The sequence below is a fragment of the Parasutterella muris genome (assembly GCF_009767915.1).
Classification (GTDB): domain Bacteria; phylum Pseudomonadota; class Gammaproteobacteria; order Burkholderiales; family Burkholderiaceae_F; genus Parasutterella; species Parasutterella muris.
Window position 1 is genome coordinate 1 of sequence record NZ_WSRP01000010.1, and the last position, 57,671, is coordinate 57,671.

45 protein-coding genes and 3 pseudogenes (1 of these 48 running past the window's edge) are annotated in these 57,671 nt (G+C 46.8%); 13 read left to right on the forward strand and 35 right to left on the reverse strand.

Going from position 1 to position 57,671, the window contains the following annotated elements:
* Positions 1 to 210 precede the first annotated feature (210 nt).
* On the forward strand, positions 211 to 1,878 hold the full coding sequence (locus E5987_RS04255) for a vWA domain-containing protein (protein WP_160334853.1): 1,668 nt from the start codon (positions 211 to 213) through the stop codon (positions 1,876 to 1,878).
* A gap of 287 nt (positions 1,879 to 2,165) precedes the next feature.
* Here E5987_RS04255 and E5987_RS04260 read toward each other — a convergent pair whose 3' ends face one another.
* Positions 2,166 to 3,173, reverse strand: coding sequence for a RelA/SpoT domain-containing protein (locus tag E5987_RS04260; protein WP_160334854.1), 1,008 nt, complete (start codon positions 3,171 to 3,173; stop codon positions 2,166 to 2,168).
* A 379-nt stretch (positions 3,174 to 3,552) separates the two neighbouring features.
* Positions 3,553 to 3,921: a hypothetical protein gene (locus E5987_RS04265; RefSeq protein WP_160334855.1), complete on the reverse strand. Its 369-nt coding sequence runs from the start codon at positions 3,919 to 3,921 to the stop codon at positions 3,553 to 3,555.
* A gap of 412 nt (positions 3,922 to 4,333) precedes the next feature.
* Here E5987_RS04265 and E5987_RS04270 point away from each other — a divergent pair.
* Positions 4,334 to 5,671 (forward strand): annotated as a pseudogene (locus tag E5987_RS04270) (FAD-dependent oxidoreductase).
* A 3-nt stretch (positions 5,672 to 5,674) separates the two neighbouring features.
* Here E5987_RS04270 and E5987_RS04280 read toward each other — a convergent pair.
* A complete protein-coding gene (locus E5987_RS04280; protein ID WP_160334858.1) occupies positions 5,675 to 6,706 on the reverse strand; it encodes a LysR family transcriptional regulator in 1,032 nt (343 codons plus the stop codon).
* Between the two features lie 62 nt (positions 6,707 to 6,768).
* Positions 6,769 to 8,241: an FAD-dependent oxidoreductase gene (locus E5987_RS04285; RefSeq protein WP_160334859.1), complete on the reverse strand. Its 1,473-nt coding sequence runs from the start codon at positions 8,239 to 8,241 to the stop codon at positions 6,769 to 6,771.
* A 334-nt stretch (positions 8,242 to 8,575) separates the two neighbouring features.
* Here E5987_RS04285 and E5987_RS04290 point away from each other — a divergent pair, with 334 nt between their 5' ends.
* Together E5987_RS04290 and E5987_RS04295 are read left to right on the forward strand one after the other, a co-directional pair.
* On the forward strand, positions 8,576 to 10,207 hold the full coding sequence (locus E5987_RS04290; protein ID WP_237178726.1) for an AAA family ATPase: 1,632 nt from the start codon (positions 8,576 to 8,578) through the stop codon (positions 10,205 to 10,207).
* Between the two features lie 471 nt (positions 10,208 to 10,678).
* A complete protein-coding gene (locus E5987_RS04295; RefSeq protein ID WP_160334860.1) occupies positions 10,679 to 10,984 on the forward strand; it encodes a type II toxin-antitoxin system RelB/DinJ family antitoxin in 306 nt (101 codons plus the stop codon).
* Positions 10,985 to 11,218: 234 nt separating this feature from the next.
* Here the strand turns inward: E5987_RS04295 and E5987_RS04300 are convergent, their stop codons facing one another.
* The 28 genes from E5987_RS04300 to E5987_RS04435 form a co-directional block, all read right to left on the reverse strand.
* Positions 11,219 to 12,607: a hypothetical protein gene (locus E5987_RS04300; RefSeq protein WP_160334861.1), complete on the reverse strand. Its 1,389-nt coding sequence runs from the start codon at positions 12,605 to 12,607 to the stop codon at positions 11,219 to 11,221.
* Between the two features lie 247 nt (positions 12,608 to 12,854).
* The gene (locus E5987_RS04305) at positions 12,855 to 14,591 is read right to left on the reverse strand and encodes a DUF262 domain-containing protein (protein WP_160334862.1); all 1,737 of its coding nucleotides are present in this window, start codon (positions 14,589 to 14,591) and stop codon (positions 12,855 to 12,857) included.
* A 261-nt stretch (positions 14,592 to 14,852) separates the two neighbouring features.
* Entirely contained in the window at positions 14,853 to 16,448 is a 1,596-nt protein-coding gene (locus E5987_RS04310; RefSeq protein WP_160334863.1) for an FAD-dependent oxidoreductase, read from the reverse strand.
* A gap of 331 nt (positions 16,449 to 16,779) precedes the next feature.
* Entirely contained in the window at positions 16,780 to 17,814 is a 1,035-nt protein-coding gene (locus E5987_RS04315; protein WP_160334864.1) for a DUF3644 domain-containing protein, read from the reverse strand.
* A 380-nt stretch (positions 17,815 to 18,194) separates the two neighbouring features.
* The gene (locus E5987_RS04320) at positions 18,195 to 21,161 is read right to left on the reverse strand and encodes a conjugal transfer protein TraG N-terminal domain-containing protein (RefSeq protein WP_160334865.1); all 2,967 of its coding nucleotides are present in this window, start codon (positions 21,159 to 21,161) and stop codon (positions 18,195 to 18,197) included.
* A complete protein-coding gene (locus E5987_RS04325) occupies positions 21,162 to 22,601 on the reverse strand; it encodes a conjugal transfer protein TraH (RefSeq protein WP_160334866.1) in 1,440 nt (479 codons plus the stop codon).
* Positions 22,598 to 23,422 (reverse strand): conjugal transfer protein TraF, encoded by an 825-nt coding sequence (locus E5987_RS04330; RefSeq protein WP_160334867.1) that lies wholly within the window; start codon positions 23,420 to 23,422, stop codon positions 22,598 to 22,600. Before E5987_RS04330 ends, E5987_RS04325 begins: the two co-directional genes overlap by 4 nt.
* A gap of 17 nt (positions 23,423 to 23,439) precedes the next feature.
* A complete protein-coding gene (gene traN / locus E5987_RS04335; protein WP_160334868.1) occupies positions 23,440 to 25,746 on the reverse strand; it encodes a conjugal transfer protein TraN in 2,307 nt (768 codons plus the stop codon).
* Positions 25,743 to 26,936, reverse strand: coding sequence for a hypothetical protein (locus tag E5987_RS04340; RefSeq protein ID WP_160334869.1), 1,194 nt, complete (start codon positions 26,934 to 26,936; stop codon positions 25,743 to 25,745). The genes traN and E5987_RS04340 overlap by 4 nt, the downstream gene beginning before the upstream one ends.
* The gene (locus tag E5987_RS04345; protein WP_160334870.1) at positions 26,937 to 27,482 is read right to left on the reverse strand and encodes a TrbC family F-type conjugative pilus assembly protein; all 546 of its coding nucleotides are present in this window, start codon (positions 27,480 to 27,482) and stop codon (positions 26,937 to 26,939) included. It lies immediately after the preceding gene.
* Between the two features lie 13 nt (positions 27,483 to 27,495).
* Entirely contained in the window at positions 27,496 to 28,512 is a 1,017-nt protein-coding gene (locus E5987_RS04350; RefSeq protein WP_160334871.1) for a TraU family protein, read from the reverse strand.
* Positions 28,509 to 29,228, reverse strand: coding sequence for a conjugal transfer protein TraW (locus E5987_RS04355; RefSeq protein ID WP_237178727.1), 720 nt, complete (start codon positions 29,226 to 29,228; stop codon positions 28,509 to 28,511). Before E5987_RS04355 ends, E5987_RS04350 begins: the two co-directional genes overlap by 4 nt.
* Before the next feature lie 11 nt (positions 29,229 to 29,239).
* Positions 29,240 to 29,749 carry a S26 family signal peptidase gene (locus tag E5987_RS04360; protein ID WP_202074546.1) on the reverse strand — a complete coding sequence of 170 codons (510 nt, stop codon included), beginning with the start codon at positions 29,747 to 29,749 and terminating at the stop codon, positions 29,240 to 29,242.
* Entirely contained in the window at positions 29,746 to 30,159 is a 414-nt protein-coding gene (locus E5987_RS04365) for a TrbI F-type domain-containing protein (RefSeq protein WP_160334872.1), read from the reverse strand. The genes E5987_RS04360 and E5987_RS04365 overlap by 4 nt, the downstream gene beginning before the upstream one ends.
* Before the next feature lie 11 nt (positions 30,160 to 30,170).
* Positions 30,171 to 32,897: a type IV secretion system protein TraC gene (traC, locus tag E5987_RS04370; protein WP_160334873.1), complete on the reverse strand. Its 2,727-nt coding sequence runs from the start codon at positions 32,895 to 32,897 to the stop codon at positions 30,171 to 30,173.
* Positions 32,898 to 32,924: 27 nt separating this feature from the next.
* Entirely contained in the window at positions 32,925 to 33,449 is a 525-nt protein-coding gene (locus E5987_RS04375; RefSeq protein ID WP_160334874.1) for a TraV family lipoprotein, read from the reverse strand.
* Between the two features lie 5 nt (positions 33,450 to 33,454).
* A complete protein-coding gene (locus tag E5987_RS04380; protein ID WP_160334875.1) occupies positions 33,455 to 34,282 on the reverse strand; it encodes a DsbC family protein in 828 nt (275 codons plus the stop codon).
* 16 nt (positions 34,283 to 34,298) lie between these two features.
* Positions 34,299 to 35,519, reverse strand: coding sequence for a TraB/TrbI/VirB10 family type IV secretion system protein (locus tag E5987_RS04385; protein ID WP_160334876.1), 1,221 nt, complete (start codon positions 35,517 to 35,519; stop codon positions 34,299 to 34,301).
* Entirely contained in the window at positions 35,516 to 36,217 is a 702-nt protein-coding gene (locus E5987_RS04390; protein ID WP_160334877.1) for a TraK domain-containing protein, read from the reverse strand. The genes E5987_RS04385 and E5987_RS04390 overlap by 4 nt, the downstream gene beginning before the upstream one ends.
* Positions 36,214 to 36,819, reverse strand: a complete 606-nt coding sequence (traE, locus tag E5987_RS04395) for a type IV conjugative transfer system protein TraE (protein WP_160334878.1) — start codon at positions 36,817 to 36,819, stop codon at positions 36,214 to 36,216. The genes E5987_RS04390 and traE overlap by 4 nt, the downstream gene beginning before the upstream one ends.
* A 7-nt stretch (positions 36,820 to 36,826) precedes the next feature.
* On the reverse strand, positions 36,827 to 37,114 hold the full coding sequence (traL, locus tag E5987_RS04400) for a type IV conjugative transfer system protein TraL (protein ID WP_160334879.1): 288 nt from the start codon (positions 37,112 to 37,114) through the stop codon (positions 36,827 to 36,829).
* 54 nt (positions 37,115 to 37,168) lie between these two features.
* Positions 37,169 to 37,492 (reverse strand): TraA family conjugative transfer protein, encoded by a 324-nt coding sequence (traA, locus tag E5987_RS04405; protein ID WP_160334880.1) that lies wholly within the window; start codon positions 37,490 to 37,492, stop codon positions 37,169 to 37,171.
* Between the two features lie 111 nt (positions 37,493 to 37,603).
* A complete protein-coding gene (locus E5987_RS04410; RefSeq protein ID WP_160334881.1) occupies positions 37,604 to 38,080 on the reverse strand; it encodes a lytic transglycosylase domain-containing protein in 477 nt (158 codons plus the stop codon).
* On the reverse strand, positions 38,080 to 38,703 hold the full coding sequence (locus tag E5987_RS04415) for an IncC plasmid conjugative DNA transfer DtrJ family protein (RefSeq protein WP_160334882.1): 624 nt from the start codon (positions 38,701 to 38,703) through the stop codon (positions 38,080 to 38,082). The genes E5987_RS04410 and E5987_RS04415 overlap by 1 nt, the downstream gene beginning before the upstream one ends.
* 12 nt (positions 38,704 to 38,715) lie before the next feature.
* Positions 38,716 to 40,587, reverse strand: a complete 1,872-nt coding sequence (gene traD / locus E5987_RS04420) for a conjugative transfer system coupling protein TraD (protein WP_160334883.1) — start codon at positions 40,585 to 40,587, stop codon at positions 38,716 to 38,718.
* Positions 40,584 to 41,435 carry a hypothetical protein gene (locus E5987_RS04425; protein ID WP_160334884.1) on the reverse strand — a complete coding sequence of 284 codons (852 nt, stop codon included), beginning with the start codon at positions 41,433 to 41,435 and terminating at the stop codon, positions 40,584 to 40,586. The genes traD and E5987_RS04425 overlap by 4 nt, the downstream gene beginning before the upstream one ends.
* A gap of 170 nt (positions 41,436 to 41,605) precedes the next feature.
* On the reverse strand, positions 41,606 to 44,911 hold the full coding sequence (locus E5987_RS04430) for a hypothetical protein (RefSeq protein WP_160334885.1): 3,306 nt from the start codon (positions 44,909 to 44,911) through the stop codon (positions 41,606 to 41,608).
* Between the two features lie 9 nt (positions 44,912 to 44,920).
* On the reverse strand, positions 44,921 to 46,249 hold the full coding sequence (locus E5987_RS04435; protein ID WP_160334886.1) for a hypothetical protein: 1,329 nt from the start codon (positions 46,247 to 46,249) through the stop codon (positions 44,921 to 44,923).
* Between the two features lie 1,596 nt (positions 46,250 to 47,845).
* Between E5987_RS04435 and E5987_RS13445 the strand changes: the two are divergent.
* Positions 47,846 to 48,816 (forward strand): annotated as a pseudogene (locus tag E5987_RS13445) (IS5 family transposase).
* A gap of 107 nt (positions 48,817 to 48,923) precedes the next feature.
* On the opposite strand, the pseudogene E5987_RS04450 reads toward E5987_RS13445, so the two are convergent.
* Positions 48,924 to 50,022: pseudogene (locus E5987_RS04450) on the reverse strand (IS4 family transposase).
* Positions 50,023 to 50,126: 104 nt separating this feature from the next.
* On the opposite strand from E5987_RS04450, the gene E5987_RS04455 reads away from it, so the two are divergent.
* From E5987_RS04455 to E5987_RS04490, 8 genes are all read left to right on the forward strand, one after another.
* Positions 50,127 to 50,540: a GtrA family protein gene (locus E5987_RS04455; RefSeq protein WP_160334888.1), complete on the forward strand. Its 414-nt coding sequence runs from the start codon at positions 50,127 to 50,129 to the stop codon at positions 50,538 to 50,540.
* Between the two features lie 5 nt (positions 50,541 to 50,545).
* Complete coding sequence (locus E5987_RS04460) at positions 50,546 to 50,782, forward strand: hypothetical protein (protein WP_160334889.1); 237 nt, start codon at positions 50,546 to 50,548, stop codon at positions 50,780 to 50,782.
* A complete protein-coding gene (locus tag E5987_RS04465) occupies positions 50,746 to 51,657 on the forward strand; it encodes a glycosyltransferase family 2 protein (RefSeq protein ID WP_338143618.1) in 912 nt (303 codons plus the stop codon). Before E5987_RS04460 ends, E5987_RS04465 begins: the two co-directional genes overlap by 37 nt.
* Positions 51,647 to 53,284 carry a YfhO family protein gene (locus tag E5987_RS04470; protein WP_160334890.1) on the forward strand — a complete coding sequence of 546 codons (1,638 nt, stop codon included), beginning with the start codon at positions 51,647 to 51,649 and terminating at the stop codon, positions 53,282 to 53,284. Before E5987_RS04465 ends, E5987_RS04470 begins: the two co-directional genes overlap by 11 nt.
* Before the next feature lie 245 nt (positions 53,285 to 53,529).
* The gene (locus tag E5987_RS04475; RefSeq protein ID WP_160334891.1) at positions 53,530 to 53,775 is read left to right on the forward strand and encodes a hypothetical protein; all 246 of its coding nucleotides are present in this window, start codon (positions 53,530 to 53,532) and stop codon (positions 53,773 to 53,775) included.
* 41 nt (positions 53,776 to 53,816) lie between these two features.
* Positions 53,817 to 53,966, forward strand: a complete 150-nt coding sequence (locus E5987_RS04480; protein ID WP_160334892.1) for a transposase — start codon at positions 53,817 to 53,819, stop codon at positions 53,964 to 53,966.
* A gap of 224 nt (positions 53,967 to 54,190) precedes the next feature.
* The gene (gene istA, locus E5987_RS04485; RefSeq protein ID WP_160334893.1) at positions 54,191 to 55,780 is read left to right on the forward strand and encodes an IS21 family transposase; all 1,590 of its coding nucleotides are present in this window, start codon (positions 54,191 to 54,193) and stop codon (positions 55,778 to 55,780) included.
* Entirely contained in the window at positions 55,773 to 56,525 is a 753-nt protein-coding gene (locus E5987_RS04490; RefSeq protein WP_160334894.1) for an ATP-binding protein, read from the forward strand. Before istA ends, E5987_RS04490 begins: the two co-directional genes overlap by 8 nt.
* Positions 56,526 to 56,639: 114 nt before the next feature.
* Here the strand turns inward: E5987_RS04490 and E5987_RS13450 are convergent, their stop codons facing one another.
* A complete protein-coding gene (locus E5987_RS13450; protein WP_420901717.1) occupies positions 56,640 to 56,786 on the reverse strand; it encodes an integrase core domain-containing protein in 147 nt (48 codons plus the stop codon).
* A 654-nt stretch (positions 56,787 to 57,440) separates the two neighbouring features.
* On the reverse strand, positions 57,441 to 57,671 hold the 3' end of the coding sequence (locus E5987_RS04500) for a glycosyltransferase family 2 protein (RefSeq protein ID WP_160334896.1). It continues 846 nt past the right edge of the window; the window shows 231 of its 1,077 coding nt (coding positions 847-1,077); the start codon falls outside the window, past its right edge; its stop codon occupies positions 57,441 to 57,443.

The following is a 57,671-nucleotide window of genomic DNA, read 5'->3' on the forward strand; positions in this document are numbered from 1 at the left end:
TTTTGTCTGCTCAAAAAATGATATAACCCTCTGAATTAAGAGGGTTTTGTTTCATTTTTACAAACTAAAGACGAGAATGAGCATGAAATCACAACGAATATTTTTGCCGATTACGGCTGTAAGGGCTTTATTCGAGTTAACGGTGAGTATGCTGACGCGGCAATTTCGTCTCCCACACATCAATTAACGACAAAGAGAATTCGGGACGGATTGGAAGTTCAAATAACTTCAAGCCTTGACCGCGATATTGTTCTTGATATTAAAGCTTCAGCTGCAAGCAAAGTCTATCTGGCAAAAGATGAAAGCGGTTATGCAGCTCTGGCGAATTTTAAGATGGCCGACTTGCAGCAAAGTTCGGATCTGGATTTGACGGTTCTCGCAGATTGTTCCGGTTCTATGTACGGCGACAGAATGGAGTCGCTGAAAGCCTGTCTGAAGGAATTTAGCCGTACGTTGACAAAAAAAGATCAAGTGGCCTTGATCGCGTTTGGAAGTGAACCGGAGCTGCTGTGTCTGCCAACGATCATACATTTTGATAACGTTGATTCAGATTTTGAATCCGCTGTTGATGAGCTTGACGCCGAACTTGGCGGAACAGAGATATACGACGCAATGAAGTCTGCGGTAACCCTTCTGCCGGGACGAAATTCAAAAAGCTCGATTCTGCTTCTGACGGATGGAGAATTTTGGGATGATCCCGAAAAGATTGCCCAACTTGCCAAGGAAGGCGATCGACGCGTTTTTATTCTGGGCATCGGTATGGCACCGTACCATAACGCTCTTCAAAAGATTGCTGAAGAAACCGGCGGCGCGTATGAGTCTGTATATAACAAGTACGATATTGAGTCCGCGGTTAAACGGATGTGCGCTCGCATGCGTTCGGCGGTCATTTCCGACGCTAAAGTTCGCTGGAATGCGCCCGTTCAGTGGCAGTCCGAAACACCTAAGACATTGTTTGCAGCCGATCTTGTTTCTGCTTTTGCATTTTTGAGTGATAAACCGGAAACAGCGGAGCTCTGCTTTACAAAGTATGGGGATTCGCATGTCGAAACGGCAAGCGTTTTAGAAGTCGATGTCGGCTATAAGCTCTGCCAGCTTGCAGCCTGCCAAAGAATGATTGCGTCCAAGAACAGGGCTGAAGTAATGAGAATCGGTCTGAAGTACAGCATTGCAGGGCCAGAGACAAATTTCTTCCTTCTTGTGGAAAGAGACGAAGCGGAAAAAACAGACGTTGCGCCGACCCTGGCAATCGTTCCGCAGATGCCGGCTGCAGACGGAATATGCTATTCAATGGCGGCACCTCAGCTCTCAAAGTCAGCTTCGAGAAACCCGGTACGAAAACCTTCACGAAAAGCTTCAAAAGCAGCACGAAGCCTAGATGATCTAGATTCTTTCTGCCCAGATGATCTGGATTCTTTCTGTATAGACGGAAAACTGCCAACAGAAAGTGAACTGGATGAAGAAATCAAGAGCACCATACAACAACTTCAGTGGATAGATACTGATATGCGCATTGAAATGACTCAGATGATTGCCGATTTTGTCAATACTCATGCGGATGTGCGTAAGTTATTTGATTTAGTGGGTGATATCTATACCCTGGATTTTGATGAGATGATCGATCAATTGGAGAAATTAAGGGATGATGAGCCGGAATTATGGCAGTCAGCGACCAGCAGAAGCAGCAGCTTCGTTTCGAGTGTTGAAGAGCGGCCGGAAGATGTTTTCGCTTCAGAGATTATGTTCATATTGTGCTTAATTTCAGCTCTAAACGAGATTCACAGTCATGAGACTTCATGGACAGTGACATTTGATCAGCTTATGAGGATGTTAGAAGTTAAAGATGCACAGGATTTAAAAGAAAAGCTTGGTGTGTAAGATGCGCAATTTGCCGGTTAACTAAGTTCGGCCAATGATGTTAACGCCGCAGATGATTGTTTTTATGATCATTTGCGGCGATTTAAAACTGAAAGCGGGTAAGGAAAGAAGAAACTTTTTCAAGATAACGAAAACTATTAATCGACTATCATTCTCACCTAAAACGATTAACAGAAATCTAGACGACACGATAAAAGTCAAACTCTTCGTAAAGGGAATTTAAGTCGATACGGATGGAAATAAACGATGAGCTGGCTGAGCCTAAGAGGTGATGTTCTTAATGTTCCTTAAAAAACCTTCGTGTCTAAGAAATAATTTGGATATGCTCTTTTTATGTCTCTCAAGTTTCCAGCTGACATCAAGACTACAGCCGTATTCATATCGTTTTTTGTTTCCTGCTCTTTGGTATAGTAAAAACTCTCTGCATCAGACGGATCATCGAAAGCGGTCAATCGAACTTTTCCACGATCTGCAAATAGTTGAATAACTTGATAACCCAAAAAGTTCTTATTGGTAGTCTGGATATGTTTCGTTGAAACTGCGATACCCTCCAGTTTCCTAAGAACGGATAGTTCATTTTCCAAGTCTTTAAATTTAGCAATCAACTCAGACTCAGAATTATCTTTAAATTCTTCAATCACTGGGCTGTCTTCATGAATAGAGAATAAGGTGCTGGCGATTTTGAAGAATTTCTTTATTTTTTCATCCCCTTCGCCGCTTTTTAAGGAACATTTTTCTAACATCCCGAGTGTTTCGACAGCAGTTGCCCAAGAGTGTTGTAATTTTGTCCTTATTTGTAATTCAATGCGCAGGTCATTAAATTGTGGGTGTTTTACGTTCCGGTACTTTACTACCTGATGAAGGCTTCTGTATCCGTCCGCTTTAGGTGTTTCGATGTAATTATTCGGAGGCAAAACAAGTTGATGCCTAAATTTACTACTATTCAGTTCACTGTAAAGCCTCGAGACATCGTGTATCGAATTCAATACAACTCTAATTCCTCCGATGTCCTGCATTCTATCCAGGTCCATTGAAGGGAATCGTTCGAGTTTGCTAATAATCGAAGGTGTGCGCTTTAATCTCTGAGCAACAATAGGAGAGGAAAATTTTAAGTCCTTAACCTTCTTGCGGAGGAATGTTTGTAGTGTATTGATAGGTACTACGTGAACTGCTCTCCAGTTGCTTAATGTCAAGAGCGCATCAGATTTGTCTTCGTTGCCCGCAGTGCTAACTAGAACTTTTCCCGCTTTCCTGACGGAGGAGCGAGACGGAACCACGTAGCTATCTATCTCCATTGCATTTCTCCTTTACTTCTTTCGAATTTTAATAAACGCATGATCTTCTCAGCGATTATCTAACAGAGTTACATTCAATAAGAAAGCCCCTCGGAAGCGGCATCTGATTAGTGTTGAGAACGGGATGTCGTCATCGTCAATCTTGTCAAGCGGCTGTTTGACTGCTTTTTTTACTGGCGGGTTTTCAAATTCATTGTCGGAAACTGAATTTTTTTAAGAGGTTTGTCGCTGACGTGTTCTTTCCTGATTTCAAGCAGCTCGACCCTTAGTGACACGTTCTAAGATTTCTTTTGCCACAAGGGATGTGCTAGGTTCGAACGACGTAACCAGATTGACACGATCAGCGACTCGGATTGTTCTATCGTTGGCTTGATACTCCTCAGAAGAAGGAAACCGATTTCACGCCCCGCAAGATCGGGGAACAAATAGGCCTCTTGATCGTTTCCACTACGGTCTTTGACCGTGCTCTTGACGGCGTTAACATTTTTGAGGCGATGGCATGTCGGCATGGACATGAACATGTCACGCCCGAAATTTTCCGATCCGTCCTTTTTGAAAAGACAAAGATTAATATTCGCTTGCCTTCGTGGGCAACGAAAATGACCTCAAGCATCTGAGCGCCGCTGCGGGTGAGGTAAGTGCGGGCTGCCGTGATCTGTCCAGCGAAGGCGCCGGATTTACGGATGTTGGGTGTCTGGCTGTCTGCACGGGCAGCCGCTTTTGTGTCGAGTTGAAAATTAGCAATCATTGATTAACTCCGTTTTGATTGATAACAGTTTGAACTGACAATTGATTTTCTGTTACGTAATAAGGGAGTAAAGAGTGCTTTTTCAATAGGCCAACCAGCTTTTAATCTTTTATTGACAGTTCCCGAGCCTGATGAATATTCCCTGATAAAGTCTGCTTCATTCTTGCACGCTCATGCGATAGTTAAAGTCAGCTATAACCTGAAAATTCTAGAAGCTGGTCTTACTGCACTGGAATTTAATTCTTTTATATACCCGTCTGTTTCCAAAATGGAAAGTTATATTTCCGTCGGAAGCTAGCGGACATAACTATTTATTGCGACACTGAGGATGTTTTTTACCAAGGAGTTAAAAGTGTCAAATTTAACAACTAAAATCGCCGCAGTATCCTGCACTTTAGTTATCGGCCCGTCTATGGCTTTTGCAGCTCCGGCTCAAGAGTGCGATGTTGTCATCATCGGCGCCGGCGGTGCCGGTATCAGTTCCGCTATCGCTCTGAAAGAGGCTGGAAAACAGAAGGTTTGTCTAATCGAAAAAATGCCGTTTGTCGGCGGTGCGACGAACCTTGCCGCTACCTACTTTACCGTCATTAATACAAAGGAGCAGCAGGCGGCTGGTAAAGGTCAGTCGATCGAAAAGTATTTGGAAAGTAAAAAGAAACAGAACTATCCGTACGACATGGACCGACTCAAAGAGTTCTCCGAATCCTCTCAGGAAGCGCTCGACTGGGTGAACAAAATTGGCGCGAACATTACCCGTCCGATGAGCTCCTATCAAATGGGTACGGCAGACGGAAGAAGTCTTGGCAATGCACTGATCCTCGCGATGAAGAAGAAACTCGACGAAAGCGGTGTCGTGCCGATGCTTTCCACTAAGGCTACCAAATTAGTCACCAAGGACGGCAAAATTACCGGCGTGATGACTGAAGGTAAAGACGGAGAAAAGCTTCTTAAAACAAACTACGTAATCGTTGCTACCGGCGGATACTCATCCGGTCAGGAAGTTCTTAAGAAATTCGCACCGGAATGGGCGGGGCTGCCCTCTACGTCAGCGGTAGGTTCTACCGGAGACGCTGTTGGTTTGCTAGAGCCGCTCAATGCTAAATTTACACACATGGATGTGCTTCGTTTAAATCCGTCAGTGCATTCCTCCAACGGTCAGCATTACAGCTTATCCGCAGCGCGGGCCGAAGGCGGCATCATGGTTAATGCCGAAGGCAAACGCTTCTGCAATGACTACTTCCCGGATTACACACAGCTGTCAAAATGGATGCTGGCTCAGCCAGGCGGTTACGCATATATCGTGATTGACGATAAGGCGATGCAGAAATCAAAACGTCTTCAGGGCTTTAAAGCAAAGGGCTTTTTCCTCGAGGCGCCTACAATCCCAGAATTGGCGAAGAAAATGGGCGTGCCGGAAAAGAATTTGGTCGCGACCGTTGAACGCTACGCGGGTTTCGTGAAAAACGGCAAAGACGAAGATTTCGGACGTAAGCACAATCTGTCTTTAGACTTTTCCATGGGTCCCTTCTATGCGGTAAAAACGACTCCGTGAGTTCAGGTTACATTGGGCGGCGTTCAGGTCGACAAAAATCTCCGCGTAGTCGGCACCAATGGCAAACCGATTCCCGGCTTATATGCGGTCGGTGAAGTTGCCGATGACGGATTGTTCGGTACAGGCCCGACACACATCAATGTGTATTACGGGAAAAAAGCTGCGGAGAACGTGTTGGCTGAAGAAAAACTTCGTTAAAACCTAGTCGGTAATGGGGATTCCGAACTTACGGAACACAGTTTTCCACCTTTTTTCGGAATCCTCAAGCTCCCGTTTCTGATACCAATGAGCAAAAATCGAGACGGCGGAATCCTCCGGCGTTTTTGCGGGAAAAATAATGAATTTTCTCCAGGGCTCTCGATGCCAGCCGGGCAGGACAGGCACGAGAGTACCTTCAGACAATTTGTCCTGAATAAAACTTGCAGGCAAATCAACTGAAATACCTTCTGCCGTCATGACAGAGGCAAAAGAAGAATAATCACTGCTGTAGATTTTTTTAAATCCGGAAGACTCGTCGACAGAAAATTTTCTTTCAATATGCTTTTTGCCGTTAGCGTCAACGGTAAACAATTCCATTCTGTCAAGATCAAATACTTTGTCCCTGTTGATCAGGGCATGACATTCCGGGTAGAAGTCCTTTCTTCTAAATATTAATTTGTGGCGAACGAGTTCATCGATCGTTTTTGGCACACCGTACTTCTCTAGGTAGACAGGGGATGCGACCATAAAATTAAAGCAGCGTCCGCAGGGCAGTTTTGTTAGTTCGGTATAATCAGGTTTATAGGACATCTGCACGACATCTGCTTTTCCGTCTTTTATGTCCAGATGCGACAGCCCGGTGCGGAGCTCAACTTCAATACCGGGATATTCGGCCTTGAATTCGTTGATAAATCTCAAAACATGAGGTGCTATAGAAGTGGTGGATAAACTGAAGACAATTGTCTGAGTTGATCTTCCCACCTTTAATTGCTTTGCGACGGATTCAAGGCGGTCAGCGACCAATATCATGTCCCTAATAAGAGGGGTCAGTTTAATCGCATATTCCGTCAGTTCAATCGGGCGGGATTTACGTTTAAGAAGCTGAGTACCCAAGCTCTTTTCTAATTTTCCGATCAATTTGGAAGCGTTTGATAAAGAAATGTCCAGCTCAACACTCGCCAGAGTTATGGATTTTCGTCGGTATATCGCTTCCAAAATCCGCCAAGGTTTCAAATTATCAAAAGTTTCATTCATATGCGTTTGACCGCATGGCAGGTGCCACGCGGTCACGTCCGATTAAGTTTATAAAACAGCAGCTATCTCACTGCGGCTTCTTTACCTGTAATTCTGCCGTAAACGGCCGCACAAGATAAGCTGCTGATGCCTCCGCCTCCTAAGTTTGCCTGATAACCGAGATGTCCGCACACATCTCCGGCGGCATAGAGCCCAGGAATCGGTTTTGATCGTGTATCCAGAACTTGACCTTTGGTATTGATCTCCAAACCGGAGTAGGAGGTATAAATCCTCGGTTCGGCTTCAAACGCGCAGAACGGACCTTTATCAAGAGTCTGAAGCAGTTTGGTACGGCCAAAGTGTCTGTCTTTGCCTTTCGCAACGTCTTCGTTGTAATCCTTAACCGTTTGAAGAAGTCCGTCGACATTAATTTTCTCGCCTTTAGCAAGCGTTTCGAGTGTCGGATATTCGTGAACGACTTCAGTTTCAAATAACGGTTTTAAGCAGCCGTTGCGATATTTTTCAAAGGTTTTCGCGTCAAAAATCCAATAGCCGACCTTGTAGCCTTTTTCCACCATCTTGTGGGTGCATGCAAGATAACCTCTGCTTTCGTCCTGAAAACGCTGTCCTTCTTTATTGACAACAATAATCGGCGCTTCTGTCAGAGGCAGTCCCATTGACTGTCCCTTGTGCGTACCGACGAAGAGCATATTCATTCCGAATCCGTTGGTTTCAACAATCATCTGAGCACCGATGTCGGTAGCCGCTCGGATACCGTCTCCTACATTCATCTTTGATCCTAGAGAGGGGACACCTTCCAGGTAGGGATGGTATCTTTTCACCATTTCCGGTCCGTTGGCAAAGCCGCCTGTCGCAAGGATGACACCGCCTGTCGCACGGATATTGAATGTCTTGCCTTTTTCCTCAACGACAGCACCGATAACGGGAGCGCCGAGCTCTTTGCTTTCAGTAATTAAAGAGACGAGTTTGCTGTTTGTTTGAATGACTACTCCGGCTTTAAGCGCTGCCTGGTTCAGAGCTTTGATCAGCTCAGGAGATCCGCGTTTATATCCGGGCGCTACGTAATGTACGCGTTTTCGGTTTCCGATCCCCTGTACCGGCTGGTCTGTGAATTTGACACCGAGGCTTTCCAGCCAGCCCATTGTTTCTACGCCGTTTTCATAGACGGTGCGGGCGACGGCGGTATCCCGCTTGATGAATCGATTAGCAGCAACCCCGCGGTCAACAGCGTCTTTCCAGTTAATTTCCAAAGAATCATCAATGCCGGCATTTTTTTGTTTGTCAGTGCCCCCGATGTAGTAACCGGCACCCGACATGACCGAGTGGCCGCCCAGATATGCTGCTTTCTCGAGCAGGAGTACGTTTTTAGCACCGTTTTGTTTTGCAGAGATGGCGGCAGTGAGGCCTGCCATTCCGCCTCCGAAAACCAGTACATCTACGGTTTTGTTCCACTGCGTATCCGCATTTTTGGCAAAAGCGGCCGGCATTAGGCCCGTCATGGAAGCGACGGTCAAAAAGGTTCTTCTCTTTAGCATGTGATTCTCCAAAGTGATTGAGAATCACAGGATATTAGTAAGGGTTAATTTGAGCTATATCTACTTGGAAATACATCTTTCCAAAATGGAAAGTTGAAGATTTTTAAAGTTGAGAATGCATCACAAGATTTAATACTCCGTCTTCATTTCGAATAAATCTGCTTTCGAAAATAGGTTATTCGGCGCTTTTTTTCGTAAAAACTCACGAAACGCTTCTGCCGTCTACAAAAAAGAACCTCGGGTAGTTAGGGACAGGGGCTTGTTTTCAGCGACGGAAACAGACTCTTTTTTATGGTGGATAAGAAAGCAGGCATAATAAAGACATCCAATTAAAATGGAAAAAGCATCAGTGAACGGGTTAGAGCAAATGATGATTGAAAAGTCGAAGAAGCTGCCTCTGGGGACATCAGACTTTACAGCGTTAAGGCTGTCTGATGAAATATACGTGGACAAAACCGCAATGGTTTACGACCTTGCTTCTGTTCGGGGGAAGTACTTCTTAGCTCGTCCCAGAAGGTTTGGTAAGTCTCTGCTTATATCAACATTTGAATCTCTCTTTAAATATGGTCTGAGAGATTTTCAAGGTCTCGCGATTGAAAGGCTGTGGAAAGAGGAGAAGACCTACAATGTGGTGAGGTTGGATTTCTCAGAAATAAAGCCTTTGGATGGAATTGAGCAATTCAAGAGAGACTTGAAAGAGCTTCTGATTAGTGCCTTCTCGCCATTGGGTTTTGAATACATTCCATTAGGCGCTGCGATATTTAGACAGTTATCGACATGGATGAAAAGCCAGTTTCCCAATTCGTTAGTGCTCCTGATAGATGAGTATGATGCGCCGTTGACTTCGTGCTTGGATGAAATGGATTTATTTAATGCGGTGAGAGAAACGCTTTCGAAGTTTTATGCAATCCTAAAATCTAATGACGCTGCGCTACGCTTCGTTTTTATTACCGGTATTACTAAGTTTAATAAGACAAGTATTTTTTCTGAACTTAACAACTTAAGTGATCTGTCTTTGGACCCGGAATTTGGAACCTTGTTAGGTTATACGCATCAGGAGGTTGAGGAGTATTTTGATTCTTATCTCATCAGAGCCTGTGAGTCGCTTCGGATGGAGAAGAAGGAACTTTTGCAAAAACTTGTGGCGCGCTACGATGGTTTCTGCTTTGAGGAAACTGCACAACAAAAAGTTTTTGCGCCATGGTCATTACTGAATTTCTTAGCACGTCCTTCCAGAGGATTTAAAGATTATTGGTTTGAAAGCGGGGGTAAGCCTTCTGTTCTGGTTGAGTATTTGAAGTCACATGCGCTCAGACATCCTGAAGAGTATGGACGCGAGAAAACAATCTCTTTATCTTCGTTGTCCGGATCTTCCGATGTTGAAACTCTGTCGGATATAGGGCTTTTAACGCAAGCGGGATATTTAACAATAAAATCAATTAAGTACGGAGACACAGTTTTTCTGGACTATCCGAATCTCGAAGTTCGTCGGGCGATGGCGCAGCTTTATGTAGAGCGCTTGCTGCAAGGCAGAGTTGCCGGTCAGGTTGGAGCCGGTCCGATAGTCAAGGTTTTGAGTGAAGAGTCGGCGGAGTCGTTGTTTCATATCCTTAACCGCCTTTTCTTGGCAATTGACTATAGGAATTATCCGGTTCGTGACGAATCCTCTGTGAGGGCTTATGTGCAGGTATATTTTGCCGGAGCAGGGCTGGATCCGAGGGTTGAACATCATAACGCACATGGCAGAAGCGACCTTGAAGTCAAGGCTGGAGATCGGCATTGGGTGTTTGAGTTTAAGGTTGTTCGCGAGGGTGAAAGCGAAGAGCAGAAGTTGCAGGAGGGCTCTGAGCAGATTGTGTCAAAGCGCTATGGTCAGCAAGAGTGCAGTCCGGAATTGAAGCGGGTTGTGCTTGTTTATTCGATCAAGTCAAGACAATTTGTTAAGTGGCGTGAGATAGAGGATTAGGACTTCCATTATTTGCAACGTCCTTAACAGGGTGTTGAGAGAACGGTGAGTGAGGTTTATTGATGTGCTTATCACATCTTTCTGACATGATAGCTTCGGAAAAGGGAATCCCGCGGAGTGAACGCCATCTTCAGAAAAACTGGAGAGCTAAGCTTGCGGGATGTTGTTGTCAACATAATAACCTGGAAAAAGAACAAGGTAAATAAAACCGAACTAGTTGTAAGTAAAATTCCCAAGAAATGAAAGTTACCCACCGTTTAACAAATTTCTCAGAATTTATTTAACTGCCGGAAAGATTACTACTTATACAACGCTGCAAAGATACGCAGAATCTTTCGATACGAAACTGGAAATTTGGCGAGTGTTCGAGATACGGTGACAAATTGATATTTCTTGCAGATCGTATTCATATTTGTATCCTTTTAAAATTGTAGTTACAAAGTGATTACACTATTCGTATGAGTCATTAGCATGAAGACTCTTGCTAATGAAATTGTCCGAGTTCGTATCAATGATCAGCTCAAAAACGATGCAAAAGCAGTTCTCAAATCATTGGGATTAACCATGTCGGAAGCCATCCGTATTTTTCTTAAACGGGTTGTTGATGAAAAAGCTCTGCCGTTCGTATTAAGGATGCCAGCGCACTTGGACATTTCCCAAATGAGTAAAGATGAGATTGACCAAGTTTTTGAAGCCAGTTTCAAAGATTTTGAAGCAGGACGCTTTCGTTCAGCAGAAGAGGTTTTTTCCCATATTAAACGCATAACGGCAAAATGAATTGCAGAAAGCCGTGGAAGAATTGCGGGTGCTGACAGCAGAAGGTCTCAGCCTGCTGAAAACGTACTTGTAGAGCTTTAGGTTGAGTTACATGGCGATTTTTCGTCTTTAAGACGTACACTAATGTCACGATTTCAACCCCTACAATTAAGACCTTCGATGGCGCAGTCGTGCTCAAATATCTTCGGCTCTTTTGTGTATGTCGTTACGTCGTAGACGGATTTTCTCAGCTTCCTAATTATCCATGCTTTTGAGCTTGTACTGCATTTCCTTGGTGAAATTCAGCCAAAAATCATTAAGAACATTGAGAATTCTTTCTTCGTCGTTCTTGAGTTTTGTAACGGCAAGAGCGGTGAAAGTCAGTTTCGGAAGAAAAATTTCTTTTGATTCCTTATTTTGCTTGCAAATAATGTTCGCTTTTTGAGAAATCGACAGATCACGTAGGCTTTGATTAATTCCGTTGGGAATTAGGCATAAATTGGCATAGCTATTTATTAACGTTTCGTCGATCGAAGAGGTAGAGTTTCTCTGCGCAACAAAATGTTCTATTTCTCCGCTATATCTGGGAAATTTGAATTTTTTAATTGAATAGTGCTCTTTCATTTCCTTAAAGATCTGCTCAAAAATTTCCGCGGATGTTCCATTAGAAACTTGAATATCTTTGGCCGCTTTAATGAAAATAGTTTTACCTTCATCTAGGAAGTTAAGTGCATAGAAAAGCAGCCAATCGCTCAAACATAGGTCCTTACGCTTAAAAGACTTCGCCTTGCTTTTAAAGTTCTTGGATAAATCTAAATTTTGTATAACAAATGTTATTGCTTTGTTTTTGTCTTGTTGTGGATTATCCGGATTTTCTAAATAAAGTTTAAAAAGATCCCTGCACTTGTCGGTGGGGAGCCAGGTGTCATACGACATAAGATAAATCTGTAAAAGTTGAAATTCGTCAATGTTAGTATCCTGACAACAGCTTTTTGCATGTCTACGAGATAAAAAAAGGCGGTTTTGTGTAATCGCTTCCGTGAGCTTTGCAAGATTTTCTCGAATACTCTCGATGACATTTGGTTGGGCGGTTTTCAGCTCGTTTCTAAGATTGTCGTTCACTATGTTTTGCATTTTTATGTTATTGAATTTTGCTTTTGGGAAAGTAAAACTTACACAGTGTCCAAGCAAAAGCCGCAGTGTCCAATCATAGTCAACCGGGTCAAAAGGAACAGAAACCGTATCTTTAAAATCCTTAAGCTGAGATAGGTTATAGTTATACCCCAGCTGGTCCATCGCAACGGCGTTCTTTAATGCTTTAACGAATTTGAATTTTTCATTGTTCGTGTCTGTCTGAAATGCTCGTCCAATGAATTCGTCAAAAACAGAAAGTTTGCGCGTGTCGATGTTGATGTTCTGAAACAGCTGCTCTCCGGAAGGCATGTTATCGTAAACAATCCAATTGAAATAGGCGTTTTCAAGACGTTGTTTGTTACATGTTGTTTGAATTGGATCTATGTCAAGGAACTCATCAAATTCACGAATCAAACGCAGACAGTAAGAATTAATTTGTATTTCAAGTGGTTTTTGAAGATCCGATTCATCATTGATCAGCAGACTAAGGAGGCGTTGTTGTCCGTCCACTACCTCAAATTTCAACGAATCGTCGCATTTTTTGACAAGAATTATTGAATTTAAAAACGTCTTATTCTTGTCGATTTTTTTAGGAAGCTCTTACGAAGCTCTTCGCTCCATGATGCGTCTCGTTGATAAAGCGGAAGAATTAAATCGATATTACCTGTTAGTGCATCGATAAACTCAACAACATTCAGATTGCTGTAGATTTTATTTTTTGTCTCGGCCATTTTTGATTTAGTGAATTTTAGTTGCGTTAGACAAAGTTCAGCATGGCTTTTAAAGAATTGCTGATGTCACTGATTTCATAATCTTCATAACTCTTTTTAAGGACTTCCAAAATCCTTTGCGACCAAGAGTTTCTCTCCAACATAATTTTTGTCATGGATTGCTCCGCTATATCCGCAGAGGCGGAATTAAGAATGATTCGTCCTGCAATATCAGCGCCGCCCGCTTTTATGTAGTTGTAATCGTGTTTTCCAATTAGATGAGCTAAATAGATAAAGAACAGTGACATGTACAAGACGTTTTTTATCCGGGACGGAGCTTCTTGCGGAAAGCGATGGTGGCAAATGACAGTAATACAAAAAATAGTCAGGAGCGCCGCTGTTTTTCTTAGTTTAGTTTCATAGAGGTCGAGCGTTAATGGCTGAGCAGGCCACCAGGAGATTTTCGTTTTGATTTTTTGAATGAGCTCGAGGTCCTTGTAAAAGTCTTTCAGCACTTCAATACAAGTTTGAAGCCATTTCTTCTCGCATTGGAGTCCCGGAGATCCCTCAAGGCCTCCGTTTTTGAAGTAAGACTGGGCGTATCCTTGAAATGCGGCATAGTCCCTCAAAAGGTCATTTGCTGTGACATAAAAATGACTGCCCGATTTTACCCACAGTACATCAAGCAGGAGATTTTTTTGGGCTGAAAGAAAACTTCTTTCTGAGGTCTGAAGCCTTGAAAGGGCGCCTGGAATTCTTTGCTGAGGATCAAGAATAGGCCGCGCGAAATCATTTTTATCATCACCGATAAGCATCGACTGCAGCGTATTAAATAAACCGTGAAAATCCTGCCAAGAATACCAGTAATTATCGTCTGCAATGAATTGATCCGCAGACATAGCAATAGCCTCAGAAATGGCCCAAGGGGTGGGGATCGCTTTTTGTTCCGGCTTCAGCTTGCCATTATCCTTTTTTAGGTTGTCTACCAGAACTTTCAGCACTGAAAGAGGAACGTTTGAGAGGTCATAGGAGTCGTCCTTCTTGTCGCTGTCGCCTGCGATATCACTGATATTTAGGCCGAGCCCGATAGGGCCAAGCCTCCAGAATTCCAGTGCGTAACGTTTATAGAGTGTCAGTTCAGGGTCCAGATTTTCTTTCCTGCAAGCATCGTAATGGAAGGCTTTCAGAAGCTGCGCAGCAGTCAACGGGACGGATTCTGTGTTGCATGCGACGTAGTAATCCAATGTCTTTTGTTCATCAGCGGTGATGAAAAAGCAAATTTTTGCAGTTTTAATCGCATCACGGAATCTATCTTTTCCCAAGACCTGGAGTTCAGTCCGGATGACATCATAATTTTTCTTCATTTGAATGCGTGACGCATAATCAAATGGGGTATTTCCGCTGTCCGTACCGCCCAGACTCTTGAAGAATTTTCCTAAAAAGCTCGAGTTCTCGTCCAACAGATCTAGTGCGTGCAAAGCTAAACAGATAGTGGTTAATCGCTGTTGCCCGTCCACAACCTGAAAATCGGTTTGCTTTTTGTAGAGGAAAGCGGAACCGAGGACTTGATTTTTTAAATTGAGGAAGCTCTTAATAAAACTTCTTACGGTTTCCTCACTCCACGTATATCCGCGCTGAAAGTCAGGCAGGATAACATTCTCATTAAAATTTTCCAGAAGCGTTTCAATAGTGAAGTCAATTGATGTGTCTTCGGTATTGCTGGGTATTTGCATTTTATGTTTGTGGAGTGGAGAAGATCTATTTCTCGTGTGATGCGTGGTCAAGCATTATAGTGTTTCTCAGATAGAAACCAAGTAGGGATATTTGAAGTCGGTATTTAGGATTTTATTTTGTTTGGCCCAATAATTGACAGATGAAACATTATCGTTGGCAATTTGGAACCTGAACAGCAAAGGTGAGGGCAGGACGTGTTTAAGCGTTTGGCTATTATGTTCGCTATCCCCTGAGACTTGTCGCCGACACAAAAGACTGCAGGCCTCGATTTATATAAGTTCGAGGCCTGCAAGCTTCGCCGCTATTACTCTTTATTTCCAGGGTTCTAATTGAGCCGCGTACTTACCGGCGACTCGACCGAATACCATTGCATCAGCGTTAGCGCAGGCACCCTGATATGTAAGGCCCCATGTGGAACCGAGCTCGCCCGCAACGAAAAGTCGAGGAATCGGTTTTCCGTACGGATCAAGAACCTCCGCCTTAACGGACTTCTTGGGGCCGCCCATGGTGTGATAGGTGACAGGAACCAGTTTCACAGCATAGAAGGGGCCTTCCTCAATAGGAGCTGACCAGCTTTTTACATCACGGCCTACGAAAACCGCTTTCATATTCGGATCAGCTGTCATTGTTCTGCCATACTCAGTATCGATACCTTTTGTTCTCAAATCACTGTTCCATCGCGCAATGGTGCTTTCGAGTACTTCAGGAACTTTGATATTCAGCTTTTGTGCGAGTTCCTTAATGGTCGGAGCTTGAATGATGACGCCGGAGTCGATTTCTTTCTGATTGTCTCTGCTCCATTTGTATCCTTCGCGGTTGATCGCCCATCCGGAACCTCCGTTGGAAATGATGGGGCCTGCCTTGAGATAGCTGGAATCCATGATCATGTAGCACGGAATTCTCGGATATCTGTGCTGAATCGCATCGAAGTTATTGACGGACATCCAAGAGCAGTGGTAATCGAGTTTCTTCTCATTAACAAAGCGTTTGCCGTCCTGATCTACCCAAATGAAGGCAGGCTGTCTAGTAACCATAGAGATACCGGCCTGAACTCCGGGGACTTGCACGCCGAGCGGAGCAGAAACCGAATTCATATGCCACAGATCGCATCCCATGGACTGGGCCATCAGAAGACCGTCGCCGGTGTGCGCGGGGCTTCCGAGATACGCCATCGGATTTCCGTAGATGTACCGTGCCATTAATTCAGGATTGCTTTGGAATCCGCCGGTGCAGATGACGACGGCCTTGTTTGCTTTTACAAAATACGGCTTGTTGTCTTTCAAGGCTTCTACGCCGATAACTTCATTTCCTCTGCGGACGAGTCTTCTTGCCGGGCAGTTAACGATAACGGGAATATTTTTAGCCTGAACGGCTCTGTCGAAAATGCCGAATAATCGATCTCCGCCCTTTGCACCGGGGACATTGCGAACGGACATCTTGTTGACGCAGTCGGCGCCGGGCAATTCCTGATAGCCTGCGTGTCCGTAGACACCAATTTTGCCTTCAGGCGCTAGAGACTGAACATAATCGCCTAAATGAAGAGATTCTTCACAGAAAAGGTCTAAAAGTTCCTTATCCCATTCCGAACGGGAAAGTTCGTAAAGCGCCTTTTGGAATTTGAAGTAATCGTCCTTATTTGTCGGAATGACAAATCCGCCGGAGGATACCGATACATTACCGCCGCCGTGAGGCATTTTTTCGAGAATCAAAACCTTTGCACCTGCGTCTGCAGCTGCAATTGCGGCATTTGATCCTGCATTTCCATATCCTAAGACGACAACGTCAGCCTCATTATCCCAAGCGGGTATATCTTCAGGACGATCGGCTGCGATTGCAACGGACATTCCGACGGGGGCGGATATTGAAGCGGTCGAGGCGCATTTAAGGAAACTTCTTCTGGTAGACATGGTGAGTTCTCCATGGTTGAGGGATTACGATTACGTTATAACCCATGCTCCCTGATCTTGGCTATTAAAATTTCAATTGTTCTAAGTAATAAGTATTTAGAATCGTAGAGTTGCGGATTAACTGAATGATTTAAAGAAAGGTTTTATCTATATTTACGAAACGATCTCAATGCTGCGGATACTCCCATTTTGTTTGCCTACAACTGCGCACGATATCAGCACAATCCCCTAACTGGGTACAATAAAACTCGTAGATTGCTCGATTTCTACTTATAATCCAACGCAGGATAGCTCGCGAAGGATCAGTGCTGGGTTCCCGAATGGGAGTAGGCTAACTGCCGGAAGTTTGCTTAGAATTTTCCTTTGCCCCTGGTGCTGTCTTTGCTTTCAGCTCTGTGAGGATATTTCCGGGATCCTTGCAGAGCTCACCCAGAATAAAATCAACAGCTTTCTGACTGTAATAGTATCTGTCTTTTTGATCGTGTTTGTCGATGTAGCAAAGGTCTGGTTGCTTCTTAATGGCGAAATAGTCAATTAACAAACAGCAATGATATTTATTGAAATTAACAACTGCGCCATTAAGAAGAAGATTAATATTCTTTTCTCTAAGACGATTTTTTATAAAGTCTATTATTTTCTTTAGCGAGTAACTGTGTGTGCTGTTAGGATCGGATTGCGTTTTGATAATAGCGACCGGATTATCGCTTTTTGGAACCACGGTAACGCATTCGGTGGCCTCTTCTCGTTTCTTAGTTAGATAAAATCTGTGCTCGACAGGAATTGCAAACTTTGGTCCATTAGCCCCTGCAAGAGTATTTAATTCCCCGTTAAGACGCGAAATATGCTCGAAAATGTCCGACGAATATTTTCCTCTCAAGGCGTCAATGGAAAAAGTGTTCATGGTTGTGGTGAGGGATAGAAAGCCTAGAGACACTCGGTCCCCCAGGCTTATATCAGCAAAGGCAGATAACTTATCCGAATAATTGAAAATGCATGCTTGAAACAAAGGAACATACAGCATCTCGTACTCTTCGGTTATAAAATGAGTGCTTGTATTCCTAAGTTCAACTATCTTCTCAAGATTTAATCTTACCGGGTCTTTTTCATTCGTGAGTATTGTTTTGACACATCTCTCCAGACTAAATGTTCTCTTTACGTCTTTGCTTGGCTGGTAGTAAATGCTCTCTAATCCTTGAGTTTTAATGAGGTAACCTTTCAGTAGAAGTTCCCAAGCGTTACAGATGAATATCGCGAAAGCTTCCACCCTATAGCGAATAGTAGGTTTATTGTAATTTTCGACGGCTAAGAGAAACGCTTCTACTGATTTTTCGAAAAGCCGAGAAAACATGGGCTTGGGCGGATTCATTGTATCTCCTTTGGTTTTGAAGGAGTTTAGCAAATACTCATATATTCTTCTAGATGATGAAACAAGAAAGGAACCCCTCTCTTTGATCTAGACCAAATTAGAGTGGTTATAAAATTTAGAAATTTGGGAAAGTAAAGTGTGGAGTTGCAGAATGGCTAGAAAACAGTTTTATTCCGATCTAGTTGACTATCGGGAATAGCTTTATTTTTTGGTATTGCACGGGGCGCTTAAATTATTTTTAATAATGTTGGAGTGCGCATAAGACTTTTGTACAAGTTTATTGGCCTTCATTTTCGTTAGAAAGAAGAAGGAGAGAACAACTGCGGTCGAAGCATTCTCCTTCATTCCGTCAACAGGACAGTTGAGTATGCCTTTTTCAGCTACTTCTTCTCACTCAAATCATTTTCCTTTTCAGTTTTTCCTGCATCCATAGGTGAGGTGTAACCGGCACCGCCTAGGAACGCATTTTTAAGTACGGTGGAAGCGCCTTTTTCTTTTTGCTGATACCGCTGAACGGCGTCGTCGAAAGTTTCCTTCTTCAGATCAGTTGCTTCCATGGACGCGGCTGCGGCTAGGTCTCTTTGGGATCTGTCTTTGTCGTATTGCCGTAAGAACTCCTCACGAGAACGATTCAGCCGGGTAAAACTGAGATCGGATTCTGTATGGATTTTTTGTCCTTCTTGGCTAACAGTTTTGGAATGATCAAGCTTTGTGCGATTCAGAGTGCGCTTTCCGATGACTGTGAGCTCTGAGAGCTCTGCTCGCTTTTGCTGAATCTGACCGGTGCCGGCATACTGACCGGAGGCGGATCTGTCCAGCGCGTCAGCGGAAATCGCAGCGCCCAAGTTTTCTCTGGCAAGTTCATCATGAAACAGATGACGCAGACCCTCTTCTGCCGAATGCCCGCTGGAAGATATGTAGCGTCTCATGACGGCCGCGTCTCGGTTGACAATCATTGAATCATCTCCGCTGAGTCCTTCTGACACGGTTTGTGATGCGGACTGTCCCCGGCTGAGTGTTACGCCGCGATCAGAAGATGTCCGATAGGCTTTGTCGAGAGCCTTGGTGAACGCATTCGCTGCCTGTCGTACACCGACATCGTCACTCGTTGCGGCAATCTCCTCTGAGGCGGATCTGAGCGAGTGATATGCTTCAGCCCGCTGTCTGGCTGTAGCGCTTGTCTTAGAGCCGACAGCCGTATCCACGAGCTGCTGCGCGGTTTTTGTTTCTCCGGAGAGTCCGACGCCGAACCCGTCCGCAGCGCCGCGAAGCGTGGCGCTGAAACTTCCGCTCTTGCCGGTGCTTGAAGTGCTTCCGCTTGAAGTATTGCCGGCTCCGGCGGCTGTTTTATCGACCGCGGAGAGCTGCGGGACGGAGCTCGGAGCATTAAGAAGAGTGCCTTCGGCTGTGGGTTTGGAGACTTCGCCCTCGGCGCCCGCTTCACCTACAGCGGCTTTCATCTGTATGCCGCTCGTGACGCTGAATGCCTCAGAATTCGAGAGACTGCGTGACGCGGAGGAGCCCTCTGCCACACTTTGACTGAGGGACGAGGAAACGCCGCCCGAGGAAACGTCTGAAAGCGCGCTGCGCTTTGCGAGACCTTCTGAGAGCGAATGAGCAAAAGAGCGCAGCGAAGAATCCGAAGATGTAGCTGCGGAGCTGACGGACAGTGCGTTTGACTCTGACTGCGTCAGGGAAACGGAGGACGTGGAAGCGGACTGTACAGATCTTGACTGCGTCAGCGAGCCGCTTGACGAAACGCCGAGATCAATAGCAGTGCGCTGCATACCGACAACCGTTCCGTCCTGATCTCTGGTAACCGTTCCGTAGGCGGTCTGAGTGCGTGAGGCATATGGATCCGACCATCCGGCAGACAGATCTGATTTATTAGCGGATTCGGAGTTTCGGGATGTATTTCCAAGTGAGACATTGCCCGCATTAAAATTGCCGCTTCCCGCCTGATTAGCAGCAGAAGAAGCCGCGCCCTGCGCAGGCGCCATAAGGCCAGAGGCCATAGAAACAAAAGCCATGTCGCTTCCCTTGGCAAGCGCAAATGCGATCATCGGAATCAGAAGCGTTAGACTGCCCGCGATCGCCTGTGATGAGCTTCCGGCCTCACGGATTAAATCCGCAGCCTGAAGTGTGCTTCCGCCGAATTCCGCGATCAGTCGGTTCATGGGATTGGCGTCCACTGTAATCATGAGATAGTTGGCGATCGCAAATAGGGGCGCCCACAACTGAACCCAAATGAGCAGAACAAAAAAAGATCGAAAGACTACCCCTGCAGCCGAACCGGCAGCGATCATTAGAACAAGCATGAGCGGAAATGCGGCAATGACGATAAATTCCACACAGTTGCGGATTTTAGGAAGGCTCTGCTCGGCTAACTTAGCCAGTGTTCGGTAGTTGATTTCTGATGAAAGGTTTGCGGAAGCCGAAGAAAATTTAACCGCCAAATCGAGCGGAGCTCCCGCTTGGCGCGCAATGCTTTCCAGACCTCGCGGGAGCGCAGACAGCATGACCGAGTGCTTGAGGCTGTCCTCAAGCGATCGGGAGACGCCAAGCAGCAGGGCCTCGCTGTGTGGAAGCGTGCGCGCGATCACTGCGGAAGGATCCGGCTGCTCAGGCACCAGCAGTACGCCGAGGCGCTTTTTAATAAAATCGATCTCAACATTATTTAGATGGTCTTCCAGCGACTGAACCGCCGCTTCGCAGCTTTGCACCGATCCGTCCTGAGCGACCGTGGAACGGGCCGGATTAACCCAGCCTTCCTGTTTGATTGTGGCCCAAAGGTTGCCTGATTGAGCGAGCTCGTTCACTTTGTCGGGATGATCAGTGAGTTCGGGACCTACGCAGTCAGCGGTAACTCGCTCGGAAAGCGCTCTTCCTTCCGGCGTGACAGCGCCCGCGTTCAGTAGCGCTGTGACGGCACGCTGCGGATAGACCAGACCGAATCGGCTGAATCGTTCGGCGTCCGGTAAAGAAAACGCAGTCTCAAATGAACCTGTCAGGAATCGTCCGATGCGTGAGGCGGCTGAAGAAAAGAAACCTACGCCTAACGGGACGCTGCTCACGACATAAACATCGGTGTTTCTCTCGTCATGAATCGCAAGATCAACCTTGGGAACGAGCATGACTGAGTAAAAGAGCACGGCCGCAAAAAGGTAGACTTTAGCGGCAAGGCCCTGCCATTTAAGGAGCGCTCCGGTGATGGCGGCGAGGAAACCTGCGAGAACCGCGGATTTAATCAGACCGGTGTAAGAGGGGCCGGAGCAGATCGCGACAAGCGCCTCGAATAGGTCACGGATCTGACCTCCGTTCCAATAAGCGTAGTAGTCCAACACCATTTAATTTGCGGCTCCGAATTTAAGGTTGGCGGCAAGATCGGCCGCAAGTGCACCTTTAACACTTCTTTCCAGGTGAGAAATCTGCGTCACAAAAGAGTGCGCTCGGCTCATCTGCTGAAATACGGCATCGCTTCGATCTGCTAAATCCCTGCGGACGGCGTCCACTCTCTGCTCAATCGCTTTAAGATGGTCGGCCGCGATGACGCTGGTTTGGGAGGCAGAAGACGCGGCAATCGCGGTTTTAATATCCAGAGATAATCGATCCATGGCGCGGATCACGGCCTCGTAGGCGGCTGCCTCCACGTAAATTCTGAGCACGTCCTGAGAAAATCCGAGATATCGGTGCGAGGTGGTCGCGTTGATCAGACGGATTAACGGAATCGTGGATGAGGAGGCGAGCAGAGTCAGGTCGTTTTTAGAGACGAGCGAGGGATCTCTGCTGAGAATGGAATTACGGTAGGCAGCCGCGGCGCGCATAAATTCGTAGGGCAGGTTCATTTCATCGAGCGGCGTTTTACGGACCGTGAGACAGCGATCGTCTCCGTCCTCTTTGACGCAGCGAAGACGAAAGGACTCCGCGTCGAGCGCCTCTTCATCAGGTCTTCCGAATAAAAATCCGACTAAATCCTGGCCCGCGATCGGGATCGCGCGTGTCACAGCGTCGTTTCCGCTGCCCTCCTGAACATAGATGACGGTCCCAACGAGCGTCATCATGAGCTCTTTGAGCTCGTCGCTGTAATCCGCGGAGAATTTGCCGCCCGAGAGCAGTGACCAAGTGAGGTTGAGTTCCGGCGCGTCTACGATGTTGCCTCCGGAATCTCGTCTGGTTGGCGAATTTTCTATGACGGCGGAACCGTTGGTGCGTGTCATCGCGTCGGCTTCAGAGGCGTCGGAGACGGTGCCTGAAGAGCGCAGTTCATTTTTGGAGTCGTAGCTCAGCTTATGCAGCCATTGTTCGGCACCCGACATCTTAATCAGATTCTGAGCAGTGGTGCAGGAATCCTGAAACATACCGGTGTACTGTCGGATCATGTCACGGAAACTGGTGACCTGTTCATTTAAGTCCGGCGCGAGCGACTGCAGCGCGAGCTGGAACGCGAGCCCCGGAAGCGCTGTACCGATATTGCGCAGGAATGCAACGAATTCCTCTCGGCTCGGGATACCGAATGCGCCCATAAATATGTCGATACCGCCGCAGCCGGCGGACAGGGAGGGCGGCGTAAAGTAGAAAGCGTTGAAATCCTTTCTTGGGGCTCGATAAACAAAACCGCCCGCGGTCACAGTGTTCATGCCTGCGGACTGATAGACGCCTGCTTCAGTGAGATTGCCCTGGTAGGATCCGGCAGCGGAATAGAAATCTTTCATGAATCCCGCGTTTGCCGAAGTAGACACGGAGACGGCGCAGAGCGCTGCGCAGAGAATTTTTTTAAGTTTAATCATGATGCGTTCTGATGGGGGCTGAGAGCGTCTTGGCCTCTGAAGAGAGACTGGCCGGGAGATTTAAGCGCTAGCGTCTGTATGCGGGAGAGCATGTCCTCAAGCGAAAGAACGCCTGACGAAACCAGATAGCTTTGCGATTTATCGCTTTTAACCATAAAAAGAGCCGGAACGCGTGAGAGTCCCTCTCCGTTGGTGAGCAGCTGAGAGACGCCGTTATCTGGAAGCGCGTCCGGGAAATGCGGGTTTGCAGAGCCGTCCAAAGAGACTGCAAGCAGCTCAAACCCGTATTCTGTCTGCAGACGTTTAATGAGCGGAGACTGAATCTCGCAGAATCGGCAGTCAGAGCGGTAGAAGTACATCAGGCCCCATGACTGAGTCAGAGACCGGATGTCCTCTTTTTTTTGTTCAGCGCGGGACGAATTGAGCGCTACCTGCGCAAAGTTGGCCGCCGGGTTGAGTGTCGAGAAATCAAACTGAGGGTTCTGCCAGGAGGTTCTGCGATAGACATCTGTAAAGAGAGAAGCTTTTTCCTGTACGAAGTAGTTGACCTCCTGAAACGCGAGAACATTTTCTTCCGTAGGATTAAAGGAGGCGTTCGCTAAACGAAACGCGTGTTCTGCCTTGAGTTCATCTGCGCTTTGGATGCTATTTAGATCTTTGAACGGAGTTGTTTTAGGTTTGGGCTTTTCTTCGTCGGGGTAGTACAGAAAGCCGCGGTCCTGGTTTTTCCAGACATCTTCCTTCCAGAAGTCGGATGCGCAAGCCTGCGTCGAGACTGCGCAGAGAAAGAGTGTTAACAGGGATAATTTATGAAGTTTCATATCGATTAAAAATAGGGTTAGGGTTTAGGCTGTTTGAGATTTCGCTTCTTAGCGGGCAGCTGCGGCTTACCGGTGAAATTCGGATCCACCACGGCGGACGTCCCGACAGAGGGAGAAACATATGCGCCGAGGTCTTTACTGATGAGGTTATCGAGATGCGTTTCTCCGCGATCCTTTGCCGCAGCGTCATCAAGACCGTTCTTAGTGACGATCAGCGCCTCAAATTCGGAGAGATCCATTTTGTCGAAATCCAGTGACTCGAGTTCCTCCATCGTGAATCCGGTGCACACCGGATCTTTGGCTGAGCCCCATGATTTTCCGAGCTGGATTCTTCCTTGCTCCTGCAGGATTCGTGCGAGCGGCGAGTTGTAGCAGCAATAGCTTTCGCTGCGTTCAATACAGCCGAACTTTTCTCCTTTGGAGCAGTAGGTGCCGACGTAATGACAAAGGTTCTGACCTTTTTTCAGCATTAAGGTCTGCTCGGACTGTTCGCACTGCAGGTAATCCATTGCGATTTGGAACGCCACCGATATCGCAAACGAATAGGGGTCAAATGTGAAGTACATTGTGCCTCCCTGCAGCGTCATGCCAAAGCCGTAGAAGGAGAGCGAAGGGTTGTAGACACCGCTTGCCGCATTGCCGTAAAGGAAGTTGAGCATGCCTTCGGTTGCGGAACTTGCGGAAAGCACATCATAGACATAAGGACTGCCGACGTATTTGATCGCTTCAACCGTGGTTTCTCCGGCAAAACTCATGGCCTTGCCGAACGCGCTTGAATTGGAGGTTCCCGCTTTTACTTTGGTATCGCAGCAGGAGAAGCCGAGGACTTTTTTAGTGCACTTATCCTTCTGACCGTTAAAGAAGAGGCCGTTTTCGATATCACCGTAGACGGATGCCTGACGCACGATTTCCAGGTACGCAAGCACCTTGGAAAAGTCTGTGTCCGCAGGATCGTTTGCTCCGTCGCACAAACCGTCGAGACATTCCGCGGGTCGGCAGACTGTTTCGGTGGTGACACTGCCTTCCTTTTCTTCGCAGCGATAGGTATGTGCGGTGGTGAGGCACTTGCCGCTGTCATCAATGGCGATACAGTCGGAAGAAACCTTCACGCAGGAGGAATTCATTTCGAGTTTGTCACAGTCGCTCTGAGTGCCTGAGAGCGCGCCGCAGACGTAAGTGTGTTCATATTTCCAGCAATCCTTGTAGATTGGAACGTCGTTGACGATTTTCTCGCCGCCGGGTTCAGTGCATTCGGTTCTAAGGATCGCGCAGTTTGGATTCTCTTCGAGCGGTTTACAGGTATCGGACTGAGAAATGCTGCCGATTGAGATGTTGGAATCGATGATGTCGGCTCCGGGAGCATCGATTTCCTTATCGCCCTTGCAGAAGATTTCTTTTTTGTATGCGATACAGCTCAGACCGTTCCTCTCTTCGCACACGGAGGAGCGAACTTCGCACTCGGGGAGTTTTTCTAAAACTTCGCAGCGATTGTCGGAAACGTTTTTAACGCAGTCATAGGTGTACTGGAGCTGAAGGCAGTCGCCGTCGGGGCCTTCCTTCAGACAGAGACTTTTAGGAGCGGAGCATGTCATGCCCGCAGTCGCGTGCGTGCAGGAGAGCATGTCAAATCCCGGATTCTGAGTCCCTCCGACACTCGTGATATCGTCTCCGGCGATGGGCGGCGTGTCCGCGCACTGATAAGTCTGCTGAAACTGCGTACATCCGTTGGCGCCTTCTTTTATGCAGACCGAGTCGCCCACGGGCTTACAGCCTGCGGCCTGAAGCTGCGAGCAGCTATTGGAGACGCCTTGAGCAGCGCAGGCGTACGAGTATTCTTTTTTCCAGCATTCTTTGTAGACCGCGACGCCGTTAATGAACCTTGTGCCGGGACCTTCCACGCATTCTTCTTTAGCGATAAAACACTGAGGGTTATCTAAAAAATTAGCGCAGGAGGAAGTATCGCTTCCGCTGTTGACGGTGTGGGAGTAGTCGATGAGGACTGCGCCTTCGATATTGTCGGCGGGAGCCGAGCAGCGGTATGTGGAAAGCGTCCCGAGGCACTCGCCGTTTAGACCGAAGGAGGTGCATACGTCGGACTCTTTGGCGCATTGCTTTAAGGAGGAGAGTCCCTTGCAGTAGTCAATAGTTTCGTTTTCCGAGCAGCGCATTTCGGTTTGGTAGTTCCAGCACTCACGAAAAACCTCGACCCCGTTGATAAATTTAGAGCCGGGACCGTCGACGCAGATGCGCTTTCCTTCCTCGCAGACCGCAAAGGCGCTATGGCTGAAGGTAAGGATAATTAAAGACAGGAGTATTTTGCTCATGGGGCGGCCTTGATCTCGGTACCGTCGTCAGCAATGCAGGTTTTTTGCCACTGTTCGACGAGGTGCTCAGTGGACGCCTTTTGGAAAAAGAAGTTTTGCGAAATAGAGCCGGAATAGTCCCATTTGCCCGGGTGGATAAATATTTCCATTTTGATCTCAGTGCTGCAGTTGGTTCCCGAGCATCGGGTTTTACCGCTCCAGCGCCCCTTGCAGTTGGAGAACTCGCGCTCGACAACAAAATCTTCAGCTTCTACGCTGAAAGTGAAGTTAGGGGAATTTTTTACATTGGGTTCGATCTGAAGCAGCGGTGTTTTAGCAGTGGAGCACTGATATTTGAGCGCGATCATGTCTCCGCCCGAACAGTCGTCCTGACCCAGGTATGAGGAGGTTTCGGACTGCGCGATGTGCATGGAACCCGGCTCACAGCCTTCAAATCCGTCGATGCGAAGCACTTCGTTGCAGCGGTAGGGCTTCTGCTGGAAATTCTTAGATTCGCACTGATAGGTATAGCGGCTGTCGATATTGACGACTTCGCCCGCGCTGCAGGTTTGGAGCGGCGCATGTCGGCAGTTGTACTGCTGAGTGGAGGATACGTAATCGGCAAGGCAGGAGACCTGAAGTTTCTGAGCAGTGCGGCTGACGCACTCAAATAATGTGGATACATCGAGTTTTTCTGCCCAGCCCTTAAAGCAGGCTTCAGTGGAGGCGTTGACGCTTTCTTCGCAGACCGCAAAATCGGTCTGCGGGGGCTGCGTTGTCGTGATGGTCTCGCAGACCATTTGGCCGTTGGAGGGCAGCTCCGGCAGTTTGTTCAGCAGCTGATCCCGATCAGCGAGCATGCCCTCAAAATCGGACTCCGGCCATCCGGGTCTTGCGTGCGTGTCGTAAATCACCTGGACCGCTCGACAGTCCATACTCGTCTTAGAGAGACATCCATCGGCTTTTTGTGAGCCGGGGTTGAGAAGTGAGCCTTGTCCTTTTTCGAACAGCGCAGTGAGATCCGAGACGTCGGAACCAAATTCCGGAACGACTTGGGATGCGCCGCCCTCCGATATATAGTCCTTGAGGTTCAGTTTGGCGGCTTCTTCCTTTGCGGCCTGCATAGCGGAATCCTTATCCGCGGCGAGGCAGACCGATAAAACCGCCGCGCTGAGCGAGAAGAAGGCGATGATGAGAGGCAGAAGTCGCATTTAGTTTCTGTCTCCGAGTTTGGCGCGCAGCGCTCGAGCTTTTTCTCCGAAGACATCCTGTCGATCGGAGAGCTGATCCAGCGCATAGCCGAGCGTGACATCGCCTGGTACGGCAACTGCGCGCGGAGCGGTTCCGCAGGCTGAATCAGTTTCTTCTTTTATCAGCAGTACCGGAACCTCTTTAATGCCGAACTCGGTAAATAATTCCGGATGAAGTTCGATCGGAGCGCCCGCCTCGATGAGCGGCGCAAACGCTTTCAGAGAATTAGGATTCAGAAGCGGCGCCTTGGGGTTCTCGTCGTCAGAGGGCACGCCCGCAAAGGCCATCGGTACACCCGCGTCGCGGCAGTCGCGCGCGAGTCTTTCCAACGAGGCTTTGGGCATTGACAGGGAGACGAGCATATAGGCAGATACTTGAGTCTCTTTGGCCGGTGCGGGGTTTTGGGCAAACTGTGAGGCGGACTGCAGCACGTCATCAATCGTGAGGTTTGAAGCAAAGGCAGCAGAAGCGGCTGAGAGCAGGAGCGTAAATAAAATCGAGCGCATAGCAAATCGAGAATTAAGACGGAGTGACACCGCTGCCCTGACAGCAGTCGCGTTTGCGGAAAATCAGATATGCGGCGTCTTCGCCGCCCGAGGCCCATGTTTTACCGGAGTACCACAGCGCGCTTGAGGCGCCCATCGGGTAGCAGCAGCGGCCGTCCTGTTTACCGGTTGTGCGTGCGGGATACATCATCTGAGTGCGGTAGACGCGCTTATCCATGATCGGTTCAAGATACGGGCCGCACTGGCCCTTTTCTCCGTAGGCCGCCCATTGAAGTCCCTGACGGTGCAGTTTCATGGTAAAGCGCGCGACCAGTAAAGAAGAGGCCTGAGGAAAATGCACATGCGCGCCGACCCAGCCCGTGAGCGGGAAAATTCCGCCGTGGCAGCCCGCGCACCAGTACAGTTCGGAAATCGGCAGGCCCGCGGTCGCTGCGGCGCAGTCCGCTGCGCATGCGGCAGCGGCCGCAGGATTCGCAAAGAGGCTCGCGTCGGGATTTAAAAAGAAGGTGGTAACCGGATCATCCCAAAGTGGATCCAGTTCCGTCATATAGGCTAAGTCCCATGCCGACTGCTCCAGGCAGTTTGAATCCAGCAGAGCTTCAAGCACAAAGAGCCAGGGCGTGAAGTACCAATGGACCTGATAGAAGGAGGATCGCTGAGAGGAAGCGGATTTATTAGGCGTGCGGCCGTGCGCGGGCGCCCGTAACCCGACATTGAGATCCAAGCCGCCTAGCGAAGGAAAGCAGTACGGAGTACGAACCACTTCCGCGGTTCTGAGCGGCTCCCAAAACGACATATTAAGGCCTACAGTGATATTGGCGCCGGAAACACACATGCAGAGCGCGTTCGCGTCGGTTTCAGGATCTTTGTTGGCACCCGATGAGAGCGTAATGCTGCCGAGTTTGATCGGGAACATGCAGCTCCAGCAGACATCGGTGAGCGGATTGATCACTTTGCCTCGGCAGCCGGAGGCCTGAGCGCTTGAGAGGGCGCACAGACTGAACATGACAATTAAAAGAAGACGTTTCATGAGCGAAGATACGGTAAAACTAACTCGGGTTCATCGGCCGGGAATTCGGCGCACTGAGGGCCGGTTTCTCCGTTAAACAAAAGCGCGGGCACCTGTCGGATGCCGAAGGATCGGACAAGGGAAGAGCCCTGATCAAAAAATATGCGTCGATTTAAACGATCCGATGCTTCGGAAATCGAGCCTGACGTTAAAACGACACGCACATCCGGAAGTTTGCGGATGAGTTTTTCTGCGGCCTTGAGGCTTTGTTCGTCATCCGCATTGATAAAAAGCAGCGCGTGCGGGATCTTCGGAAGCTCGATTTGCCGAGACTCACGAAGCAGCTTCTCAGGGAGACGCTCAGGGATGGAAGGCGTCACATCCCAGACGCGCAGCGCATTGGCGGCAGAAAGCGCTATCGCAGGCAGCGGCGTTTCTAAAGATTTTCGGATTTTAGTTTTGTTTTCCGCAAGTCTGCGATCGTAAGAGCCGTCCTGCTTCATTGTCCGTACCCGTTTTTTAAACGCTTCGAGAATGTTGGGTTCAATGACTTCGGTGAGCGGCCCAAGCGTGGGGAGCCTTTCTAATTTCGCCCGGGGCTTCGCGCAGGGTTGTGCGGCTTGTGGTTTTGGCATACGAAGAGACGAGTCCGACTCCGCGTTTGCGGCCGATAGCGCGGTGAATAGTGCGATAGAGCCGATAAAAGCGAATCCTGCGGCAATTTGTGAGGTTTTCATCGAATGGACTCTTAAAAGAGAGGATGTGCTTTGCCGCTGAATCGGCACCGATCGATCAGTCCGAACTTTGCGTAACGGCTGTCATAGGAATCCGGGTGTGTGCCGCGCATAAAGTAGTGATGGGGCGGGATCACGCCGGAGGCGATCACATCCAGAGGTTCACCGCGCTTAGAGTGTGTTTTTGCGAGTGCTATTTTTTTACCGTCGCAAAATATCTCGCGATTGATTGCTTCAATCCGCTGCCCTGGGCCGCAGGCGATCTCCTTTACAAAGGTGAGTTCGAAACCGTCTACGGAATCGGGTTTGGGGTTAAAGGCGGCATAGTCTCCGACCGAGAGGTTTCTCTCGCCGCGTTCAATTAAAAAGAGCGTGAACGGCAGGGACTCGGTACGATTTACGGCGGGATGATAAAAGTGCGTAAAGAGGCTGATTAAAAGAAAACTCAAAAGCCATATCCAGCCGCACTTTGCGATATGCGTCCTGAGGCGCCGCGCAAAGACTCTCGGATGAGTTTTAATCATGACGCACCTCGGACGCGCTCAGAAATCCTGCGCAGATCTTTTTGCTTTTGAGCGCGGGATAAATTCAAGCGCGCTAAGAGTTCGTCCGTGTAATCGGGCAGTGTGTGCGGCGCGATAACCGCTGACGAGACAAGAAGCGTGCAGCCGCAGTCCTTCTGCATCGCTTTGAGTTCGTTCTGCAGATTGAGCGCAAAGCGTTTGGCTTCGAGCATCAGTTCTTCGTCTCTAAGGCCGCCAGCGGCAAGCGCGGCTTCGTTGGCTTCAACTACTTCATTGAGGTTTAGGACAGCAAGTTTGCCTTTAGAGCTGAATTTAGAGAAGTGCTCAAGGGCGGTCGGTGCGGCTAAAACGGCGGTCGCGGCTAACGCTGCGCAGAGTACGGAGGACAAAATAATATGAACGGGTTTCATTCTTTGGAGTATCAAGGATTAGGGTTGGCGGCTTTCAGGCTTCTTTCCTTAAGAACCGCGTGAATCGCGTCGTGAGTAGAAAGCCCTTTGGACCGGAATTTCTGAATGTCGGAAATATCGTTCGGATGGGAGCTCGTGAGAAGCAGCGTGTACGGGTCCAAAATCAGACGATTAACAGAGGGCGGGGCGTCTCCGATGCGGACATATACCTCGGAGTAGGCGCCGGCAAGTGAAGTGAGCGATCCGAGGATTTTGTATTCGGATTCATCCATACCGAGCTGGTTTTCCTTTTCCGCCTCGGCAAGCGCGGAATCCTTCAGTCTCAGAATAAATATACAGTCGGCATTATCGAGCGCGGCTTTTGCGGTATCGCTTTTCCAGTAGTCGCCCGGTTTCTGCGTCGCGGTAAAAAATGCTCCGTTTTGTTTACGCGCCCGTCGATAGCCGGTTTCGATAAATTTACCGGAGTGGCCGCCCGCCATTAAGTCCCAGGCCTCATCGATGATGACGAGTTTTGGCTGAGAGCGCTCGCCTCTGCGCATCTCCAAATCAATTTTGTACATCAGAAGAAGCAGCACTACGGACTGCAGCGACTTTCGGGTGCTGAGCTGCTGGAGTTCAAGAACGATAAAGTTGTTGTCGAAATTAATATTGGCTTCTCCCTCAAAAAATGACGCGAAGGGGCCTCCTTTGGCGTACGGCAGCAGCTGCACGCCTAAGTCCACCAGTCTTGGATCGTCATAGCGCTTTTGTTCGTCCGCACTCAGGCTGTCATAGACGCGCGCCCATTCGTAATCACCGACTCTCGGGTTGGTTCCGCCGAGTCTGCCGTTGCGAAGCAGCGATTCGGCAAGATCAGTAATCGTCGCGGTGCGGCCTTCTTCCAAGGATCTGGCATACACGCTTCTAAAATGCACCTGCAGGTGCGAAAGCCTCAAATCGTCCAGAGGCTGAGAGGGAGAGGCCATCTGCGCTAAGAGCGGCAGCATCAGATCCATGTCCTCGTCGATATTTGTGATCATCGAGAAAGGATTAAGACAATCAAAAGTGCCGTCCTCTTTGGTCTGAGGCGAGAGTTCAATGAACTGACCGTTGAGTACGCTGCATAACTTTGCGTAGCTTCCGCCAATATCGATGATGTAGACGCGGGATCCGCAGGCAAGCGAGCCGATCGCGAGACTATTAAGAAGAACGGACTTGCCGGAACCGGAGTTTCCGATCACAACACCGTTATAGTTGCCGTTCGGGTTGGCGTACGGGTCGACTAAAACGAGCTGACCTCTACGGGATAAAAACGAAAGAATCGGCGTGGGTTCCGTTTTACCCGCGCGAGGTCCGGTCCCTTTCCAATCGGCGAGCACAGGCAACGTGTTGGCGGCGTTTGCGACGGTCTTCGTGGAGGAGCGCTGCGCGAGTTTTACATCGAAGGCGAGCAGAGGGCCTCCTGAGAGCGGCAGTGATGTGATAAGCCCCTGCAGGTGCATGTAATCATCCACGCACAGATCAATGCCGAGCGTTTTAAAGACGGATTTGGCGCTCTCGACTGCGTTGGCGCGTTCGCTAGCTTTGGCAAACACAAAGACCTCATGACTTAACTGCAGCAGTCCTTCGCCGCTTTCGTAGGCAGCCATTGCGCTTCGCCAATCCCTAGCTTCATCCTGAAGCGAAGGGATCATTCGGGCGATTTCGGTTGCGGCCATCTGTTCGGCTCGTGCGCTTTTAAGGCGTGCGGCCGCTTTTCCCTTATCGTAAGAGCCTTTGCTGAGATAAGTGGTGATCAGAAACGGGGAGGAAAACGCGGCGGAACTTCCTTTAACGCAGCCTGCGGCATGCATCATGGAGGCAAGCGTGATGTGCTCCGGATAACTGACCGGAGAAAAGCTGATGCCGAGCACCTCATCCTCGATATGCTTTGAATGAAAGCGCACGCCGTCCTCGGTCATGTCAATGCGGGTGTCGCGCGAGACACACTGCATGCGGGGTTCACGCGCGGGATCGGGTTCCGCCGGCGACCATTCGCCGGAGCGCATGCGCTGAGGATTAAGAATCTGCGAAACGGTATTGATGAGCGCGCGTTTATTCCAAATCCACGGAGAAAAGTGCCATTGTGAGAGCGAGGACATATGTGAAGCGCGAATGGTTTTAGCGCGTTCGCGCTCACACTCGTCCAAGGGGTGTTTCGTGGGGATCACGACCGACATCCAGCAGCGCATATTGCGCGCTCGGATTTTAAGGTCCTTGTGGGGCGCTTGGAGCGCGCCCTGATTTAAGAAATCCGCCCGCGCGTGCGCCATGCTGAGCATGATGGATTTCTGCTCAAATCTTAGCGGAGAGTCGTCTTCGCTCGGTTCAACAGCCGCCTTACGGATATATTCTGTGAGCGGCTCGATATAGGGAGAGCCAAAGAGCGAGACCTGAACGCCTGCGCCTTCTTCCAGAACAGAGCCGAACATTTCTTCCAGGCTTTTAGCCATCATGTCGTTCGCGCCTGTCTGCGGATGGATTTCTATGACGTAGCCGATGCCTTCAAAACTTCCGTCCGGCGCGCAGACAGCGCACAGACCGTCAGAGTCGTCAAAGTGCGCATAGGGGAGCTCCTGTGCGAATTGATCGATGAGCATGGAGGAATTGCGGCGGCAGTGCCCGATAGTGTCGGCTCTCGTGTAGTTGCTCTCAAAGCGCTTGACAGAAAACGCCTTGGAAAGACGCGCGCTCAGGTTTCTAAGACGGTTGTTCATGCGTACACTCAATTAGGATTAAGACAATTAAAGAGGATGAGAAGAGGCGCCAAAGCCAAGTGCGGGAAGCTGCTTGAGCTTTTCCTTTTTGATTTCTTCCTTGCTCAGCTCTTTCTCTGAAGAAAGCGGATAGACGGGTTTAGAAATGCGTGAAGAAGCGGCAAGCGACTGCACGCTTTCAGAATCCCAGCTGCCGTTATTAAGACGGACATAGAGATAGCGCTGATCGTGCAGATCGCCCTCTTTATCGGTAAAGGGCGCGAGCCACACGCGAAGCACTGTCTCGGGCGTGCACCAGGGCTTTGCGGGAATAATCGTGACAAAGTCCTTTCGTTCTCCGACCGTATCCTGAACCGCAGCGGTGAGCTCGGCGGGGACGGACTGAGCGACCGGATTATTCTCCGCATACACTTGAGAAATATTGCGGCAGCTCGGCCCTCCGGAAAGGTCCGCGCATCCGAAATCCGTCTTCGCGTTGGAAAACCCGGTAATCGATCCGCAGCCTGTGAGCGCGGCAGAAGAGAGCATTAAAAGAATGAGTTTGAGTTTCATGATGATCAGCTCTTCTGCGCGTCAACAAAGTTCTGAAGCTTCTCTAAGGGAAGCGCGCCTGAGATTCGGTCGCCCGCTTCATTGATCAGTGTGGGCGTGCCGCCGATGCCGTGTTCAGCGGCTAAACGAATCACGTCGCTCACCACGGAAGAACATAAGGGATTATTAGCGAGCGCTTTAATATCGTCGCCTTTAAGCGCTTTAGAGAGTTCCGCGGAAGAGTCTTTTGCGCACCAGACGGCGTCTGACTTCGCTCTGGCCTTCGGATGAATCGATTCCAGAGGAAAAAGGAACGTATACACCGTCGTGTCTTTAAGATCTTTAAGCGTCTGCGCTAGTTTGCGCGAATACGGACAATCCACGTCTGTGAATACCGCCAGCTTTTTGCTGCCGTTTCCGTAAACGGTCTTAACCGCTTTATCAAGCGGAAGAGAATTAAAGGCGATACGCCTTAAATCCCTGACGCGCTTTTCTGTCAGATCAACGCCCTGATCCATATCCAGAAGTCTTCCGGAGAAGAGAAACCGCGCGCTCGAATCAAAGTAGATGACTTCTTTGCCGACCGAAGCTTCAAAGATGCCTTTAACGGGCGTTAAAGAAAAGAGCTTGACCTGAGTTTTAGGGTAGCGCTCCTGAAAGTTTTCTACCGCCTGTTTCAGTTCTGTCGAAAGGTTGCTGTACTTAATCGCTTGAACTTTAGCTGCGCTAGTGCTCTCAGAGGCGGTCTTAACGACCGTGGCGGGATTGCCGCAGGAAGCGCCGCCCGCAAAAGCAAAAGTGCTGAATGTGCCTAGGGCGGAGACTAAAAGAATAGAAAATTTTGATTTAATCATATTTATTCAAATGAAATTATTTATCATCGATGCGTTCGATAGAAAGGCCGTTGGAAATTACGATTTCTACCTTACGACCGGAGTCCACCTCTAAGACCGGGAACATGTCGCTCGCGAGTTTGAGGTAGTAGTCGGTAATACGGTCCATAGCGTGTGAGGCGCCTTCTCCGACACCCGCACGCCAGGGGTTAGTGACAGTGGTGGAGATCGTGCCGGTAATCGACGTGGTGGAGTTTTCGCTTGCGAGTGACACGGCTTTGCCAAGACCCGCGAGCGTGCCGGTAAAGAGCGCGTTGGCGATCGCTTGGCCGCTTTTTGTCACCAAACGGGCCCTAAGCCCGGTCTTGCCGTCTTCGCCCGAGACATATCCCTGGATCTTTTTATCCACGGCGCCGCCGTTCTCGTCTATACAGGAAAGTCGGTCGAGACGCACCAGTACGCGTTCACTTGCCAATTCTCCCGTAGCATTAGCAGTCATGAAGCAGCGCTTGATGCCGGCTTTATAGAGGTTTGGCATCACCGCGGAGTCGGTGAGCTCCAGCAGGATCGGCACCGGGTTTCCGGATCCCTGACCTCGTGTGGGCGCGGTTGCGCCGTTTAGAAGTCTTGCCTGAGCAAATGTGCCGCTCGGAAGATACATGAGGGATTTACCGCGAGCGTCCTTTTCGGCTTTGCCAAAAACCTCAGCACTCTTGTTAAGCGCTTCATCAAAACTGACGACCGTTAAACGAGGCGCCTTCTCAGAAGGGTTAGCGTTGCCCTGCGCAATGTAGCGCCGGGACGCGGCAGAACCCGCTGCGCCGCTTTTAAAACCTTTCCTGACGGGACTATTAGAGGAAGGTATCTTGCCAATCACGTCCGCGGGCGGCCAGCCGTCCTTGGATTCGTGAGTGATCGGCGTCTTAGCTCCGGATTTAGATCCGCGCTCTAAGGCGGCAAGACGCTCTTCTAGGCGTCGCTTGTCTTTTTCAAGCTGCGCTTCACGATTTTTAGCGTCACGGCTTTCTTTTTCCAAGCGCATCAGACGCTCGTTATAGACGGCCTGATGCCGCTCGTATTCGTTCTGGCTCGGTGCCATAGAAATCTGAGTGGACGTGGTTTTGCCTTTAGGCGGCCTTTCGTCCTTTTTCTCAGTGCAGGAAGTCACGCCGTAGATGACCGCGCCTGCGAGGAGAATCGCGATCACAATGGTTTTGTACTGCTTGAACTTTTCTGTTTTTTCTGAGAAGCTGCTCATGACGCATCCTCTCTAATAATCCACAGATCCGCTGAAGCCTTGGGTTTAAGAGATGTGGATTCGGTTGCGACTGCGACAACGCCGCGGCGGTAAAAATCCGCTTCTCGGATCTGCAGCGTTTCCTGTGTCTGATTCATTAAGTGATAGCGCTCCAGCCTTAAACCGAGGAGGCGCCAGGCGGCTACCGGATTTCCGATCAGGTAGCCGTCCGTGATCGTGCCTTTAAGGACTTCCGCATGCTCATGAGAGAGCGACGGAATCGCTCTCAGGATTCTTTGAACACGCTCTTCATAAGGAAGAGCGCTCTGATCATTAGAAGAAAGCTGAGAACGGGGATTCGGCAGCTTGGTGTCCTTCAGCGCGATTGTCTGAGCGATCAGCCGTTCTTTAGGAGAAATCGTTACGGCATGCGTTTCTCCGCTTTCGCTAATGATAAAAATCGAAGACTGCTCTTTAGTGAGCGGAATAAAGTAGAGGGATCCGGTGGATTTATCCGGGTCAAGCTGGATGCTTTGTGTATCAGCGACCGCTTTAGCGATCCTGCCGTTTTCGATATAGATACGGTTGGGCTGCTTAAAAGCAGCGGGTGCTAACACGGAAGCGTCGGTTTTAGCCTGCGTTTGTACTTTGGGCATTTCTTTGGCTTCAGCGCAAAGCGTTGCCCCGAGGAGCATTAAGAAAACTGCGGTTTGCTTCATGACGGCTCTCCCTTATGATCTTCGGAAAGCGCCTCAAAGGGTTTTCTGCAGTCGGACTCTTGGATGGTATTGATCCAGAGGCGGGAACCGAGGTACGAGAACTGAACTATCCAGCACTTTCGCATGCTGGAGGTTTTACTATTGCCGATAAATTGACGAATCGAGCCCGTGACCGCAGCCTGAAGCTGTGCGGGACGCACTTCCACAGACTCGGGCATAAAGTGCACCGAGGCGTTGCTCGCCTTTAAGCGGCGGCCTTGGCTCACGAGCTGAAGCTCGGTTTCTCCTCTGTCCTCCGGCGCAACGTAAGAAAGAAGCTTCTTGACGTTGTAGTCGAACGTTTCGGGAGAATTATTGAGCGCCAACTGCAGTGCAAAGATGCTCATCTGCTCGAGATAATCAGCTGAGACGGTTTTATTGTCGAGCCAAAAGGATTTGGTGGTCTCTGCGGGAAGCACAATGATTCTTTCCTGACGCTCAATGCTCGCGATGCCTGCGGCCAGTACGACGTTAGTCACCAAGGAGGCTGCGAACGCGTACACCACAGAAGTGCGCAGCGCTAGTCGGGAAGAGACTTCGGAGACGTATTCCTGGACATTCATTTGAGAATTAACCTATAAATCGACGCCTGCTGGAGGGCGGCGTGCGCTTAAATGTTTTAAACGGCGTGTGCCAGTACAGACAATGCAGTCCGTATCTGGGGTGTCGTCCGGCCTTTAAACGGACGTAAGCCCACATGCAGACGACGGAAGCGAGCGCGCCGATCAATAATGAGTTGACGATGATTCCGATACCGAAACCGGCGGCAGCGGCCGCCACCTGATCGAAATCCCACAAAAGGAACTTGGCGGGTGCGTCAAGTTTTCTGGGTACAAAGGATGGATCGTAACGGGACATGACGGATATTCCTTTTCTTGGGTTCGGCTAAAAGACCGAACCCAAGAATGACGGTTAGATAAGAGCCGTAAAGATGTTGTCGATGATCTGCGGCCCGATGAAAAGCGCCATGGCGGCCGCAAGACAGCCGACAGCGCCCATGATGGATCCACGAACCACGCCGACACCAAGGCCTACTAAGAGGAACATCAGCGCGATTGAACGGCCGAGCGTGCCCTGAGACCAGTTTTTAAGCATGTCGTAAAGGCTCTGAAAGTCCTGATCGGTGCCGGCAGCGAACGCGCATTCGGGAAGCGCGGCGGCAAGGACGACAAAGGTAAGAGAAAGCAGCATCGGAAACGCGGCTGCAATGACATTAGAACTCAGTTTGAATTTCATAATTGATCAAAAAAATGGGAATGAACAAAAGCAAGCACAAAAAAACTCCCCGCTCCGCTGCTTTTGTTCAATAAGAAGCGGAGAGCATGACAACGAATTGGTGAAGGACGATTAAGAGGAGACTTTCCTTAACTTGTCCCGTTTGGCGTCCGATAAACTCATGAGCGCCCGATAAACTTTCCACGCATACGTTTGGCGGGCTGAGATGCAGTCCGCTCCTTTAAGACGAGTGCAGGCGGCGTTATATGCGCCGACCGCTTCCCAAGGGTTCTCTAAGCGCTTCATATTGTCCGAGAGGATTTCCGCTCCGATCTCGATATTGAGACAGACGTTTTCCAATAGCTCTTTCTTGGTGGTGTTAAAGCGCTTGAGCCAGGAAGAGTTGATCTGCATCAGCCCGATATCTTCGCTGGAGCTGTTTTTGCCGACGGCGTTCGGGTTGCCCGAAGATTCCACCAGCGCGATGGCTCGTAAAAGATCCGCGTCCAGACCTTTAGCCAGCGCGTGTGTCTCAAAGCAGTCCTGCGCGTTTACGGAAGTACTTAGCGCTAAGGCTGAAAGAACAATTAAAAGAGGGCGAGTATTCATTATCCGAATCGATGGAAGTTACTGACAATTACATGGATGCTTAAAAGGAACGCCGCGTAAAAGACCATAGAAACCCAGACAGGAATCGCAAACGGAATCAGCATTACGGTAAAGGCGCAGGTGAGCAGTACAGGCGGAGCGCTCAAAGCCGTCTGATAGAGCGTCGGGTGGTGCGAAGCAAAACTTTCGTACTTGAGACGTCTGACAACCCAAGCATCGAATACGACAGTTAAAAGGATCGGGCAGAGCGCGGCAAACCAAATCAGCGCTAGCACCGCACGAATCATTGAGAGTTCCAGCATGGCTTTTAACGCCATAAAGTAAGGTGAAGACCAAAGACGATTAAAAAATGATTCCATCGGAGCCTCATGCTCGGCGTCTAAATTAGCCGCCTCGGGAAGGTATGCGCCGCCTGTGACTTTGGAGAGGGCGGAGGAGACACTATCGCGAAGACTGGAGAGTTCAACGTCTGCAAGACTCAGGAAGGATTCGAGCTTTTGGCTGGTGTCATCAATCTGAATTTCAGCATGACGATTAAAAGAAGTATGGTCGGCTAAACCGGGCCACCAGATAATCGAGCCGAGCAGCAGGATAAACAAAATAATAAAGATGCGGGCAAACATAATGAAATCCGTTTAATCAGTAATGACGGGCACATGGCCTTTAAGCAGATGGCCGCCGCCTACGAAGGCGAAAAACTGACCATTCGGAAGCTTGCCTAGGTATTCCGACGGGATAATCTCTTCGCGCACGGCGGTGCGTTTATGAGAGGCTCCGCCCTCAAAGGAAGGAAGACCGGCGTGCGTGTCCGCATGCGTTGAGAGCGTAGTGTCGACCTGATGAATGTAGGTCTTGCCAAACGTCTCCGTTACGAAGTCCTGAGTCGGACGATCCTTGCAGCGCAGCGCGATCAGATTGTTGCAGTTGCCGAGCACCATGCGCGCTGCATCCTGAGAACCTAATCGGTGCGCAAGGTCGGCAATCGTCTGCATGGCTACCGTGGTATAGATGCCGCCTTCGGCGCCTTTATTCAGAATTTCAATTAGAGGATTGTTGCAGACATTAGACGCCTCATCCACAAAGAGCGAAATCCGAATATCCGTCTTACCGAGGTTGTATCGTTTACCGGCTACACTGACCAAATCGCCTAAGAGAATAGAACCGACAGCAGACGCAATCATATTGTCGGATAAAGAATCCAAATGGCAGTACAGACAGGAGCGGGTGAGGATAATACTTTCGAGATTCCAGATTGGACGGGAGTCGGTAGAGTCCTTAGGGTCCGGTGAGAACGAGTCTCCAAGCGGCCCGCTTGTCAGCATCGCAAAGATCGGCATTAGGGAGGCGGTTATCTTGGCGTAATGCTCCTTAGAGTGATGGAAGACTTTAAGACACTCGTCTACGACCAGGGTCTGCTCCTTTTTATCGAGCACATGCTCGTAAAAAGAGACCATTAAAAGAAGCTCTTCTTGAGATTCCGTGAGGCGGCCTTCCTTAATCGGCGCCATAAAAGATCGGGCTTCTTCCCTCCAATTCTCGCTTGCAAAGCGCTCAATACGATCAAGAAGGAGATCACGCAGCAGATCATCAATACCGTGATTGATATGCTTGGAAAGAAGTTTTAAAGAGGGCTTGATCTTCAATTCAATCAAGGCGTCCGCAAATGTCTTAATGCAGGACCAGGCGAACTGAGTAAAGGCGTCAGGCTTCCCAGGTATTACTGACATAATGCGTGTTGCGATCTGGGCGCCGGTTGAGAATGTCGCTAACGGATCGAGTCGAATGCCTTTGGTTTTATCGCGATTGCCCGGATGATAGTTGAGGGGCTCGCCGCGGCCGGCGGCAGTGCAGGCTTTGCGGAAGGACTCGTAGACACGGGGAGAACCTTTGGGGTCAATGAAGATGACAACATCGTTTCTTAACACTGCCTGAGAAAAGAGATTGCAGAGCGCGACGCCTTTACCTGCCTGAGTGGTTCCGAGAATTAAAGTGCCGCCCTCAAAATTTTTAAGGAATCGATGAAGCTCGATTTCGTTGGGTTCAAGTCCATGGATATAGGGCATACCAATTTCTTCATTCTTCTGATACTGATCACCGCGCCCGAAAAAGCGATGCATAAAATCAGGGAGCATTAAAGAGGCGGGATTGATTCTGGAGAGTTCATGCAGTTTCTGCGTGTGTTTCGGTTCCCACACAAAACCGTATCCAAGCCAAAGATGGTCAGGTCGCATCAGCGTTTGAAGCTTAGAGCGCGGCATCAGTTCAAACCGTCTTCCTGAGAGCAGACTTCTGTCACGCAGAATAAGCCAGCCCTCATGGCCGCGTTTCACCGCGAACACAATGCAGACCATATAGAGAAGCGCAGACATTTCGCGCGGCATAACATGCTGCGCGTGCAGGTATGCCATGTAGGCAGACGCGAAGAGCCAAACCGAAGCGGCGTATATCTCGTACGCAGTGCGGTAAGGCAAAGAATGCCGACGGGTTAAAGAGGATTCGTTTCTCATGATGCTGAGGGTTCGTGATAGATAATAGGAGCAGTGTGCGTCGCCGGAATAAATCCATACGTAAAAGCTTCGCGCGGTACATATTTATCTCGCATATTTCTGTAGTAAACCGTGTTGTAGGTGTCTCGACAGGCCCTTACGCGTCGAACTTTGTAGGTTTTAAATTCCGGATGACTTTTGAAGTATTCGCGCCAATAAATGAGCCGCTCATTGAAATAAGCCGCTTTGAGATGAATGCGTTCTGCTTCGACTTTACGCCAGCGGTAGGAACGCTGCATCCAGCGGATTTCATGCGGAGTAAATTTTCGGAACATCTGAGCACGAAGTTTCTTGTAATAGTTCTGCTCCTGACGCTCTGTAAAGTAAAGACGTTTAACAAGGGTTCGCAAGGGAGCAAGTGGTTTTGTCTGATAGAGGCGCTCGATCGCACCGCCTTCGACCGCACGACGAAGCTTTTCGTCAAACTCCTGATACGTCCAGCGATGGATAATGCAGCGCTGCACTTCGGTATTGCTGAAGTGCTTACGGTAATGACTGCTGCAGAGACGGCGCGTTGCGCGATAGTTTTTACAGCAGGTCTCCCAGTTGTGCACGAAATGCTTTTTCACCGGGATATCCATATCGGCACGTGGAAACCGGATGCGAGGCTTTTGGATAAGGATTTTTTTCCAAGTCATGTGTGTCCTCGCCGGTTTGAATTCTCTGCTGATGACCTGCTGAGCACCAAGCGAAATAATGACATCCGCGTTCTTGGTGAGCAAAGCGGTTCTGGCGAGATTGTTCAGCCGACGTTTGTCCAGATCGGTAAGACAAATCAGACCGTACTCGGAGAATAAGCCTTCTTTCATAGGAGATAGGAGCATTAAAAGGATGACGATTGACGGGTTAACCCAATAGGGCGGCGGTCGCTTCTGAGCCTAAGAAAAGGCTCAGGCGGACTTTTAGAGACAATATGCTCGCTAAGAGCTTCGGATGTAATTCGAAGTTCATGACAGATCAGTGATGTTTAAACGGTTAATCAGCTATTGGTTACGGGGTTGATTTTTGGGTTCAGTTTCTTTTTTGAAGCGGTTTTCTGATTTCCGGCGCTCGTTTGTTTAGTGCTTGTGCCGGTTTTCTTTGCGGACGTGCTCTTTTTAGCCGCGGCACTCTTGTTTGCCGAATTTGGTTTAGAAGCCGCTGCTTTTGATTGAGTCTTAGAAGGGGCAGTGGCCTTTGCAGAGGTTGCGGCTGGTTTTGCTCGTGAGGCGCCGGTCGTTCCCTTGGCCTTTGAAGAGGGAGAGCCCGATTTTGCGGCACCAGTTGCCTTCGTCGTCTTCGAGGATGTCTTGGCCGCAGCGCTGCTCGTTTTTGTGGTTTTAGCGCCGGAGGCGGTTTGCGATCCGGAAGCTGACTTTGTTTTAGAAGCGGCAGTCTTCTTAGAGGAGGCGCCGGCTGTCTTAGTCTTTGCAGGAGCGCTAGGACTTTTAATGACAGACGTTTTAACGGCTTCCTGAGCAGCAGTGCTGCAGGCTGCGTTCGCACTTTTACCGGCACTGCTTGCTGCGGATTTACTGTGAGCGAAGCCAGCCGCTTTCTCGTCAGAATCGACGGACTCCTGAGTATTAAAGGATTGAGGACAATTGTTTTCAGGTTCGGCGCCGGGATCGACTTCTGCATAAACCGAGGGCAGCTCGATTGAGAATTCGTCTTGATCCTCATCCCCAAGCGCGCTTAAACCGCTGACCGCATCCGGCTCATCGTTGTACTCCTCATCTTCAGAAACATACTCTTCCCCTAACTCAGAGTCTTCAGCTAAAGCATTCTTGCTAATCGCTTGAGCGTCAGACGCACTATCAGAAGCAGCAGGAGTATCGATCTTCGCTTTGAGAAGTGAAGTTGTTTCCATTTGATCGTTTGAAGACAGAGTGCTAACGGTAGTCTCTTTTTTCTTTGAGACTGCTTCAGACGAGGCAGCAGTATCCGCAGCTTTATCAGAAGCCTCGAGGCGAGCAGAACCTTTAAGGGACTGCGGGACCGGATCAAAATACAAGTCTTCATCCTTGTTCGAAGGATTAATTGAGGGCTGTTCTTTTGCAGAAACGTCAGTTGCGGCCGCATCAACAGGCGCTTTATCAGAAACCATAGACGCGGTGACACATTCAGAAGGAGGGCTAGAAGCCTTTGTCTGAGTTGACGCTTCTATGTCCTTATCTGTTTCTGCGGCAGCTTTGCAGACTACTCGTGTATCGGTCTTCTCCGCGTTAACAGGACTGTTAAGTTCTGTTTGAGTCACTTTGGCGGCAAGGCCGTCGGCAGAGACTTCAGACTGTGGGGAAGATAAAGTCTGACGAACTTCGGCGCTGGTCTTAGGCGCAGAAGCAGAAACTGCTTCTGCGTTCTGCGAAGCACTCTGCGAAGCTGCGGACTGACCATTAGAAGAGCAGACAATGGAGTTCTCAGTATCACTGTCGATGCTGTCAGAACCGTAATTCGTCGGACTCTCACCCTTTAATCTGACGCAGGAGTTTGCAATCTGATCAACCACGTCTTGAGACGGAGCAAACAGATATTTAAGAGAAAGGCTAAGGCGGTTCAGAATGCTAGGGAATTCTGTTTCTTCCACTTGCGATTCAGAAGCATTGCAAGGAGAGGATTCACCGGAAACGTCCGCCTTATCTTCTTCGCTATCTGCGGCATTGAGCTTTGCATCAGAAGCGGGAGCATTAACAGAAGCGGAAGATTTCGCAGCGCATGTCTTAACAACATCCGTTTTGCCTTTAGCCTCTTCAGGCGCTGAGGAAGGACAATTAGAAGAGGATGCTTCAGCTTCTGCAGAAGTCGGTTCGGACTTTTGTTCGCTAGAAGCTTTTTTAGGAAGAAGCTTCTCAGAGAGGCGCGTTCCTGCTTCCAGCTGAATCTCGGTCGTATATTTAGCCGCTTCTTCCTTATAGCGCTTTTCGCTTTCTTCGGAATTCTTCTTTGCGGTTGCCCAGAAGATACTCGAACGCATATTCTTCTTCTGCATGCGAGCCTTTTGATCTTCGCGGCTCTTCTCGCGAAGGACGTTTAAAAATAGAGAACTAAAGAAATTGTTTTCTCTCATCGCTTTTTCAGTAAGCGGTCCCACAGGATCTGCCATGCGGTGTTCCTTCGTGCAGATCGTCGCTCTTTCTTCGGCGATCTCCTGCTTAGAAATGATCGGAAGTTCACGACCCTTTGCCATCTTTTTCTTTAAAGCGCTGCAGTGATCCTGATACTTTTTGAACCACTCGGAACTTGGCGCAAAATAACACTGCGGATTGATTAAGCGAAGAGAGCGAACGAATCCGGTGTCTGTGTCGGACTTTTTATCGCTGCGCGTAGTGAACATCTGACCGGAAGGCTCCAATTCAAAAATACCGCACTGGACAGCGCCGGAGATGGAATTGATGCGATCCCAGTCAATTGTCGGGAAAAGCTGCTTGAGTTTGGAGTGGACCAAGCTGAAGAACTTTTCTGTGACGAAAACCTCACCTTCATAGAAATGCACGTACTCCTGATGATTTGCACCGGAGTATTCGCTCAGCTCTTCTTCGAAGAGCGTGTTGATAGCGATCGCAAATACGGTTGTGAAAGAAGCGCTTCCTGCGGGACCGCTGGCTAAACGGCGCTCCAGATCTTTCTGGATGACTAGAGTCTGCGCTTGGTGAACCGCATCGGTGACGCCGCTGTAGTGCTCTTTGTAGTCACGGATATTCAGCGTGATAAAGGAATGAATACACGGGATCAAATCGTTGTCACCGCCCGCACGGATGAGTCGCCAGATGTTTTCAGAAACATCCTGGCAGACGATTAAAAGGGCGAGCGCAGAAACATCTCGATCGCTGCAGCCGCTATTGCGCAGCAAAGACAGTGTGCATCCGTCATTTCGTTTAAAGAAATCAAGCAGGCGCTCAGAAAAGTCAAACACGTCTTCGCTATTGGAACGAATAATAAAGGAGCGGATTAGAGCAGGGAGCGGATTATAGAAAGCCATAATCACCACTGCGAGCTTAATGGAAAAGATAGCTTGTTCTCTGTTCTTGAGTGGAAGATGAAAATAGAGAATTGTGTCTCTCAGGATATAGAGTGCCTGAGAAGCACTCATCAGCGCAAAATTAAAATAACCAAGGGGTTCTTTAAATGAATCCCCGTCAGAGAGCGGAAGCCGCTGTACTCGCCTGGCTATCGAAGAAATCAGTTCAACAGCTGTTGGCAGCGTGTCATTGTCCGCCCATGCAGAAATCATTCTCTCGAAACTGTCGAGAGAAGTGACTTCTAAAGGCAGAAGCGGCTGTAGACAAGCGGAAAGACGGTGATTCATTGAAAGACCTTAGTGCCGATGCGGATTATGTGACGTGTTCTTTAAGTGTTTTTTGTTAAAACTTCCGCAGAAGTTCTTAATCAGTTCAGAATTTTTTTCTGTTGAGGGAATTTGGTTTAAATACTTTTCACTCCATTTATCGGGAAAACCTTTGAGCGCCCAGGCGCAATAATCGAACGGGCCGTCGTGATGCGCACTTTGTTTCAAGTAATTCAGAAAAGACTGGACCTTGGAAATAATTGCGACCAGATGGTTGTTATTGATGAACTGCGGCCACAGGGATGACTGTTTTGAAGTTTTTCCGGGCTGATAATTAAAGAATGGAGAGTGTTTAAGCGTGTAAAGCGAGACCAAAGCGGCACTCTTTTCAGACAGATCGTATTTTTTCATGCAGAGTACAGCCAGACATGCAGCAAACCCCATGAAGAAATACACCGAGTCTTTATTCACAACGTTGGCAGGAATCTTTTGACCGTAAATATTCGGCTCAACAATCGTGCGAGTAGTTCCGTCCTTCCTAATCACTTTATGTGTCAAGCTGAAGTGCTTACCCATAAGATCTTTAGAGTAGATCTTCAAAAATTGAGAGAAATCTCCTTTAAAGTACGAATCAGGGCGCTGTGACCTGGAAGATAGGTTGGTATTCCAAAGCTTAATGAGGTTTATCAGTTCATTTGTGTTGAACTTCTTACTTCCTCTGAGCTTTAATGTTGAGTCCAGAAAATCGATGCAGCCCGTAACTTCTGAACATTTAAAGTTTGAGCTTGTACAGCACTTCCAAATACGATCAGAAATTTCGTCCCAACAAGGATTGGAAAGTTCCGAGTATTCGGATTCTTCGATATGCTTCAGAAAGCGTGCCTGCAGGGAGCGCCATTGAGAGCCGCTCAAGTCAAAGAGCATCGCGCTGATCATTCTGTTGCTGCACCTGGCTTGAAGTGCGTAGTAGATAAACGCCCAATTTCTGACAGTGCACATTAAACGTGAGGAGCCCTTCTTTAAGGATGGAACCAGCCGCTCGATATCGCCTTCGTATTTGTCGATGCTGACCTTGTCGTTCAAAGAATAGGCGAGGATCAAGGCGTGAAGCATATGTCTTGAAGGACGCTGTTTCTTTGTTTCAACGTAGCTTACCGTCGGCAGCTCTTCGAGCTGCAGCAAGGAGAAGGGAATTGAAGCGGACAAAATCATAGGACTCGTAGGTTCAAGCAGTTGCGTGGGCGGGTTTATCAGTGTGTTGTTAAATCGATACTCATATGCGATACAAAGCATGTTGACGTCCCAAATGCCGAAAATTAGACCGGTGCCAAGACAACTTTTATTAATGTTCTGAATCATAAGGACCACCTTTAATTAATATCAAAACAAAAAAATACTGTTTATCTCAAGCTGATAAGAAATTTTTAACGTGTCTAATTATTGTATTTTCAAAATTATTATGGTTAATAATGATCTAATTTTGAGTATCTTGCTGCCTGCTTTGGAATGGTCGGCGGTGAAAAACACCGCCGGACATTCACAGGTAATAAGTTAGATACACTAATAGGTAATTCTTCAAATGAGAAAGATTGTCAGCTGTATATCTTTCGACTAATGGCCGGGTGAACAGTAGGTTTTACGCCTAACTAATATTCCGTCTTCGGATTTTCCGAGTCCGAAGATGAGGAAACATTAGTCCTGACAAAGGTTTCTCTAAGAATTACAGCTCCGACTCTTGGCCGAAGTTCGGAAGAAGATCCTTTAATGTTTTCCAATCGTTCACAGCGGTCAATCACGCGATCCGGACTTTCCGATCATCATTAGTCTTCTTCGGAAACGAACTTAGTAAGTTCGCAGCCTGAGCTGGAAACAGCAGTGCTGTATCTTCGTTCATATATCTATCCTTATTACCAAGTGGGAGACAGACTGCCGACTGTCTACCCGGGTTCAAAAAAATAAGTTTGCCTAGAGTAGCATTAGTTAATCGGTCGAACTACGCCGACCTTTTTCGATCTCTGGTCGGAAAATTTGCTGTTGCATCTTTCCCGAGTGAGATCGGTGTGAAAGTGTTTATAAACAACTTTCGGTTGAATCGTGGTCCGAAGACCTGATTCGCTCTAGGCTCACTATCAAGAGATGCACCTCCATTTCTCAGAGCCTCTACTCATCGAAGATAGAAGTGAATCTCTCGAGCATCGTTCACATTCATGAAAGAAAACTTCCTGTGATGACACTCGGCCGTTTCTCGTTTGTTTAAAAAAGCGAGCTTCTTTAAAACAGAGCTGCATGCAGCTCCAAGTCCCGGTCTTACGAAACAGGCTTTGTGAAATCCGAGGAGATCTAAGCATCGTTTCGCTGAGACGGCGTTTGCATCGGGGAATCCTTTTGCGTCGGCCGTCTCGCTGACGAATCGAACTGTACAGAGGGTTAGAAAAATAAAAAACAGATATTTTGGGTCAAAATTTTTAAAATTAACTTTATATTTCTAAAATTAAAACATAAATAACTACTTGATTAATTGAGTTTAAATTTGAATCTATTTGAAGAATCGAGATTCCGCAAACTTAAAGAAAATTTCGTGTAATTGATTGTTAAGAAATGAGAATTTATAAGACTATAGATGGAAAGAGATTGAATTGTTAATTCAGGGTTATCTTTTATCTAATGTTACGTAAATACAAGTTCTGAAATTAAGTTGGATGGGTTTTGTCTTAATTAAGTTTTGTCGTATTGGCTGTGATCTGATGACTTGTCAAGTATTTTTGTAGGGTTACTATTTTGATGGATAGTAGCAATAAAGTATTAACAGTTGATTTATATTAATGTTTTTCAAATAGTTATAATTTCGCTAAACTGGAAAAATATAAATTTATTTCATAGAAGGGTAATATAAAGAAACTCTGCGCAAAAGGTGGGTTATATGGTATAATTACCGTACTATATTAAGTTACGACTATGAAGATTAAAGCACCCTCGTTTGCTGACTTATTTGCAGAAACCTTTCCGCAGTTAGGCGGTACTAGAAGAACTAAATTCCTTGAGACATTGGACGCTATCATTTCTTGACAGGATTTGTGTGCTCTGATTAGTCCTTACTACAGTGAGGGTAAGTGCGGCAAGCAGCCGTATCCGTTGGAGTTCATGATTCGCGTACACTTTCTACAGCTTGTCTACAATTTGGGCGATCCGATGTGTGAAGAAACGCTTTGTGACTCTCTTTCATCTCGACGATTTGTAGGTCTGGCAATGAATTCAAAATGTCCGGATAAGACCACTATTCTGCGCTTTCGCCATTTACTCGAAAGAAACGGCTTGGATAAGCAGATTTTCGATTTATTATTCAAACATCAGTTAACTCAAAGAGGTCTTCTTTTTAGCAAGGGAATGATAGTTGACGGCTCTTTTATTGAGGCACCGAGTTTGACAAAGAATGCCGGAAATGCGTTCGGCTAAGAAAGGCAGCAATTGGCATTTTGGGATGAAGCTTCACATCGGTGTGGACAAAGTCAGCGACGTCATTTCATAGCGTGACAACGACAGCGGCGAATGTTCACGATATAACTCAGGTTGATAAATTAAGAAGTCCTACTGATTGGGAAGTCATAGGAGATGCGGGATATCTCGACATGGACAAACGCGAGATCGCAGACCCGGAGCACGTCACTTACGCTGCGGCAAAACGATATAGCCAGCGGAAAAAGCTCCCGGAAGCTAAGGTAGTGCAAGAAAAGAGGCTTAGTTCAATCAGGAGTAAGGCCGAACACGCTTTCCATCGGATAAAGATTCAATTCGGTTATAGAAAAGTTCGTTATCGGGGATTGGCTAAAAACACAGCAAGGCTAACAATGTTGGTATCTATCGCTAATATGTTTACCGCACTTTGCTATGAAAAACGAACGAAAATGAGGAAAATGAGTTTTGCATAGGATAAGTGTGTCTGTACGGAATACTTTTAGAATAAATCGATCAATAAAGAGGGGTTAACTACCTGATATCAGAAAAAAATACCTAATTTTCAGTGAAGGATGCCTTTTCAAAGGAGGTTGGGAAGACAGATTCTTATTTCGCAGAGGTTCCCAAATAGCAAGATCGCTATGGCAGCTGTCCAAATCTGCGTCATGACGGCATTTTCAGTAGTTCCGACAAAGCTCTTGATGACTAGGTTTTGTTTGATGCGCTTAAAGAAAAGCTCTATCTGCCACCTCAGTGGCGCTCAATTCTTTGCTATTGGTAAGAAATTCAAACCAACGGTTTGTTTCTTTGTCCGGCCATTGTACGACTCTAAAGCTTGTATCCGAGCAATGCTCTTTGGCTTTAAGTCCAGTGAATTTCATCTCATAAAGACCCCAACATCCTTCAGGATCAGCCTCAATAAGACCCTGACGAAGCGGCGTATGCAGCGCGTTGTCTTTTAAGCGGGTGACAAACACAACCCCTTTATCTATCAGTCTTTGGAATAATGAGTAATTGTTGTACCCCCTATCCATAACGACGATAGAACCGGCGGGAATATCCTCTAATATTCCTTTGGCTCCCTTGATATCGCTCGTCTTTGCCGGCGTTTCCACGATGAGCTCCGACAGTGAAGTATCGTTGTTCAAAAGCGTGTGAAGTTTTATTCCGCCTTTACGCCTTCGGTGCTGAGCCCATTCAAACAAACGCAAACATAAGCTTATTGTCGTGGAATCCAGACTGAAGACCGGCTTAGTGAACCTATTTTCCAGACGCCCTTGAATCTCGAGTCTAAATTTTTTCAGCAAGACAAAATAAAAGTCCTCATAAAGTTTGTAAGGCCGCTTGCTGTTGGCGTAGCTCAGGGTAGATCGACATGCTGCTGTCGCACCTATGTGACTGAGCTTGCCTAGACTCGAATAGAGGCCGTCGGAAATCTCCAGTAATGAATCTGCCCCTGTGAGTTGGCAAAAAAGCATTGCGATAAATTGGCTCCACGTCGTAAGCCTCTTGGCCCCTTTGTTGGATTGATAGTGCGTAATCAAGTTTTGAAACTCAATTTTTCCGCCCATAAGCCGGACAAGTTGGGCAAACATAGATATCGTTGTTCTCTGCATGCAGGCGCTCCGTTTGTTTATTTGGCAAAAAACAACTTTATCGGATGGCCAGCATGTTCGCATCTGGGTTATCTCAATTGTGAAAATTTATTTTGGGCACTAGTGGCATTAAACGTTAATGAGAGTTATTATTCTGAAAAAATAGAAGAATTTCAGGAAGCGAGAAAGTGGAAGACCTTAAAGAAAAAAATAATTTTACGAGATTCATCTCTTTTTGCGTTTCCGGAACCCTTGGTTTTCTAATAGATTCTGCAACGTACTACCTTTTATCAACTTTGTTCGCTTTTTATATTGCAAGATTTATAAGTTTTTTTGTAGCAGTAATATTTACCTGGCTATTTAACAGGACTATCACGTTTAATGATAAAAAGTTCCAAGGTTCGATGTCAAAAGAATTTATTTATTATTTCTCATCAATGGCAATAGGGGGCGCGGCAAATTACTTGAGTTTTATTGGATTGATGGAATATGTTGAAATTGTTAAAGACTATCCTGTGATAGGTATTGCAGTTGGATCTGTAGTAGGATTAGCAATCAATTTTACATTGTCAAAATTAGTTGTATATAGAACACAACGTTGATCAACATGTTGATAACATTAATAGTACCCGTTCTTAATGAAGAGGAATCAATTCCTCTCTTTTATAAAAAGATTCGTTCTTTGTATCCAAATTCAACAAAAGATAAACTAACGTTTGAGGAAGAAGATGATGATAAATTACACAGAAAAGAAAAAGATATAGAGCTGTTAGGGGGGGTAATCAGCAATACAGGATTAAAAAAATTATTGACTCTCCTCAAGAAAATACTCAACCTGATTTAAATAGCGCAACTTATCAAACTTCTTCACACGTTCACATTGCTATACTTTTTATCGATGATGGCAGCACGGATGGAACGCAAGAAAGACTTAAGGAACTTAAAGACAAAGATTCTTTGGTTTCATATTTAACTTTTACTCGTAACTTTGGCAAAGAAGCGGCACTAATAGCCGGGATAGAACACGCTAAAGGTGATGCTGTAATTCCTGTTGATGTAGATCTTCAAGATCCTCCCGAAGTCATCGAAAAATTAATTGAGAGATTTATTGATGGTGCAGATGTAGTTTTAGCTAAGAGGGTTGATCGAAGCTCAGACAGTTTTTTAAAAAGAAAAACAGCTCTGTGGTTTTATGGTCTCCATAATCTGGTTAGTAAGCCAAAAATTGAAGAGAATGTTGGCGATTTCCGGTTGATGAGTCGAGAGGTCGTAGAAAATATTAAACGAATGCCAGAAAAAAATCTGTTCATGAAGGGAATATTTGCTTGGCCCGGTTCGAACAGAACAGATGTTGTTGAATATAAAAGAGCATCGAGACAGGCCGGCTCATCGAAATTCAATGCATGGAAATTATGGAATTTTGCTTTAGAAGGAATAACAAGCTTTTCTACTGCACCACTGAAAATTTCCACGTACTTCGGCCTAATTGTATCTCTGTTTTCCTTTGTGATGGCAGTCTATTTCTTTTTCCAAAAAGTTATTCTGGGTATCCCGATTAGCGGGTACGCATCAATCATTGTGTCTATCCTATTTTTAGGAGGAGTTCAATTAATGTCAATTGGCGTGTTGGGAGAATATGTAGGTCGCATCTACTTAGAGGTAAAGAACAGACCTAGGTATATTTTGAAGACATCTGGGGAGCGAAAAAATGATAAATAAAATTTATGACAATGATAAAAAAAATGCATATTTTACAATTTTATTTTGTTCATTAGTATTGCTACAACTTTTACTCCTTTTTTATTTTGGTAACCAAAAAAAAGGTTTTTTTATTGATGAATTATGGAGCTATAACCTTTCAAATTCATATATGTTTCCGTTTATAGGAGATGCAAAAGACTATTTTGGCCGATGGCTTCCGAGCTCTTTTTTTCTAGATTCGTTAACTGTACAACCAGATCAGAAATTTGAATATGGCTCAGTTTTCGCATCTCAGGCCGCAGATGTTCATCCACCTTTGTATTACTATTTATTTCATACGATTTCTTCTTTAACTAGGGGAGTTTTCTCAAAATGGCAAGGGTTAATTCTTAATTTTATATTTTTTGCAGGAAATCAGTTTATTTTATGGAAGATTTCTAATCAGTTAATAAAAGATAAAATAATATCACTGTTTATAGTAGCATTTTATGGATTTTCTGTCAGTGCGTTATCTACATTCTTAATTATAAGAATGTATGCTTTGTTGACGTTCTTCACTCTCCTTATTACCTATCTAATTATATTGTTTGACAGAAAAAAAAGGATTCCTATTGCTTTGTGTGTTGCAATAACACTATCGTATTTTTTGGGATTTCATACTCAATATTATTTTGTAATTTACGCATTTTTTATAAGTGCTTTTTATTGTATTTTTTTGTTATTAATTAAAAAATACAATAAATTGTTTATCTTTATTTCTTGCACACTGTTAGGTATATTTTCCTCAATTATATGTTTTACACCTTCATTACATCACATTTTTGATGGTTATCGTGGAAAAGAAGCATTCTCAAATTTTGGAAGTGCAGGTTTTATACAAAAAGTAGATTATTATTTAAATGCTCAGCTTTCACAATCTATTTTTTTGTTGTTATTTGGACTATCTTCTATTCTCCTTTTATTCTTATTATTGAGAAAATTTGTTAAGTTTGAATACAGCAAAACAGAATCGCGACTCTTGGTGATTTGTGATTTTAGTTTTAAACCTTATCTTCGCTTTGAAATATCAAGTGATCGGATCCTCATCGGAATAATATTTTTAGCATCTTTGATTTCTTATTTGTTTGTTGTTCAACTTTCATCTATTACCGATGTGAGATATATTTATTTTGTAGTACCATTATTAGACCTCGTTGCAGTTTCTATTTTTTTTAATATTTCTGGCTTGTTAATAAAAAAGAAAATTACTTTGTATTTCATTTTTTTCTTAATATTGTTATCTTTTAGTGCTTCGAATATTAGAACAAACAACATTCACTGGATACATAAAAAAGAAGGTCAGGCTATTGAATTAGTTAAAAATACACAAGATTCCAGAATAATTTATATTGATAAAAACGAGTTCTGGTGGCCGACAATGGCTTATTTCAATTTTTTCATCAATGCGAAAGAAGTTGAGATGATAACTGAAAACAATATATCTAAAATAAAGCTTCCGAAAAATATCGATCGCGTTTTCATAGTTATTTCAAGATTCTGTAACAAACAGAATATTATAAAGTATCTCAATGAAAAATTAAATTTAAAAGATGCAAAAGTAATCTATGAGGATTGGCATGGACAGGTTTATGAACTATCCAAATAACGGCCTATTGTTATTCGAAGTAGTCTTTTTTTAATATAATTTTATTTCTCAAATTTCGCCGTCTGTTTCTTAAAACTAGAGCATACGGCGAGATGAGAAGTAAGCGTCTCATCGCATAATTTTACTTTTTAAAACCTCGCCATATACTTGTCTAACGTACTTTAACGGAGGACAAAATAGCGAGATTTTCTTGGGCGCACTATGAAACCCTGGCACGAAGAAAGTACCTTAACAGCACTGAGGTGTTGGAGAGAATAAGACAGGAAACCGGCAAGCGGATTCATCCTCAGATTGTTGGGCAGAACCTTCCCTGCGTGTTGAACAACTCCTTCAAAGAACAGAGCTCAATCAGTGTATTTACACTGGAGTCAGCGACAGCGGATTCCAATGAGTCAGCCGTTCTTAAATATCGAGTAGACGGCATTGAATTTGAGCTTCATGCCAGCAATGCTGGCGACGCAGCTGTTGCACTGCTCAGAACAATTCTGTAGGTGCAGAGCAAATGAATATCTTGTTTAAGGAGAGTTCTAGTGTGTCAGTGGTTGTAACGCCGACGGATTTGAGAGGCTCTTTCCAAAAGCTGTGCAGTATTGCTCAGGCGATGCTGAATATTGATGTCGTGAGCGGCAGCGTGAATTCTATCAATCATTTGAACAGTGTTCTCAAAGTTGGCGTTTCCTGAAATCGGTTGCCAGTAGGTGTTGCCTACTGACAACCGAAAGCAGGAGTGAACGAATTTTACTTCACTATCTACCTCTTAGATACTCCTCCCTACGTGATTTCCAATGCTTCTTTAACTCTCCTCTTAAAGCTGCAGCCTTTGCCGGAGTGGGAATTATCCTAATCGTGGACACCTGATATTTTGTTTAGCTACCCTGAAAGCTCTTTAACATTAAAGGAGCTTTTATGCGACTACCTGTATCAATAATCCGTGCAATCCTTACCCTGCTTCAGCAGAAAAAATCTTGTCGATTTATCGCCTCTACTATTGGAATTTCAAAAAGCGTTGTTAATAAGCTAAACAAAAGAATTCATGCTAGTGGTCAAAGCGTTGATGAGCTGTGTCCTCTAAGCGATAAGGCTCTTCTTCTAAAGCTCTATCCTCGCAAAAAGGCACTTAAAAATCTCAAAGATGTTGATTGGGAAAGTATTTGTCAGTGGCTGAACAACAAGCATGTGAATCTTCTTGTTGCTTACGAATCGCTTCTATCGCAGAAGCCATCATTTGACATTTCCTATCCGTATTTCTGCCGTAAGTATCGAGAATGGCGTAAAGAAAACAAAGGCGCTCCCGTCATCACAAATAACACTTACATTGCAGGGGAGAAGATGGAAATCGACTACTCCGGAGATCTTTTACCTTGGATTGATGAACATGGAGAAATACACAAAGCCCACATATTTGTAGCATGTTTGCCATACAGCGGTTATTTATTTGCTTATGCCACAGCAGATGAGAAAACCGCCAGTTGGGTTGAAGGCGTCATTGCAGCCTTTGATTTCTGCGGTAGCTGTCCGAAAGTTCTTGTTGTTGACAATGCGAAGGCCTTAGTTCGAACGGCGAGTAAAGAAGAAGGCACTGTAACAGCCATTGTTAAGGATCTATGTGATCATTACAACATTACTCCGTGGAGCTGTAAGCCCTACAGCCCTAAAGAAAAGAATCGAGTTGAAGCATCAGTAAGGCTTGTACAAACGTGGGTTCAAGGCCAGTTAGAGAGCGCTGGTCCCGTGTTTGCTAAGAACCTAATGCATCTCAACAAAAGAATCTTAGAAAAAGTTGTAGAACTAAACGCCAGACCACTATCTGCGGCCAAGCAAATCAGCAGAGAAAAACGTTTTTTAGAGGAGGAATTACCTCTGCTAAATCCGTTGCCCGAGACAAAGTATGAAGTTTGTGATTGGCTTATCCTCGTCGTGGACAAGTCTCACTGCATAAAGATCCATCGCGATAAAGGGCATCGTTATAGCGTTCCGGCCAGTTACGTGCATAAAAAAGTAAACGTAAGGCTCTCAGACGAAGAAGTCCGGATCTTTGATGCGGATACCCATAAAGAGATTGGCTGCCACCAACGTTGTTATGAAGAACGAGGCTGTAAGACTCACATACTTGAAGCACATTTGACAGAAAGTGAGAAGAATAGAAGGCGTGAGCCCCAATACTTTGTATCTCAGTTTGTTAAAAAGGGAGTTCAAGAAGCCGTTGCCAGAAACTATGTCGACGAACTCTGGACAAATTCGGGTGACTTTGTGAGCCGTCAACGGCTACACGCAGTCACCCGAAAACTTTTATATATGTACTGCCCCGAGATACTAACCGAAGCAATGGCAGAGGCAATCGAGTTCCGTCAGTTCTCCTACAAATTCCTGAAAGAGTTAGTTGAGTTGAAGGAACAACAGCGATTACGCCAAACCAACTTTAATTTTAGCGGTAATCCCTCTGAAGAGTACGACTACGTAACCCCAAGCCATAACAACGTGAGGAAATATGAATAACCCAATCGCTAATACCCAAGAAGAAATTAAACGACTCTGCAAAACACTCCGTCTTCCGGGCGTGGCGCAGGAAATCGATGAACTGCTGTCAAACCCAGAAAATCTAAACTTGTCTCAGCTGGAATGGATGGGCAGAGCTTTAAGAAGAGAAGATAGTGGCCGTAATACTAGGAGCTTAGACCGCAGATTAAAAAACGCTCAGCTAAGGCACAAAGATGCTCTAGTGTCCAAGATTGAATATAAACCGACCAGAGGGCTGGATAAGAAGGTTCTGAACTCTATGGCCACTTGTGATTGGATACGTGCATTTCAAAACTGTCTAATCGTTGGCAAAGCCGGCGTGGGGAAAACATGGATTGCTTCGGCTCTGGCTAACTCAGCTTGCTGCGCCGGAATGAACGTCAAGATGGTCCGGATGCCTCTGCTTTTAGATGAAATTAGAGCTACTGAGCTAACGCAGACTTCTATCCCCGAGTTTATAAACAGATATGCCAAGTTCAACTTGCTTATCTTGGATGACTGGGGGCTCGGAAAACTTGATCCAAGGTGCAAAGGACACTTGGTTGAACTAATTGAGGCTAGGTCAGGCAAGGCGAGTACGTTGGTCACGACGGTTCTTCCAGTTAATTGCTGGAGTGATTACATCGCCGATGCAACATTTGCAGATGCATTTATGGACCGCTTTCTGCAAAATGTAATAAGAATTGAGGTGAAAGGTCCGTCCATGAGAACAGGAGTTAAATAAGGAAAAACGCAGCGTGTCCACGATAAGGATTATGGTGTCCACGCTGCGGATAATTTCCAGCCGGAGTTAGTACGTTATTGCTTAAATGCGGTCGGCACTCGTTGCAGAAAGAGATCACTTCAAACAACGCTTACTCCAATGCTCGTGAGTTTCAAACCTACGACTCCCCAACATTTCATTTTTGATTGTCGAATTGATCCGCTCAGCTATTGCATTTTCTTTTGGATCTCCGTTTTCAGTCATGCTTATACATATGCCCAATGCTCGAAGTAATTCAACATATTCTTTGCTTGCATACTGCCCCCCCCCCGATCTGAGTGGTGAATCAAGCTTTCTTTTTTAACATCTATCCATAGACTGAGTGTCATTTTTAGTGCGCTGATTGCGGTTCTATTGCTCAGGTCAGAGCCTAGTTTCCTGCCTACAGTCTGCATCTGTGATTAGCGCTAAATATGTAAACTCCAATTCCCAATCCATTACTTTAATTGGTACGTAAGTAATATCGCTAACCCATATCTCGTTCGCTCGATATGGTATTAGGTCCTTAATTAAGTTTGGATAAGTTGTCAGATTATGCTGTGAATCGGTTGTTCTCGGTTTTCTTTTCTTCTGCCGCAGTTATAAATGATTGTCTGCAAGAATGTCTGCGAACCGGTCTCGTCCGACATGCAATCTTCCAGGAAACTTTTGAGAGTACATTGTCCACAGTTTTTTCCGCCTATATTCGGGTCCACGCTGCGTACTTCTTTACAGCACTCAATGATTAGCTCCTCGATTAGACACCTCGATTCTGCCTCTGAAGAGCCTCTTTTCTGAATCTTGTAGTACGCCTGCTTACTGACGCCAAACAAAGGGAGGGGAAAATCTCAAACTTGGGTTATCTTTCCTTTGTTCAGAGCCCCTTGAGCAAAACTGTTAAATAATTTTTTTTAAAAATTTATAACCTAGCCGTGCCATTCGGTAGCTAATTTTCCTTCTTTTGGAATTCCTTGGCAATACTTGATCGACAAAGGCCTTAATTTGAAGGTATCTAGCATAACTTGGATCAATTGTTTGTGTCGATCCAGATGGGAATAAATACCGCAATTCTCCATTGTTAATAGATGCCAAAGTCGTATTGTTTTCAACAGGTAAATCGTATTTCCT

What these genes read in the sequence shown, in the direction of transcription:
- E5987_RS04260 (WP_160334854.1), bottom strand. Translation starts at nt 3,173, where the DNA reads ATGGAGATAGATAGCTACGTGGTTCCGTCTCGCTCCTCCGTCAGGAAA.
- E5987_RS04265 (WP_160334855.1), bottom strand. Translation starts at nt 3,921, where the DNA reads ATGATTGCTAATTTTCAACTCGACACAAAAGCGGCTGCCCGTGCAGAC.
- E5987_RS04280 (WP_160334858.1), bottom strand. Translation starts at nt 6,706, where the DNA reads ATGAATGAAACTTTTGATAATTTGAAACCTTGGCGGATTTTGGAAGCG.
- E5987_RS04285 (WP_160334859.1), bottom strand. Translation starts at nt 8,241, where the DNA reads ATGCTAAAGAGAAGAACCTTTTTGACCGTCGCTTCCATGACGGGCCTA.
- E5987_RS04290 (WP_237178726.1), top strand. Translation starts at nt 8,576, where the DNA reads ATGGAAAAAGCATCAGTGAACGGGTTAGAGCAAATGATGATTGAAAAG.
- E5987_RS04295 (WP_160334860.1), top strand. Translation starts at nt 10,679, where the DNA reads ATGAAGACTCTTGCTAATGAAATTGTCCGAGTTCGTATCAATGATCAG.
- E5987_RS04310 (WP_160334863.1), bottom strand. Translation starts at nt 16,448, where the DNA reads ATGTCTACCAGAAGAAGTTTCCTTAAATGCGCCTCGACCGCTTCAATA.
- E5987_RS04315 (WP_160334864.1), bottom strand. Translation starts at nt 17,814, where the DNA reads ATGAATCCGCCCAAGCCCATGTTTTCTCGGCTTTTCGAAAAATCAGTA.
- E5987_RS04320 (WP_160334865.1), bottom strand. Translation starts at nt 21,161, where the DNA reads ATGGTGTTGGACTACTACGCTTATTGGAACGGAGGTCAGATCCGTGAC.
- E5987_RS04325 (WP_160334866.1), bottom strand. Translation starts at nt 22,601, where the DNA reads ATGATTAAACTTAAAAAAATTCTCTGCGCAGCGCTCTGCGCCGTCTCC.
- E5987_RS04330 (WP_160334867.1), bottom strand. Translation starts at nt 23,422, where the DNA reads ATGAAACTTCATAAATTATCCCTGTTAACACTCTTTCTCTGCGCAGTC.
- traN (WP_160334868.1), bottom strand. Translation starts at nt 25,746, where the DNA reads ATGAGCAAAATACTCCTGTCTTTAATTATCCTTACCTTCAGCCATAGC.
- E5987_RS04340 (WP_160334869.1), bottom strand. Translation starts at nt 26,936, where the DNA reads ATGCGACTTCTGCCTCTCATCATCGCCTTCTTCTCGCTCAGCGCGGCG.
- E5987_RS04345 (WP_160334870.1), bottom strand. Translation starts at nt 27,482, where the DNA reads ATGCGCTCGATTTTATTTACGCTCCTGCTCTCAGCCGCTTCTGCTGCC.
- E5987_RS04350 (WP_160334871.1), bottom strand. Translation starts at nt 28,512, where the DNA reads ATGAAACGTCTTCTTTTAATTGTCATGTTCAGTCTGTGCGCCCTCTCA.
- E5987_RS04355 (WP_237178727.1), bottom strand. Translation starts at nt 29,228, where the DNA reads ATGAAAACCTCACAAATTGCCGCAGGATTCGCTTTTATCGGCTCTATC.
- E5987_RS04360 (WP_202074546.1), bottom strand. Translation starts at nt 29,749, where the DNA reads ATGATTAAAACTCATCCGAGAGTCTTTGCGCGGCGCCTCAGGACGCAT.
- E5987_RS04365 (WP_160334872.1), bottom strand. Translation starts at nt 30,159, where the DNA reads ATGAAACCCGTTCATATTATTTTGTCCTCCGTACTCTGCGCAGCGTTA.
- traC (WP_160334873.1), bottom strand. Translation starts at nt 32,897, where the DNA reads ATGAACAACCGTCTTAGAAACCTGAGCGCGCGTCTTTCCAAGGCGTTT.
- E5987_RS04375 (WP_160334874.1), bottom strand. Translation starts at nt 33,449, where the DNA reads ATGAAACTCAAACTCATTCTTTTAATGCTCTCTTCTGCCGCGCTCACA.
- E5987_RS04380 (WP_160334875.1), bottom strand. Translation starts at nt 34,282, where the DNA reads ATGATTAAATCAAAATTTTCTATTCTTTTAGTCTCCGCCCTAGGCACA.
- E5987_RS04385 (WP_160334876.1), bottom strand. Translation starts at nt 35,519, where the DNA reads ATGAGCAGCTTCTCAGAAAAAACAGAAAAGTTCAAGCAGTACAAAACC.
- E5987_RS04390 (WP_160334877.1), bottom strand. Translation starts at nt 36,217, where the DNA reads ATGAAGCAAACCGCAGTTTTCTTAATGCTCCTCGGGGCAACGCTTTGC.
- traE (WP_160334878.1), bottom strand. Translation starts at nt 36,819, where the DNA reads ATGAATGTCCAGGAATACGTCTCCGAAGTCTCTTCCCGACTAGCGCTG.
- traL (WP_160334879.1), bottom strand. Translation starts at nt 37,114, where the DNA reads ATGTCCCGTTACGATCCATCCTTTGTACCCAGAAAACTTGACGCACCC.
- traA (WP_160334880.1), bottom strand. Translation starts at nt 37,492, where the DNA reads ATGAAATTCAAACTGAGTTCTAATGTCATTGCAGCCGCGTTTCCGATG.
- E5987_RS04410 (WP_160334881.1), bottom strand. Translation starts at nt 38,080, where the DNA reads ATGAATACTCGCCCTCTTTTAATTGTTCTTTCAGCCTTAGCGCTAAGT.
- E5987_RS04415 (WP_160334882.1), bottom strand. Translation starts at nt 38,703, where the DNA reads ATGTTTGCCCGCATCTTTATTATTTTGTTTATCCTGCTGCTCGGCTCG.
- traD (WP_160334883.1), bottom strand. Translation starts at nt 40,587, where the DNA reads ATGAGAAACGAATCCTCTTTAACCCGTCGGCATTCTTTGCCTTACCGC.
- E5987_RS04425 (WP_160334884.1), bottom strand. Translation starts at nt 41,435, where the DNA reads ATGAAAGAAGGCTTATTCTCCGAGTACGGTCTGATTTGTCTTACCGAT.
- E5987_RS04430 (WP_160334885.1), bottom strand. Translation starts at nt 44,911, where the DNA reads ATGAATCACCGTCTTTCCGCTTGTCTACAGCCGCTTCTGCCTTTAGAA.
- E5987_RS04435 (WP_160334886.1), bottom strand. Translation starts at nt 46,249, where the DNA reads ATGATTCAGAACATTAATAAAAGTTGTCTTGGCACCGGTCTAATTTTC.
- E5987_RS04460 (WP_160334889.1), top strand. Translation starts at nt 50,546, where the DNA reads ATGTTGATAACATTAATAGTACCCGTTCTTAATGAAGAGGAATCAATT.
- E5987_RS04470 (WP_160334890.1), top strand. Translation starts at nt 51,647, where the DNA reads ATGATAAATAAAATTTATGACAATGATAAAAAAAATGCATATTTTACA.
- istA (WP_160334893.1), top strand. Translation starts at nt 54,191, where the DNA reads ATGCGACTACCTGTATCAATAATCCGTGCAATCCTTACCCTGCTTCAG.
- E5987_RS04490 (WP_160334894.1), top strand. Translation starts at nt 55,773, where the DNA reads ATGAATAACCCAATCGCTAATACCCAAGAAGAAATTAAACGACTCTGC.